The sequence below is a fragment of the Streptomyces sp. NPDC053367 genome (genome assembly GCF_044545925.1).
Taxonomy (GTDB): domain Bacteria; phylum Actinomycetota; class Actinomycetes; order Streptomycetales; family Streptomycetaceae; genus Streptomyces.
Genome location: NZ_JBITYN010000014.1, coordinates 1 through 53,523 on the forward strand (window position 1 = coordinate 1; position 53,523 = coordinate 53,523).

The following is a 53,523-nucleotide window of genomic DNA, read 5'->3' on the forward strand; positions in this document are numbered from 1 at the left end:
AAGCCGCATCGCCGACCAACTCGGCATCTCCCAGATGCACGTCTCACGCCTCATCACCCGCTGCTGCGCCAAAGTCCGGGCGGAGGCACTGGGCGGTGTCGACGCGGGCGAGGTCTGAGGGGCGGTCGCGGTGACACGGGTTTCGCGACCACGCGCGTGTACCGGCGGCACACGGCGATGACGGCGGTCCGGTCCCCTGTCGTCGCCAGTGCCGCCGGGGCACGGGCCCATGTGCGCTCCCTGGTGCGGGAGCACTGGCGCGGACCTTCCGGGCCGCCCGCCGAGGAGGCCGTCTGCGACCTCCTGCTGGTCACGTCCGAGCTCGTCACCAACGCCATCCGGCACGGCGGCGGCCTCACCCGCTTCGAGGTGACGCTCGTCCCCGAGGGCGTACGGCTGGACGTGCACGACCACAGCGACGCCGTACCGCCGGCCGCGTACGGGCAGAGCCCGCGGCCCCGCCCCGGTGGGGACGGCGGCTACGGGTGGCCGCTGATCGCCGGCCTCGCCCGCGACATCCGGGTCGAGCGGCGCCGGGAGGGCGGCAAGGCCATAGGGGTGCTGGTGCCGCTGCGCTGACGCGCGGGCCCGCGCGGGCTTCACCAGGGCAGGAAGACGTGGACGTCCTTGCCGTCGTCCCGCACCACCACGCTGACCTGCTCCCCCAGCGTCTGGATCAGGTACCAGCCTATGCCGCCGCCCGTGCCCGGACGGAAGGAGCGGGGCTCGGGCGGGGTGCGGCTGGTGTCGCCCATGACCACATGCACGCCGTCGTAGGTCCTGCGCAGGTTCAGCCGGAAGGGCCCGGGGGCGTACTGCACGGCGTTCGCGGCGAGCTCGGCCACGACCAGCAGAATGTCGTCCCAGTGCTCGGCGGAGGCCGGGGGCACGGTCCTGGAGAGGCGGGCGAGGAAGGTCTCGGCGGTCAGCCGGGCGTCGGTCACGTCCTCCAGCCGCCCGTCGAACGTGGCCTCGCAGGCCTGTACACCCTCGGAGGACGGTGTCCCGTCCCCACGCGGTTCGGTCGACATCACACCTTCCCGGCCGTTTCACTGCACACTGCGCTTGCTCCGGTGCCCTCGGTTCCCTCGGTCCCTTCCGCTGTTGGTTCCCCGAGCGGGAACTGCTACGCGCGCTGAATCGTTGCGGACGTAACCGGTTCCGTGCAATGGCTCCTGCGGCTGACCGGCGTCGCCGCCGCTCAAGTTCCTCGCCTTGGACGGCGTAAAACCCGCCGAGGGAGAAGTGAAAGTGCCTTGTAGCGTGTCTCTCCGATCTTGATGTCCGATGCAACGGGAGCTTTCGGTATGGCCGTGATCCATCACACCACCCTCAAGCCGACCAAACTGGAGCTGCTCACCGAGTGGCTGCCCTCCCGGCCGTGGTACCGCGGTGGCTCGGGCACTCCGCGGCCGGAGAAGGCCGGCGGCTTCCGGCTGGACGACCCGCAGGGCGAGGTCGGCATCGAGTTCATGGTGGTCGCCGACGCGGCGACCGCCTACCTCGTGCCGCTCACCTACCGGAGCGCCCCGCTCGACGGAGCGGAGCACGCCCTCGTCGGCACCACCGAACACGGCGTCCTGGGAAAGCGCTGGGTCTACGACGCCTGCCACGACCCGGTCGCGGTGGCCCAGTTGCTGGCGCTGGCCGAGGGCCGCGTCCAGGCCCAGGACCAGAACACCAGCGATGTCCCCGACCCGGAGGTCGTGGCCGCGTACACCGGCCGGGCCCCGCTCACGGCCGCGGACATCATCACGGCCGACGACCCGTCGGGCACCGCGCTGACCACACCCGACGGCACAACTGTCCGACTGCGGCGGGTTCTTGAGCCCGGCCAGGTCCCGGAAGGGGCCATCGGCCATGTGACGGGTTCTTGGCAGCTCCCGGACGGCAGCCGCGCCGGCGGACCGTTCGCCGTCGTGCATTCCGCGCAGCAGGCCCGGCTGTACGCCCGCGGTGAGGCGGTCCCGGACGTGAGCGCCTGACGGGGCCGGGGGTCAGTCGCCCCAGCGGCCGTTCGCCGTGAGGGCTTCCAGGGACGTCGTGTGGGGTGGGGTGGAGCGCTCACGCAGGAAGTCGGCGGTGAGGGAGTGGAGGGGGGCCTTCTCGGGGCGGCGACGGGCCTGGCAGGTGATCTCGTCGATGAGGGTGGTCGCCATGTTCAGGCGGGGGTAGGCGGCATGGACGGCTGAGCCGGTGGCGTCGTCGACGCACTCGGTCGCGATGCCGAAGTCCATGCCGATGCCGGTGCGGACCAGCGCGCACAGTGTGTTGCGGCGTTCGGCGATGCCCGGCGAGGTGTGCAGGGCGATGGCCTCCCATACGGCGTCCACGGCGGCGGCGGAGAGCCCCTCGGCGGTGAGGAACTCGGCGGCCAGGTCGGCGCCGTCGACCTCGAACCGCTGATCGCGGTCACCGGCCTCGGTCAGGCCGATGTCGTGCAGCACACAGGCGAGGAACAACAGGTCCGGGTCGTAGTCGTGGCCGGGCCGCGCCCCCTGGTGGTCGGCGTACAGACGGGCGAACAGGGCGCTGCGGATGCTGTGGTGCGCGGTTGGCGTGGACTCGGTGCTCCTCACCAGCGCCAGGGCGCGCTGGGCCACGAGGGTGTCCGGAAGGGTCAGGAAGGAGTTGGCCGTTTCGGTCATGGCGTCCATGGTCCGGGCGCGTGGCCCCGGCCGACAGTGGCAGGATTGCCGACATGCGTGAGGAAACTGCCGCCGTCGCTGCCGTGCACCGGGTGGCCGTGCTGGCGCTCGACGGTGTGCTGCCCCTCGACCTGGGCATCCCCGCCCAGGTGTTCACGTCCGTTGCAAACGGGCCGTACGCGATGACGTTGTGCGGGCGAAGGGCGGGGGCGGTGACCACGGCCGCGGGGTTCGACCTGACGGTGGCGGCGGGGCTTGAGGCACTGGAGGGCGCCGACACCGTGGTGGTCCCGGGCTACGCGGACCATCTCGCCGAGCCGGCCGCGACGGTGCTGGGCGCGCTCGCGGACTGTCATGAGCGGGGTGTCCGGCTGGTGTCCATCTGCACGGGCGCGTTCGCGCTGGCGGCCGCCGGTGTGCTGGACGGGCGCACCGCCACCACGCACTGGCGGTACGCGGGTGAGCTGGCGGCCCGTCACCCGCGGGTCACCGTCGACCCGCAGGTGCTGTATGTCGACGAGGGCAGTGTGCTGACGTCGGCGGGGGTCGCGGCCGGGATCGATCTGTGTCTGCACCTGGTGCGCCGCGATCTGGGCGCGCGGACGGCGAACGAGGTGGCGCGCACCCTCGTCGCGGCGCCGCACCGCGACGGTGGGCAGGCGCAGTACATCAGGCGGCCGCTGGCCGAGGCCGGTGACGGCACCACGCTGGCCGCCACCAGGGCCTGGGCGCTGGCCCGGCTGCACGAGCCGCTGACGGTGCAGCGGCTCGCCGCGCACGCGCACCTGGCACCGCGCACCCTGGCCCGCCGTTTCGCCGCCGAGACCGGTACGACGCCGCTGCGCTGGCTCCTGTCCGCCCGTCTCGACCGGGCCCGGGAGCTGCTGGAGAGCACGGACCTCGCGGTCGAGCAGGTCGCCGAGCGGTGCGGGCTCGGCAGCCCGTCCAATCTGCGGCTGCACTTCCGGCGGACGCTCGGCACCTCGCCGTCGGCCTACCGCGCGGCGTTCGCACCGGCCCGGCGGGGAGCGGGGGCGGGGTCGTAGGGGACGTCCAGGTTCTCCGCCGGCTCGGTCAGCCGTCCGCGGGCTCGGGCGTCCACAGCAGAGGAAGGCACAGACCTCGGCGAAGTTGGCCGGGCCCTGCCGTTGGAGTGCCAGGACGGACCAGGGGCGGCGGCGGAAGCGCCGCGGGTGCCTCCAGCGGGCGGGGTGGCCGAGGGGGCCGCCGCCGGGCGGGACCACGAGGTCGTACCTGCGCTCCATGGAGCCGCTGTACTCCGAGTGGCCGTGCGCCGCTCGCTCCAGTGAGCCGGTTCAGGCAGCGCCACCCTGCTGCGGCCGGGCACCGGTCGGTCCAGCGGTGCGCCGACGAATGCCTGGAGTTCGTCGAACTGGTCCATGGAGCGCCAGTGGAAGGCGTCGAGGGGACGCGGTCTGCTGCGGTAGCGGGCCACGCCCGTACCGGCCGGGGAGGTGGATACGGCCTCTGCCGACCCCCTCCCGGTGCGACGAGACACCGATGAAGTCGCAGACGTCCTGGAAGTCGGCGTCCCCCCGCCAGTGAATGGCAGCCACGTAGTCGTACTTGGTCCGCACGCGCATGCGCATCCCCCCGAAGGGCAGGATGCCCCGGCGGTGGAGCCACGCGCCATACCGCGGCGAGGGGCGGTTCGCGGGCCGCCGTCCTCGCCGCGGGAGCCTGGGTGCCGTACTCGCCGCGGGAGCCTGGGTGCCGTACTCGCCGCGGGGCCCGGGGTGCCGTCCTCGCCGCGGGAGCCTGCGTGCCGTACTCGCCGCGGGGCCCGGGGTGCCGTACTCGCCGAACGGAGTCCGCGCCGCCGCCGTCGGCCGTGGCGCCCGGGCCGGTCTCCTCGGCCGCGGACGCCCGGGCCGGCGGCCGGTGCGGCTTGGTCAGGTGAGCTGCGGCAGCACCTCGGCGGCGATCCACTCCGTCGCCTTCTCCACGTGCTCGGCGGCCACGGGCAGCCAGAGGGTGCAGGCGGTCAGGCCCGCCTCGGTGAGCCGGCCGAGGTCGTCGACGACGCTCGCCGCGGTCGGCGAGGGGCCGCCGACCGGCCGGCCCGGGGGCTGGATCAGGGCGGGGACGCCGGGCGGGGTGAGGAACTCCATCGAGGCGAGCGTCAGCCGGTCGGCGTCCTGGGAGGCGTCGGCGAGGTCGCGCAGCCGCCGGCGTACGTCGGTGACCGTCTCCGCGTCCGCGCCGGAGCCGTACCAGCCGTCTCCGAACCGCAGTGCGCGGCGCAGGGCGACATCGCTGTGACCGCCGACCCACACCGGCGGGCCGCCGGGCGTCACGGGCGGCACGCCGAGGCTCGCGCCGCGCAGCTTCGTGAAGCGGCCCTCGAAGTCGGCGGGGCGCCGCGTCCACAGGGCCTTGGCGGCGGCGAGATGGTCGTCGGTGCGGGCGCCGCGTTCACGGACCGGGACACCGGCCGCCGCGAACTCGTCGGGGTTCCAGCCGGTGCCCACGCCCAGCAGCAGCCGGCCGCCGGACACGACGTCCAGGGTGGCGGCCTGGTTGGCGAGCAGCAGAGCCGGGTAGTACGGCGTGACGAGCACGGACGTCAGCAGGCGCAGACGCGTCGTCGCGCCGGCCACGGCCGACAGCAGCACGAACGGGTCGGTGTCCAGGCCGAACCCGCTGTCGAGAAGGCGGTTGCCGACCGCCACATGGTCCAGGCCCAGCTCCTCGGCGTGAACGGCGGCGCGCAGCACGGCACTTCCGTCGTCCAGCGGCCAGCGCGGCTGGAGAGAGACACCCAGGCGTAACTGTGGCATGAGCACTACCTTTCCTCGGCGGTACGGGGTGACGGGCAGGGCCTGCCACCCTGCCGCCCGCCCTGTCGACGAGACCAACCTACCGACCGCGCGGGGCCCTGCGGTGGGTCGCCCGAGGTTCATTCGGAGGTCGGGCGACCCACCGCAGGGTCCCGCGCTCACTCGGCGACGTCGCGGGTGCGGGCCGTCCCCCGAGTGGGCGTCAGGCGGTGTAGCCGCCGTCCACGGCGAGTACGGTGCCGGTGATGCAGCGGCCGCCGGGGCCGGCCAGGTAGGCCACCGCCGCGGCGAGCGCCGTTCGCCTCGATGCGCTCGGCCACCTCACGCGCCCGGTCCTCGGCCCGCACATACGTCAGCGCGACCGCCGCTCCCCTCGCCGCCGGCCGCCGCGCGATCGCCGCGCCGATCCCCCGGCTGCCTCCGGTCACCAGGGCCACCCTGCCGCTCGGTTCACTCATCACCGCTCCTCGGTGGACGTGTGCTCGTCACGCCGGCAGGGTAGAAGTTGCCATCTGTGTCAGATTCAAGACGCCGTACGAGGTGAGGCAGAGGCATGCGGATCGGCGAACTGGCCCGGCGCAGCGGGGTGAGCGAGCGTTCCCTGCGCTACTACGAGGCCCAGGGGCTGCTGCGGGCGGAACGCACGCCCGGCGGGCACCGGGAGTACGGCGACTGGGCGGTCGACCGCGTCGTACGCATCCAGACCCTCTACGCCGCGGGCCTCAACAGCCGGACGATCGCCCAGCTCCTGCCCTGCATGCGGGACACGGACGGCCGCCCGAACGAGGTCGCCACGCCGGAGCTGGTCCACAAGCTCGCCGCGGAGCGCGCTCGCATCGACCGCCTGATCACCGACCTGATGCGCTCGCGCGACGTGCTCGACGAGGTCATCGACACGGCGTCGGACGACGTGACCACCGCAGCCGTTCCACGGGCATGACCGGCCGGGCCGTCACCAGGACCGGGTGACGACGACCCGCGCCGGCTCGTCACCGGGCTCCGGGGCCGGCCGGGCAGAACCCTGGGGCCCGACGGAGCGTTCGGGGCGGCCGTGCACGACGTGCTTCAGCCCGGGGTCTCCGTGGGCGGCCGCTCCCCCGAGCCCCGTTGTCAGTGCCGTGCGTCATGATCGGGGCATGAGCGAGATCGACACGGCTCCGTCCGCCACCACCCGTACCTGGAGCGGGTTCGCGGCGAGCGCGGCCCTGCAGGGGCTCGTCGCCGCGTCCGGATCCTGGGACAGCGACGCGTTCGCCGGCATCAGGCGGATCGGGAGGTACATCGACGGCAGTTGGGCGCCGGAGCCCGGCGGGCGGGAGGTCCGTCCGCCCGCGGCGGGCAGCTGGACGGAGCTCATAGGACGCCCGGGCGCACTGGCGCTGCGGGCGGCCTCGCCCGCCACCAGGCCGGAGCGCCGCGAGGTGCTGCTGGACTTCCTGCTGATGTGGGCGCACACGCCGTTCGCCGACCCGGCGTACCGCTTCCGCGTGGGGCGGCTCGCCGGCACGGCCTCGTTCGCCGTCCGCGACGAGCAGGGCGCGTCCTTCGGCCTGCATCTGCCGGCCGCGGGCAGGACCCTCTACTTCGAGGCGGTGCGCCCCGGCGGGGAGCGGGCGCCGCGCCCCGAGGAGCCGCTCTACGCGGAGGACTGCCACCGCGGTTGGGGCACCCCGGAGCAGTTGCTGCGCCTGGTCGAGCTGGTCCGGGAGCGGGGCCCGGTCGCCCGGGACGCGGACGCGGTCCTCGCGCTGAGCGAGGGCACCGGCCTGAGCCGGCCCGCGGCGGCGCTCGTCCTGGCCGGGAACCCGGGCGCGGGCGGCTACTACACGCCGTTCCTCGACGAGCACGAGCGCGCCGTGCTCGGCTTCAAGGCCGGTGAACTGGAGGCGGCGCGCGAGGAGTTGTCGATGCTGCACGACGACGAGCGGCTCGCGCTGCTCGCCGACGTGCTGCCGGAGGACCCCGCCGAGCTGTGGGAGCCGGGCGGCCTCGCGCGCGTCGCGGAGCGCACCGCGGCGGTCTGGGCCGAGCAGCACGGTGCGCGCCCGTCGGCGCCGTGGAGCACCTGGCAGTCCGCGGTGGCCCTCCAGACGCGGATGCCGGCGACCCATCTGTGCCACCTGTTCCTCGACCCGGCGAACGCCACCCTGCCGCCCGGTTTCTATCTCCGCGTCTGGCCGTGTCCGGAGGAGTACCGCCGGCTGCGCACCGCTTGGGACGTGATGGGCTCCTACGACGCCGAAACCGTCGCGGACGCCGTCGTCGCCGGTCTGACCTGGGCGTACGCGGACCTCCCCGCCGGGGACCCCGTACGGGACGGAGCGCCCGAGGTGGTGCGGCACCTGCGCAAGGTCCTGGCGGGCGGGGACTCCCCCGCGCGCGTCCTGCACTCGGGCCTCGTCGCGGGCAACCGTGGCGGCAGGCGGTGGGAGTGGCTGACGGACGGCACCTGCGACCGCGTCCTGGCCCGCGTCGGCGCCGGCGACCTGCCCGCGGGCCGCTACGAGTCCGACCCGCGCGCCTGCGCCCCGGACCTGGTCGCCGAGGTGGCCACCGCGCTCGGCCTGCCGGAGGACGCCGCCGCGCTGTACCTCCAGCTCCTGACGCTGCCCCTGCCCTCGGACCGGAACATACGCCGCTGGAACGCCTGGGCACCGGCCCGCCACAAGGCTGCCGCCGCCCGGCTGGTGGCGCGCGAGCTGGTCGTCGAGGACCGCAGGCCGCGGGCCGGCCGCACGCTCTTCCTGCCCGGCCGCTGGGCGTCCGCGAAGAAGCCGCTGCCGCCCATGGAGGTCTGGAAGGCACAACTTCTCCAGGCCCGGTTGTCCTACGGCGAGCAGGAGGTGAGGGCCTTCGAGCTGTGGCCGGGCACGCTGCCTGAGCTGTTCACCCGGGCGTGGGAGCTGGTCCGCGAGGGGCAGGGCCCCGGCGACTGACCGCCTCCACTGCGCCGGCGGCCTCCAGACCGTGCGACGCGCCCGCCGCGTCGGCCGCGGCTGCGCGGATGTCCCGCAGCCGGGGGGATCTCGTTGCCGGGTGAGTCAGTTGGGACCCGTTCCTGCGGTGCGGCGCGAGGGGCGGCAACCCCGTGCGGGGGATCGGTCTCGGCGGCCGGAAGCCGGGGGCGCGGGAGCCGGGAGCCGGGGCGCGGCAGCCGGTGCGGATGCGGATGCGGATGCGGGTGCGGGTGCGGGTGCGGATGCGGATGCGGGTGCGGGTGCGGGTGCGGGTGCGGGTGCGGGTGCGGGTGCGGATGCGCCGGACGGCGCGTGGTCGGGGTGGGATGCCCGACGGATGGCGGCTGAACACGCGGCGGACGGCCGGAAGGATGGCCGTCGTGAACAGGCCGTCGCACGGCGACGAGCCCCGCCACCGCAGAAGGGAAGCCCTCTCGTGACTGTCACTCCGATCGACCTCTTCGCCTCCTTCGTCCATCTCGCCGAAGGTGGCCGAGTGAGCGCCGGTGAGCCGGTGTTCGAGCCCGAGCGGGACGGCTGGCAGCTGATGACCTTCCATGTGGAGTCCGACGCCGACGTCCACGCCGACCACTGGGAGGTCCACACCGGCGCTGACGAGGTCGTGGCCTGTCTCACCGGCGGCATCCGCCTCTGCCTGCGCCCGGAGCACCCGGGAGAGGCGGCGGAGGAGATCGGGCTCCCCGCCGGGACGGCCGCCATCGTCCCGCGCGGCCGTTGGCATCGCCTCGCCCTGGAGACCTCCCCCAGCGACATCATGTCCGTCACCGTGCCGCGCGGCAGCCGGCTGGAGCGGCGCACGGACGTCTGACCGGGCCGGGGCACCCCGTCACAGGGCGATCAGCCCCGCCGCCGTCTCCCTGAAGCCGCAGGCGTCGAAGTAGAACGAGCGCAGATGCGGCTCGAAGTCGACGTGCAGCCAGGCGCACCCGGCGGCGCGGGCCGCGTCGGCGGCCTCGGCGACCAGGGCGGTTCCGACACCCGACGACCGGCGGTGGCGGGCGACCACCGTGTCCAGGACGAAGGCGTGGACGCCGCCGTCCCAGGCGACGTTGACGAACCCGATCAGGGTTCCGTCCTCGCGGGCGCAGACCCACCCGAGGCTGTGGCGCTCGACGCGGGCCCGCCAGTCGGTCCGGGCGGCCGGGTGGCCGAAGCCGTCGGCGTGCAACGTGTTCAGGTCGGTGTTGTCGAAGTCGCCCCGCCATGCGTATGTGATCGTCACGGGCCGAGGGTACGTCCGTCGACGTGCGCCGCGACGCGGGCGATCGTCCGGGCGTTGTCCTCGAAGAGGTGGGCCTGCATGCCCACGGCCCGGACCGCATCGACGTTGGCCGGAACGTCGTCGATGTACGGGCAGCTCTCCGGAGGCGCCGCCAGGCTCGCGCACGCGGCCCGGTAGGCGCGCGGGTCGGGCTTGGCGATGCCGAGCTCGTGGGAGTACACGATCCGCTCCACCAGCTCGTCGAAGCGGTACCGCTCCGCCTCCCGCTCCCGGGCGCCCACGAAGCTGTTGCTCAGGATGCCCAGACGGCACCTTCCGGGCAGTCGGCGGGCGTAGGCGATGGGTTCGTCGTTCGGCGTGCCGAGGTATTCCGTCCACAGGTCGGTCATGAAGGCTTCGAGCCGGGCGGCGCCGGGACCGAGGCGGGCGGCCGCCTGGTCCCGGACCGTGCGCTCGTCGGCGGCGCCGATGCTCCCGGCGTGCCACACGTCACGCATCCGCTCCCCCTCCGTCCCCGGAGCCAGGGCCGGCCGCTCCTCCCACCGCCGCACCCAGCCCGTCCTCGGTGTGATCTCGAGTACGCCGCCGATGTCGAAGATGACGCAGGTCGCGGTCATGTGTGCTGCCTCGGGGTCGCTTGTGCGGCCGATGGAGACACCGTGGCCCTTCACCGAGGGGCAAGGTCAAGCGCACTCAGCCCGTCGGACCAGGCTCGGCGGGGTCCAGTCGGCGTGGCGGAGGATGGCGCGAAGCGCGGTGCGGGACGGGGTGAGGCGGAGGGCGGTGTTGCGGGCGGCGATGGCCAGGGGGTGGGTGAGCTGCTGGCCGAGGCGGCCGGCCTGGCGGGCGGCGCGGGTGATGGCCTGGCTGCGGGGGCGGCGCTCGGCGTCGTAGCGGGTCAGGGCGGCCCCGAGAGTGGGCTCGGTGGCCAGGGCGGCTGTGAGGGAGACGGCGTCCTCCAGGGCCTGACAGGCGCCCTGGCCGAGGTTGGGGGTCATGGCGTGGGCGGCGTCGCCGAGGAGGGCGATGCGGCCGACGGTGAAAGTGGGCAGTGGGTCGGCCAGTTCGTGGATGTCGTGGTGGAGGACGTCCTCGGGGCGGGTGGCGTCCAGGAGGGCGGGGATGGGGGCGTGCCACTGGCCGAAGCGGCGGCGGAGTTCCGCCAGGGCGTCCCGGTGCCGCACGCCCGCCGGTGAGTTGAGCACCGCGTGCCACTCGGCCCTGCCGTCGGTGAAGGCGATGTGCCCGAACTCCGCCCCTGGTCCCCAGGTCAGTTCGAAGTCGGTGCGCAGGTCCACGGGGTGTTCGGTGATCGCGCGCAGGACCGTGGAGCCGCTGTAGCGGGGGCCCGGATGGCCGGGGAAGAGCCGGGTGCGCAGTCGGCTGCGCACGCCGTCGGCGGCGACCACCAGGTCCGCTTCCCGTACGGACTCGTCGCACCGGACGCGGAGGCGGCCGTCCGCGGCGGCCTCCACCGAGCGCACTTCCCGGCCCACCGTGAGGCACTCGGCCGGCAGCGCCTCGCGCAGCAGGCGGTGCAGCACGGCTCGGGGGATGCCGACGATCGGCGTGCCCAGCGCGCGTTCCAGTGCGGCTCCGTCCATGCGGGCGAGCCAGCGGCCGTCCGGGGTGCGGGTGCCGCCGGTGTACTGCGGACGTGCCGCCGTGCGGACCTCCTCGCCGACACCGAGAACGTCCAGGGCGCGAAGTCCGTTGGCGTGCAAGGAGATTCCGGCCCCGGCGTCCTCCAGGACGGGGGCGCGTTCGACGACCGTCACCTCCCAGCCGATCCGCCGCAGGCCGATCGCGGCGGCCAGCCCGCCGATGCCCCCGCCGACCACTATCGCGCTGCTGCCCATACCCGGCCCTCCCTCGACACGACCGCACGGCGCGCCGCGCATGACGCACGCGCCACACGCACGCACGGTTTCTACAGATGTAGAAGAAACAGATGCGGGAAGCGTACTCCCGGCCTCTACAGGTGTAGAAATAGGGGGTGCCCACCGATCGACGTACGCTCCTCGCCGACGCCGCCGTCACCGTGCTCGCGGAGTCCGGGATGCGCGGCCTGACCCACCGTGCCGTGGACCGGGCCGCCGGCCTGCCGCCCGGCACCACCTCCGCCTATCTGCGCACCCGCGACGCGCTGCTCACCGCGCTGGTGCGGCGGCTGGTCGCACTCGACCAGGCGGAGCTGGAGGAGGTCGGCGGCCGGACGCCGGTGCCGCGCGACGCCGACGAGCTGGCGGCCGGTCTCCTCGCCTTCGTCGAGCGACGGCTCAGCGGCGACGGCCGGCGGCGCTCCCTCGCCCGCTACGCGTGCGCCATCGAGAGCGTGCACCACCCGGAGCTGCGGGAGATCCTCGTACCCCGCGACAACGCGGCCCGGCAGGCCGTCCAGGACTTCCTGGCCGCCCAGGGCCTGCCGGACGCGGCGGAACGCACCGTCACCTTGCTGACCTGCGTGGACGGGCTCGTCTTCGACCGTCTTGTCAACGGCGGTACGGTGACCGCCCAGCAGGTGCACCGGCTCGTGTCGGCGGCCCTGCGCTGACGCCCGGCCACGCGGTTCGACCCGGATCCTCGCCCGGCGCCACGGCCTTCGGCCCGGACCCTTCGGCTGGGCGCCATCGCCGTGCCCGCGCCGGGCACAAGAAAAGGCAAGGAGGGTGAACCCATTCCTTGCCACTCTCAACTTATAGCGCACGGGGGGGCTTGCGGCAAGGCCCCGGTCGTCCCGCAGAATCACTGGCTCACGGCCACAGCCTGCGGAAATAGGTGATCGCTGAAGTGCCTGCCCGTTCTCTGCCCACCAGCCCGTCCGACCTGTCCACCAGCCCCTTCGCCCTGTCCGACCGGCTGTCCGCCAAGACCGACCCGGCGCTGATCGCCGAGGACGAGAAGCACTTCGCCGCCGTCGCGGAGAGCCTCGACCAGGCGATCGCCGAGGTGTCCGACAGCCTCGACGCCGCGCTGAAGGCGCCCGGCGGGGCCGGCCGGGCCGCGATGGACCGGGACGCGGAGGTGCACCGGCTGACCGGCCGGCTGCGTGCCCTGCGCCGGTTCGGTCTCGACCTCTGCCTCGGACGGATCGTCGGCGCGGACGACCCCGAGCCCGTGTACATCGGGCGGCTCGGCCTCACCGACAGCTCGGGGCGCCGGCTGCTGGTCGACTGGCGCTCCCCCGCCGCCGAACCGTTCTTCGCGGCGACCCACGCCCGTCCGACGGGGCTGGCCAGCCGTCGCCGGTACCGCTGGACCGACGGCCGGATCAGCGACTACTGGGACGAGGTGTTCACCGCCGACGGCCTGGAGGGGCATGCCGCGCTCGACGACCAGTCGGCGTTCATCGCGGGCCTGGGCGGCAGCCGTTCGTCCCGTATGCGGGACGTGCTGGCCACCATCCAGGCCGACCAGGACGCCATCGTCCGCGCCGGATCGCGCGGCGCGCTCGTCGTGGACGGCGGCCCGGGCACCGGCAAGACCGTCGTCGCCCTGCACCGGACCGCCTACCTGCTGTACGCGGACCCGCGCCTCGGGCATCGCCGCGGCGGCGTGCTGTTCGTCGGCCCGCACCAGCCGTATCTGGACTACGTGTCCGACGTACTGCCCAGCCTCGGTGAGGAGGGCGTGCGCACCTGCACCGTGCGGGACCTCGTCGAGGAAGGAGCGGGCGCGGGGCCCGAGGCCGATCCGGAGGTCGCGCGGCTGAAGTCGTCCGCGCGGATGGTGCGGGCGATCGAGACGGGTGTCCGGTTCTACGAGGAGCCGCCCACGGAGGGCATGCGGGTGACGACCCCGTGGTCCGACGTGTGGCTGAGCGCGGACGACTGGGCGGACGCCTTCCGCGCGCCCGGTCCCGGCACGCCCCACAACGAGGGCCGGGACCTCGTCTGGGAGGAACTGGTGACGATCCTGCTCGACAAGGCCGGCGGCGAGGTCCCGGAGGAGCTGTTCCGCAGGGCGCTGCGGCACGACGAGGAACTGGTCGGCGCTCTGGAGCGCGCCTGGCCGCTGATCGACGCGGCCGATCTGGTCGCGGACCTGTGGTCGGTCCCGGCGTATCTGCGGCTGTGCGCACCCTGGCTCAGCTCCGAGGAGGTGCGCACGCTCCAGCGCAAGGCGGCCCCGCGGGCCTGGACCGTGTCCGACCTGCCGCTCCTGGACGCAGCCCGGCAGCGGCTCGGGGACCCGGAGGCGGCGCTGCGCAAGCAGCGGCACGACGCCGCCGTGGCGGCCGAGCGCGAGCGGCTGGCCGGCGTGATCAACAACGTACTGGCGGCGGACGACGACGGCGAGGGCGCGGTGACGATGCTCCGCGGACGCGACCTGCAGGACGCCCTCGTCGACGACAGCGCCCTGCCCGCCGCCGAACCCGACCGGCTCTCCGGCCCGTTCGCGCACATCGTCGTGGACGAGGCGCAGGAACTCACCGACGCCGAATGGCAGATGCTGCTGCAGCGCTGCCCGTCCCGGAGCTTCACGATCGTCGGCGACCGCGCCCAGGCACGGCACGGATTCACCGAGTCGTGGCGCAAGCGCCTGGAACGGGTCGGCCTCGACCGCGTCGAGGTGGCGTCGCTGACCATCAACTACCGTACGCCGGAGGAGGTGATGGCCGAGGCCGAGCCGGTCGTGCGGGCCGTGCTGCCGGACGCCAACGTGCCGACGTCGATCCGCAGCAGCGGCGTTCCCGTCGTGCACGGCTCCGTCACGGAGCGGGACGCGGTCCTCGACGCCTGGCTCGCCGAGCACACCGACGGTGTCGCCTGCGTCATCGGCGATCCCTCGTTCCGGGAGACCTCCCGAGTCCGTTCGCTCACCCCGCAGTTGGCGAAGGGGCTGGAGTTCGACCTGGTCGTCCTCGTCGACCCGGAGGAGTTCGGGGATGACGTGGCAGGGGCGGTCGACCGCTATGTGGCGATGACCCGGGCGACACAGCAGCTGGTGGTGCTCACGAGCCGCTGACCCGCACGCGCCGCTGACGGGTCCGAACGTTTCGGGGGCGGTCGGCGTCACAGGGGTAGTCATGATCGAAAGGACCACCCCTATGACCACCACACGTGTCGTACGCCGTGTCCGTGCCGTGGCCGGCCTCGCGCTGCTCGGAGGGCTGTTGTGCTCGACTGCCGCCTGCGGCACCGGGACGGAGGCCGTTTCCGCCAAGGGCTCCGAGCCTGTCGCGGCGCAGAGCCGTACGCCATGGGAGGAACCCGCCTCGTACGCGTACACCTTGGAGTCCGGCGAGGGCGAACGGGCCCTGATCGGGAAGTTCCGGATCACCGTGCGGGACCACAGGGTGACGCGGGCCCTAGGACTGGACGAGAGCGGCCGGCGCGTGGTGAAGGAGTTCCCCGAGCAGGTGCCCACCATCGGACGGCTGCTCGGGGAGCTGGAGCAGGCCCGCAGTGAGGGGGCGGACGAGGCGGAGGCCGTCTACACCGCCGAGGGGCGCCCGGAGCGGATCACCGTCGACTGGGACAGGAACGCGCTGGACGACGAGTCGCTGTACGTCATCAGTGCTTACACGAGCGGCTCCTGACAGGACGTCAGCTGCGGTGGAGGTGGCGTGCGGGGCCCCTGAAAGCCGGTGCCGGCCACGGGAAGTGCGGGACGTCAGCCGGTGAAGCTCTCGGGGCCGAAGCGGCCCCAGGCGACGAAGACCGCGATGGCGAGGTAGACCAGGTTCGCGGCGACGAGCGCCGTCTCGCCGCGCCGGCCGTGGGTGAACATCGCGCCCACCATCAGCAGGACCCAGCAGACGGCGGTCACCGGCACCATGACGGGCGCCGTGTCGAACACGGCGGGCAGGATCAGCCCCACGGCGGCCAGCACCTCCAGGACGCCGAGCCCCTTGATGAAGCCCGCGCTCTTGCCGTCGGTCCATCCGCCGCCGTGGGCCGCCGCCAGCTTCTCCTTCGGCACGAACGCCTTGACCATGCCGCCGAACAGGGCCACCGCGGCCAGCAGTCCGGCAGCGATCCACAGGGCGAGGTTCATCGTCAGCTCCTCGATCGTAAAGTGTCTTCATCCCCTGTGACGAGACAGCCCGCCCGGCTGTGACATCCTCGGCGCCCCGGCCCCGGCATGGACGAAAGCGCAGGTCACGCATAGGGTGCCTGCGCACGCGACCTTCCGCGGGCGTATCCGGTTTCCTTTCTCGCCCGTGGGGGGCTGCAGTCATGACCGTGTCCGAGTCCGAGAGACCTCTTCCCGACGCCGCGCCGCCGCGGGAGTCCCCGCGGCCTTCGCGGTGGCTGCTCCGTCTGGTGACGGCGTTCCTCGTGGCGGCGGCCGCCGGCGGTGCCTACGCCGTGTACGCGGGCGTGCGGCTGTACTCGGTGATCGAGGGCGACGCGGGGTTCCTCACCGTCCCGCAGGACGAGTTCCAGGAAGCGGCCAGGCGGTACGAGAACGCCGGCCGGGTGCAGGGCTTCGCGTTCGCGCTGTGTGCCGTCGTGTTCCTGGTCTGGTTCTCCCGTATGCGGCGGCTCACGGGGCAGTTGGCGCCGGACGCCTTCCGCAGGGGGCCCGGCTGGGCGGTGGGGGCCTGGTTCATCCCGTTCGCGAGCCTGTGGATGCCGTATCGCATCGCCATGGACATGTGGGCGGCCGCGTCCCCGCTGCCGGACGGCGGGAAGCCGACCCGCGCTCCGGTGTGGCCGGTGAACCTGTGGTGGGGGCTGTTCGTCGCCAACGTGACGCTGGGCCGCTACTCGGCGTTCCGCCTGGACACGGCCGAGGATCTCTTCGCATTGCGTGACGCCGTCCGGCAGTACCTGCTGTGCGACACCCTGGAGGTCCTCGCGGCGGGTGCCGCGGTGTACTTCGCCTTCCGTCTGACGGCCCTGCAGGAGCGGAAGGCCGCCCAGGGACCGTTCCTGAGCGGGGTGTAGCGGGGCGCAGCACGCTCAGCCGTGTGCGGGACGCGGCACGCTGTCGCGTCACTCGCCGTCTCACCACCGCCGGTTCACGACCCCAGCGTGGTGAGCGCGGGCGCGAGTTCGCGCCACTGGCGCAGGGGCAGTTCGGCGGGGGACGCGGTGAGGACCTGGACGGCGACGTGGTCGGCGCCGGCGTCCAGATGTTCCCGGACCCGCCGGCGGATCGCGCCGGTGTCGCCGTGGGCGACGATCGCGTCGACCAGCCGCCTGCTCGGCCCGCCGGTGAGGTCCTCGTCGCCGAATCCCAGCCTGCGCACATTGGCCAGCTGGTGGGGTGCGTTCCCGACGTACGTCGCCACGTGTGCCGTGGCCAGTTCGCGGGCCCGTACGGTGTCGGTGTCCAGGACGACGGCGAGTTCCACCCCGAGGAACGCCTCGGGCCCCATGGTCCGGCGCGCGGACGCGGTGTGCTCGACCGGGACGAAGTACGAGTGCGCGCCCCAGGTGCGCTCCGCGGCGAGTCCGAGCATCCTGGGCCCGAGGGCCGCCAGCACCCGCCGCGGCGCCGGGTCGGGGCGCGGCCCGTGCTGGGGGACCGCGTCCATGGAGTCGAGGTACGCGCGCATCGTGTGCACCGCCCGTCCGCGCGCCGGCATCGGATAGCCGTCGAGCTCGTGGACGGTGTCGTCGACCCGGTGCCCGCCGAGCCCGAGGAGGTAGCGGCCCGGGAAGGCGTCGCCCAGGGTGCGGGTCGCCGTCACCGCAGCGATCGGGTCGCGGAAGGCGATGTTGGCGATGCCGGACGCGATCGTCAGCCGCCGGGTCGCGGACAGCAGCAGCCACGCCTGTCCGAAACTCTCCCGGCCGAACGCCTCACCGAACCAGATCGCCCCGTAGCCCAACTCCTCGGTCTCGGCGGCGGCTTCACGTACCAGGCCGGCCGGGTGCGCGTCGAAGGCGAACGTCCAGATGCCCGCGGGCCCCAGAGCGGTGCGTGCGTGAGTGTGCATGTGCGCTCCTCCCCCACCAAGCGGAGAACCTCTCCGCCCGGCTGCGCGAGCTACCATACGGAGAAGTTCTCCGGATAGCCAGCGTGAAAGGCGGTACCCATGTCGAAGCCCGGCCGAGCCGCACAGCCGCCCGCGTCGCGCGCCGACGCGCGGGTCAACCGCGAGCGCATCCTCGCCGTGGCCCGCGAGGTCTTCGCCGAGAGCGGCCCCGAGGCTTCGCTCAACGCCATCGCGCGCCGCGCCGGCGTCGGTCCTGGCACCCTGTACCGGCACTTCCCCAACCGCCAGGCCCTGGTGGTCGCCCTCGTCCGGGACCGCGTACTCGCGCTGCACACGCTGGCGGAGGAGCTGCCCCGCACGCACTCCCCCGACGACGCGCTCGCCGCGTGGCTCGCCGCGCTGCTGGAGCACGCCCGGCTCCATCACGGCACCGGCGTCGCGGCCCTCCTCGACGAGACGGCCGACCTCGGCATCGACTGCCACCGCCTCGTGCTGGACAGCGCCGCCGCCGTGCTCGGCCGCGCCCGGCGCGAGGGCACGGCCCGCGCCGACCTCGACAGCGGTGACCTCGTCCGGCTCGTCGCCGGCGTCGCCCTGACCACCACGCGCGACGCCGAGCCCGGTCTGCCCGAACGGCTCCTCGGGCTGGTGCTGGACGCCGTTCACCGGGATGCGGCGGTGACGAGCCGGGGGCGCCCCGGCGGCTCGGCGGCCTAGGAGGCGTGCCGCGGCTCGCGCCACATCCCCCACCGGGTGGGGCCGTCGCCCGGGAGGGGCACTTCCTCGCGGACGGTGAAGCCGAAGTGTTCGCAGAAGGGGATGTTGGCGGACTTGCAGGACTCCAGGTAGACGGGGAGGCCGGCCGCGTCGGCCCGGGCGAGGCCCGAGCGCAGAAGGGCGGCACCGTGGCCCTGGCCGCGGGCGGCGGGGTCGGCGCCGATCACCGCGAGGGGCCAGTGGGGTCCCCGCGGGGTGTGCCGGGCGGCCGTCTCGACGGCGTCCCGGAACAGCGGGGCGCGGACGCCGAGCAGGTCCTGGAGCTGCTGGACGCTGTCCGCGCCGGGCACGGCCTGCGCACCCGCGGCGACCCAGAACGCGGCTGCCCCGTCGGTGCGTTCGCACACGCCGTGGTGGAGGTGCTGCCCCATGAAGAGGGTGGTGAAGTAGCGCACCAGCGACTCCTCGCGCGAGGCGTCGTCGGGGAAGGACCGGCGCAGCATCGGGTCGTCGTCGAAGGCGCGGGCCAGGGCGGCGCTGACCAGCGGGGCGTCGTCGAGGGTGGCCGGTTTCGGCGTGGCCGGTATCGGCATACGGGTCATCCCGCCGTTCGTGATCTTGGTGAGCGGACGCGTACCGGTATCCGGACGGAGTCACCCAGCCGCCGGGCCTTGAACTCAACCGTACAGTTCAGCGGGGTGTTAGGGTCGGCCCATGAGCGTGGAGACCGGCAGACAGCGGCCGAGCGGACCCCGGGCGGAGCTCAAGCGGCAGGCCATCGTGCGGGCCGCGCGCGAGCTGTTCCTGCGGGAGGGCTTCGGCGTGGGCATGGACGCCATCGCCGCCGCGGCGGGCGTGTCCAAGGTGACCGTCTACAACCACTTCGGCAGCAAGGAAGCCCTCTTCACCGCCGTCATCACCAGCGCGCTCGACGAACCCCTCGCCGGTGAGTCCGCGGCCGCGCTGGAGGGCCTCGCCGAGGCCGAGGACCTGCGCGCCGCCCTCGTCGACGCGGCCCGCGCCTGGGTCCACGCCGTCCGCACCAACGACGAGGTCGCCGCCCTGCGCAACCTCGTCGCCGCCGAGCTCCACCGCTTCCCCGAACTGGGCGAGGCCTGGCGCCACCACGGCACCGAGAGCCACCACCCGGCCGTGGCCGACGCCCTGCGCGGCCTCGCCGGACAGGGCCGCCTGGCCATCCCCGACCTCCAGGTCGCCGTCCTGCAGTTCTACGGGCTGCTCGTCTTCCCCCACATGGTCTTCAGCTCGTACGGCACCCAGATCGACGACGACCTGACGGAGCGTCTGGTCACCGGCGGGGTCGACATGTTCCTCGCGCACTACGGCCCGCGCGGCGCGCAGGGCTGACGCGGTCCGCCCCTCGATCCGGCCGTCGCCTCAGGGCAGTTGCTGCTCGAACCACACGATCTTGCCGCCGCTCACCCGCGTGGCACCCCACCGCAGTGCCAGCTGGTCGACGAGGAACAGGCCGCGGCCGCCCTCGTCGTCGAGCTGGGCGTGGCCGAGCCGGGGCAGTTGCACGGAGTCGTCCCGGACCTCGACGCGCAGGACGTCGGTGCGCAGCAGCCGCAGGGTGAGGGGCCGGGTGGTGACCCGGACGGCGTTCGCGACGACCTCGCTGACCAGCAGCTCGGTCGTGTCGGAGAGGTCGGCCAGGCCCCAGCGGCGCAGGGTGCGCCGGACCAGCCGGCGGGCCTGGCCCGCGGTGCGCGGATGCGGGGTCAGGTACCAGTTCGCGGCGGTCTCGGGCAGGAGGCCCTCGAAACGCGCGGCGAGCAGGGCGACGTCGTCCTCGCGCTCGACCTCGTCCAGGGTGCCGAGCGCCGCCTCGCACAGGGGCTCCAGCGCGGGCGGGCCCGCCGCGCCATGGGCGCGCAGCCGGTGGCGCAGCCGTGTGATGCCCGTCTGGATGTCCGAGCCGCGCGACTCGACGAGGCCGTCGGTGTAGAGCAGCAGGGTGGCTCCGGTGGGCGCGGGCATCTCGGTGGTCTCGAAGACGCCGCCGCCCACGCCTATCGGCACTCCTGAAGGCAGCGTGAGGGCCTCCGCCGACCCGTCCGGGCGCAGCAGCAGCGGCGGCGGGTGGCCGGCGTTGGCCATCAGCAGGCGGCGGGAGACCGGGTCGTACACGGCGTACAGGCAGGTGGCGAGGTGCTGGCTGCCGAGCCGGCCGGCCTGTTCGTCGAGGTGGTGCAGGACCTCGTGCGGCGGGAGGTCCAGGCCGGCAAGCGTGTGGACCACCGTGCGCAGCTGGCCCATGATCGCGGCCGAGGTGAGGGAGTGGCCCATCACGTCGCCGATGACGAGGGCGACCCGGTTGCCGGGCAGCGGGATGGCGTCGTACCAGTCGCCGCCCACCTCCGCGGTCCGCGAGGCGGGCAGATAGCGGCTGGCGAGGCGGACGCCCGCGAGCGCGGGCAGGGACGGCGGCAGCATGGTGCGCTGCAGTGTGTCGGCCACGGACGACTCGTGGCCATGGGTGAGCGCCTTGTCGACGCCGAGCGCGGCGTGGGTGGCGAGCTGGGAGGCGACGAGCAGGTCGTCGCCGGTGAAGGCGCGGCGGCCGCGGTCGCGGACGAGGGTGACGCAGCCCAGGACGTGGTGGCGGCCGCACAGCGGGGCGACGATCACCCGCCGGCCGGGCGGCACCTCCTCGGGCAGTCCGGCCGACGCGAGCAGCTCCGCCGCGACGGCCGCGGCCTCCGGAGTGGTGGCGAACACGGGCCGCCCGGACCGCAGCAGCTGTGCCGGCTCCCCCTTGACGGCCCGCGGCGGTGCCTGCGGTGCCGGCACCCCCTCGCGGTGGACACTGTGCAGCCTGAGCAGGGTGGGGGCGGCGGAGGCGGTGTCGCCGACCGGCAGCGGGTCGTGGAGATGGACGACGACGAGGTCGGCGAAGAGCGGCACGGCGACCCGGCACAGCTCGGCGAGTGTCTCGTCCAGGTTCATGCCGCGGGCGATGCGCCGGGTGGCGGTGTCCAGGTAGCGCAGCCGGTCCGTCCCCGCGTCGCGCAGGGCCCGGAGATCGCGCATGGCGCCTACGTCACGCAGGGCACCGCCCTCCCGCAGGGCATGGGCGTCCCGCAGGGCACGGGCGTGCCCGTCGCCGCGCACGGGCCGCGCACCCCGCAGCCTGCGACGCCGGCCCGGCTCGGAGCCGCCCCGTGCGCCGATCACGAGACCACCGCGGCGGTCCGTACCCGCCGGACCCGTCCACCGCTCCCCCGGCACCCCGGGCGGAACACACACGGACACCGCGGTATCGCTCGGCCCGGCAGGCACAGGCCGCAGGCACGCCGTACCGCCTCGCCCGGCAGGCTCGGACCGTGCGCACACGGGCGTCGCCGTATCGCTCCGTCCGACGGGCTGGGGCCGCAAGCGCAGGCACACCCCCGAACCACTCCGCCCGACCGGCTCGGGCCGTGGGCACAGGCACGCCGTACCGCTCCGTCCGACGGGCTGGGGCCGCAAGCGCAGGCACACCCCCGAACCACTCCGCCCGACCGGCTCGGGCCCTGCGCACAGGCACACCCCCGAACCACTCCGCCCGACCGGCTCGGGCCGTGGGCACACGGACGTCGCCGTATCGCTCCGTCCGACGGGCTCGGGCCGGCGCCCTGCTCGTCTCCGGCCGCTTCTGCTGACATGGGTCTGGCTCTCCCGCGCCCCGCTCTGCTCGACTGGCCTGAATCGCGCTGCCTGTGACAACCGGCCTGATCCGGAGGACAGGCCCTAGTCGAGTTTCGTACAGCGCAGGAAGATCTGCTCCTCCGGTGGGACGTCGGAGCTCTCCGGCGCGTAGGTGTAGGAGGACTCCCCGTCGATCGAGAAGCCGGCCGCCTCGACGACCTCGCGGAGGGTGTCGCGGAGGTAGCCCGTGACGCGGATGGTGCTGCCGAGGAAGGGGATCGCGAAGTCGTCGACATCCGCCTCGACCATCGACAGGACGAGCAGGCCACCCGGTTCCAGCAGCCCGTGGATCGTCTTCAGGGCGAGAGGGATCTCCGCGCGCGGCAGCATCAGCAGCGAGAAGAAGGCCGCGACGGCGTCGAAACGGCCCAGGTCCAGGGAGCCGCCGGGGCGCAGGTCGGCGATGTCCGCCCGGTGGAACTCCCCGTCGGGCACATTGCGGCGGGCCAGCTCGACCATGCCGGCCGACAGGTCGACGCCCACCACGGCGCACCCGCCGTCGGCGAGCTGGCGCGAGGTCGGCAGTCCGGTGCCGCAGCCGAGGTCCAGCACGCGCGCGCCGGGCGAGAGGCGCTTCAGGAGCCAGTCGGCGGACTGGACCTGCCCCTCCTTGTGGGGGAATGCCTCGTCGTAACGGTCACCGATGGCGTCGAAGGCCTCCGCCTGACCCGTCCGGTCGACCCGCAGGCCGTCGTAGTCGACTCCCTCACCAGCACTGCTCACGCTGCGTCTCCCTCAGGCTAAGGCTTGGATCATCCTTGCACAGGAGACCCTGCCGTGGCGGCACGTCCACAGAGAAACCGCTTCGCGGAAATCGCCTCAACCGCCGTGGATCGCCAGGGCGATGAGCGCGACCAGGGCCGCCGTCACCATGAACACCGTACGGGTCAGGGCGCGTACGCGTCGCTCGCTGCCCGCGCGTACGGACCACGGCAGGGCCAGGGTCGCGGCCGACGCCTGCTCCATGCGGGTGCGCAGTGCCCGGCGTGCCGCCTCCGGGGTCGCGGCGAGGGCGGCACGAGCGTGCCCGAGCCGACCGCGTACGGCATGGCTGCTGGCCTCCGTCTCGGCGGCGGCCTCCGACACGCCGAGCCCGAGTCCGTCGCACAGCACGGCCGTACGGCGGTGCCGCGGGGGAAGCTCCAGCAGGGCGCGCAGCAGCGGATCGGCGGGCGCGGGGCTCGGGCGGATGACGAGTCGCCGGAAGCGGTGCCAGGGCGACAGGGCGTGCTCATGGGTCGCTGCCCGCACCCAGCCCACCGGGTCGGGGTCGCGGGCGACCTCGGGCCAGCGTTCCCAGGCCTGCCGGAAGGCGTGCTCGGCGGACTCGAAGGCGCGGCGGCGGCAGCCGGTCAGCAGGTATGCCTGCTCTATCAGGCCGGGAGCGGCGTAGACGTACAGCGCGTCGAAGGCGCCCTCCGGGGTGAGTGCGGACCGCCCCGGGCGCAGGGTGTCGGCGCTGTCGTCCAGGGCGCGTATGAGGGTCGTGCGGGTGGTGGGCGCGGCGCCGCCGCCCCGCTCCACGGGTGGGTTGGAGTACATGCGGGCGTCCTGTGCGGGTCGTCGGCCCCTGCGGGCCGCCGGACGGGGGGGCGTCACGCCCGGCGGTCCCGGCGGAGCCGTCGCCGCGGCCGTGCCACGGCATCCCCAACGCCTCGCCCGCACGGCAGGTGGCGCCGCGACATGCCGGATCACACCCTCCGGCGAACCGTCGAACCCACGTCCCGGTCCGCCCCGCCGCAACCTGACTCGGGTGACCACGTGGATACCCGGCCTTCGCGGGTACCCGGCGCAACAAGCCCCGACCGACCGCGGTGGCCGACGGGCTGCCGCCGATCGACGTAGTACACGGAGGTACACACGATGAGCACGGTCAAGGAGACGGTCGAAGTCAGCGTTCCGCTGCACACCGCCTACAACCAGTGGACGCAGTTCGAGGAGTTCCCGAACTTCATGGAGGGAGTCGAGGAGGTCAGGCAGGTGGACGACCGCCACAATCACTGGACGACCAAGATCGGCGGGGTGAAGCGGGAGTTCGACACCGAGATCGTCGACCAGCTGCCCGACGAGCGCATCACCTGGCGTACCACCTCGGGCGACACCAACCAGAAGGGCTCCGTCCGCTTCGAGCGCGTCGACGACACGCACACGCGGGTGGAGCTGGTCATGGACGTGGAGCCCAGCGGTGCCGCCGAGAAGGTCGGCGATCTGCTCGGCACGATCGACCGGCGGGTGAAGGGCGACATGAAGCGGTTCAAGGAGTACATCGAGGAGCGCGGCGGCGAGAGCGGCGCCTGGCGCGGACGCATCCGTCCGGGCGACGTGGGCGGTCCGACGCCGCTCTGACGACTCCGCCCTGAGGGCCGTCCGCCGTCGCCGCCGAGGCTGACGCGGACGCCGACAGGGACGCGGAAGCGGACGGGGAGACCCACCCGGACGACAGGACAGGGGCCTGGGCGCGCTGACGCCCTGGCCCCTTCCGCGTGCCCGGCCCCGAAAGGGCCGGGCGTACCCGCAGTCGGTTCAGCCGAGGACGAGCGCAAGGCGCGCTTCAGCCGAGGACGAACGGAAGTCGCGTTTCAGCCGAGGACGAACGGAAGTCGCGCGGCGAGGCCGTCGCCGAGTGCCGCCCTCTCCGTGCCGGTCGGCGTCCGGCGCCCCGTGCCGATCCGCAGGGCGTCCTGGTCGGGGAACGACGCGGGGAACGGGGCCCCGGCGATCTTCTCCAGCGCCGCGCGGGCCGCGGCGAGGGTCTCACCGGGCGGTTGCGCGGCCGACGGCCGGTACGCGACGAGGTCCAGGTGGTGCAGGGTCCACTCGAGGACGTACGCCGAGAGGTAGTCGCCGACCGTCAGCACCTCGCCCTTGGTGCTCACCCGGAGGGCCGGGTCGGCGAGCGCGGCGGCGCGGCCCGCCGCCGAACCGACGTCGTCGAGATGGAACTTCAGCAGGGCCGGGTCGCCGTACGCGGCCGCCAGCCGGGGGATCAACGCGTCGAGCGGGTCGTCGCCGGTCGGTGGCTCGACCAGGTCCCAGTACGTGACGGCGTCCACGGTCGGCTCGGCCTCGGCGGGCGTGGCCAGGGTGATCAGGACGTCCTGCGCGTCGATGACGAGGTGGCACACCAGGTCCCGTACGAGCCACCCGGCGCAGCCGGAGGGCCGCTCGAAGTCCTCGTCCGGGGTCTCGGCCACGGCCGTGAGCAGTGCGGTCCAGGCGTGTGTGAAGAGGTCCACCGCGGCACCGTAGTGCGGCAACGTACGGCCGGACAACCGCGTTCCGGGCGGGCAGGGACGGCGGGTCGTGTCGGGCAGGGCCGCCCGGGCGGCGGTCGGCCTGCCACCCTCGGCCGGCCCCGGGCGGCGGTCGCACGATCGACCACGCGGCCCCCGCTCAGCCCCGCACAGCGGACGGCCGACACCGTCAGCCCCGACCGAAGTAGTCCTGCGACTCCACCGGTCGTCGCACCTCAATGAACTCGTTCGGCTTGGGCACTTCACGCCCCGCCGCGCGCCACTGCTGCACGAGTTCCTCGTAGATCGGTGTGCCCGCATCCCGAGGGGGCTGCGGGTGCGGGGGCCGCCCTTCGGGCTGGCCGGCTCCTGGCGACGTCATCCCCGGGTCTCACGCCTTCCCCTGGCTGAACGTTTCTCCCTGCTGGTGCAGAATCGATTTGTTCCATGGCGCTCATGCCTGCCCACCCCGGCCACCGCGCATCCTCCGTCCATGGGGTGAACCGGCGCACGGCAAGCACCCTTGGAAGCACTCCGCAAGGAGCGCGCGCCCCCTGAGGGGCCGTCAGCCATGGAGGTCCCGGCGGGTGGCCGCGGCACGCCCGCCGTATCGTCACCCACCCGGAGCAGCCACAGGATGTGAGAGGTGAGGGCATGAGCAGCGAACCAGCGCACCCGGCCGGGAGTACCGAGCCCTCCTACCTCACCGCGGTCCGGGAGTCGTACGACACCGTCGCCGCCGCCTACGCCGCGCTCGTCAAGTCACCCGCCGAGCTGGACCCGTTGTCGCGGGGCATGCTGGCCGCCTTCGCAGAGCTCGTCCGCGCCGACGGGCCGGGGCCGGTCGCGGACGTGGGGTGCGGGCCGGGCAAGGTGACGGCGTATCTGGCCGCTCTGGGCCTGTCTGTGTTCGGGGTCGACGTGTCGCCGAGGATGGTCGGGCCGGCGCGGGCGGCCCATCCCGGTCTGCGCTTCGAGGTGGGGTCGATGACGGGGCTGGACCTGGACGACGGCTCGCTCGGCGGCGTCCTGGCGTACTACTCCACGCATCACACCCCGCCCGCCGAACTGCCCCGCCTGTTCGCCGAGTTCCGCCGCACCCTGGCACCCGGCGGGCACCTGATGCTCGCCGGGCACGCGGGCGAGGGCCGGCGCCGGCGCCCGACGCATGCCTACGGCGGGCTTCCGGTGTCCTACGAGTCCCACCTGCTGCCCCCGGAACGGCTCGCCGCGCTGCTCGGTGAGGCCGGCTTCGACGTCACAGCGCGACTTGTACAGCCGCCGGAGATGGACGGGAGGAGCACGATCGCGACCTTCCTCGCCCGTCGGCGGCCCTGAGCCCGGGAGGCCCGGACGAGGCGAGTGTACGTCCGTACGCTTTGGAGTGTACGATCGTACGCATGGTGACGGACCACTTCGCGGGCGACCCGCGCACGAACCTCGAGCGCATGCTCGCGGGCGATCTCTACATCGCCGACGACCCGGAGATCGCGCGGCGCCAGCAGGAGGCCGTGCGGCTGGCGGCGCGGTATCAGGCGGCCTGCGCGGAGGACGCCGGCGCGGCGCGGGCGGTACTCGTCGAGCTGCTCGGGTCGCTGGGCGAGGAGGCGCATGTGCGGCCGCCGCTGTACGTCGACTACGGCAGCAACATCAGCATCGGCGCGCGTACCTTCGTGAACTACAACCTCACGGCGCTGGACGTCGCGGCCGTCACGATCGGCGAGGACTGCCAGATCGGCCCGAACGTGCAACTGCTCACGCCCACACACCCGTTGGAGCCGCAGCCACGGCGCGACAAGCTGGAGGCGGCGCGGCCGATCACGATCGGGGACAACGTGTGGCTCGGCGGCGGAGTGATCGTGCTGCCCGGTGTGACCATCGGGGACAACTCGGTGATCGGCGCGGGCTCGGTGGTCACCAAGGACGTGCCCGCGAACGTCGTGGCCGTCGGCAACCCCGCCCGCGTGGTGCGCGAGCTCTGACGTCATGGCCACCGGACACACCGACCCGCAGCGCCGCGAGCGCATCCTCGACGCGGCCCTGGACCTGATCGCCGAGGAGGGCGTCGCCGGCGTGTCGCACCGCAAGATCGCCGGGCGCGCGGGCGTGCCGCTGGGGTCGATGACGTATCACTTCAGCGGGATCGACGATCTGCTGCGGGAAGCGTTCGGACGGTTCGTCGAGCACTTCGTCGCCGTCTTCGACGCCCATCTGTCCGCGCCGGCCGGCCGCGAGGAGGCCAGGCAGGCAGTGGCGGATCTGGTGCACGTGCTGTCCGAGGGCAGCCGGCGCGACCTCGTGCTCACCCAGGAGCTGTACACGCTCGCCGCGCGCCGGCCGGAGTACCGGGAGCTGACCCATGAGTGGATGCGGCGCAGCCGGGTCCATCTGGAGAAGCACTTCGATCCGGACACCGCGCGTCAACTCGACGCGCTGATCGAGGGTCTGACGCTCCATCGGGCCCTGGCGCAGGAGCCTCACGGGCGTGCGCTGACCCTGGAGGCGATCTCCCGCATCACCGAGACCGGTCGGCGGGAGGGCTGAGCCGCCCGTGCGGCACGGAACCTGACGCCGTGCCGCACGGGCCTTTCACACAGGGCGCGTTCAGGCGCCGACGTACTCCGCCAGGTGCTCGCCGGTGAGGGTGGAGCGCGCGGCGACCAGGTCGGCGGGCGTGCCCTCGAAGACGACGCGGCCGCCGTCGTGGCCGGCGCCCGGGCCGAGGTCGATGATCCAGTCGGCGTGCGCCATGACCGCCGGGTGGTGCTCGATCACGACGACCGACTTACCGGAGTCGACCAGCCGGTCGAGCAGGCCGAGGAGTTGGGCGACATCGGCCAGGTGCAGGCCGGTGGTCGGCTCGTCCAGGACGTACACGCCGCCCTTGTCGGCCATGTGCGTGGCGAGCTTCAGCCGCTGGCGCTCACCGCCGGAGAGGGTGGTGAGCGGCTGGCCGAGGGTGAGGTAGCCGAGGCCGACGTCGGCGAGCCGCTGGAGGATCTTGTGCGCGGCCGGGAGGCGGGCCTCGCCGTCGGCGAAGAACGCCTCGGCCTCGGTCACCGACATCGCGAGCACCTCGCTGATGTCGCGGCCGCCGAGGTGGTACTCCAGGACGGAGGCGTCGTAGCGCTTGCCCTCGCAGTCCTCGCACACCGTGGACACGTCGGCCATCATCGCCAGGTCGGTGTAGATGACGCCGGCGCCGTTGCAGGTGGGGCAGGCGCCCTCGGAGTTGGCGCTGAACAGGGCGGGCTTGACGCCGTTGGCCTTGGCGAAGGCCTTGCGGATCGGCTCCAGCAGCCCGGTGTAGGTGGCCGGGTTGCTGCGCCGGGAGCCGCGGATGGGGCCCTGGTCGACCGAGACGACGCCCTCCTCCGCGGGGATCGAGCCGTGCACCAGTGAGCTCTTGCCGGAGCCGGCCACGCCGGTGACGACCGTCAGCACACCGAGGGGGATGTCGACGTCGACGTCCTGGAGGTTGTGCGCGTTCGCGCCGCGGACGGGGAGCTTGCCGGTGGGCCTGCGGACCGAGTCCTTGAGTGCGGCCCGGTCGTCGAGGTGGCGTCCGGTGACGGTGCCGGCCGCCCGCAGGCCCTCGACCGTGCCCTCGTAGCAGACGGTGCCGCCGCCCGTGCCGGCACCGGGGCCGAGGTCGACGACGTGGTCGGCGATCGCGATCGTCTGCGGCTTGTGCTCCACGACGAGGACGGTGTTGCCCTTGTCGCGCAGGCGCAGCAGCAGGTCGTTCATCCGCTGGATGTCGTGCGGGTGCAGACCGGTGGTGGGCTCGTCGAAGACGTACGTCACGTCGGTGAGCGAGGAGCCGAGGTGGCGGATCATCTTCACGCGCTGCGCCTCGCCGCCGGACAGCGTGCCGGCCGGGCGGTCCAGGGAGAGGTAGCCGAGGCCGATCTCCGTGAACGACTCCAGGGTGTGCCGCAGGGACTCCAGCAGCGGCGCCACGGAGGGCTCCTTCAGCCCGGCGACCCATTCGGCGAGGTCACTGATCTGCATCGCGCACGCGTCGGCGATGGAGACGCCCTTGATCCTGGAGGCGCGGGCGCCCTCGGCGAGGCGGGTGCCGTCGCACTCGGGGCAGGTGGTGAAGGTCGTGGCGCGCTCCACGAAAGCGCGGACATGCGGCTGGAGGGCGTCGATGTCCTTGGACAGCATCGACTTCTGGATCTTGGGGATCAGCCCTTCGTAGGTCAGGTTGATGCCCTCGACCTTGATCTTGGTGGGCTCCTTGTGGAGGAGGTCGTGCAGCTCCTTCTCGGTGAACTCGCGGATGGGCTTGTCCGGGTCGAAGAAGCCGCAGCCCCGGTAGATCCGCCCGTACCAGCCGTCCATGGTGTAGCCGGGGATGGTCAGGGCGCCCTCGTTCAGCGACTTGGAGTCGTCGTAGAGCTGGGTGAGGTCGATGTCGGAGACCGTGCCGCGGCCCTCGCAGCGCGGGCACATGCCGCCGGTGCGGCTGTAGGTCGCCTTCACTGCCTTCTTGTCGCCGACCGCGATCGCGCCGCTGCCGCGGACCGAGGGCACATTGAAGGCGTACGCGCTGGGCGGGCCGATGTGCGGGTCGCCGAGGCGGCTGAAGAGGATGCGCAGCATCGCGTTGGCGTCGGTGGCGGTGCCGACGGTGGAGCGGGGGTCGGCGCCCATCCGCTTCTGGTCGACGATGATCGCGGTGGTGAGGCCGTCGAGGACGTCGACCTCGGGCCGCGACAGCGAGGGCATGAAGCCCTGCACGAACGCGCTGTACGTCTCGTTGATCAGCCGCTGCGACTCGGCGGCGATCGTGTCGAAAACCAGGGAGCTCTTGCCCGAGCCGGACACCCCGGTGAACACGGTGAGCCGCCGCTTGGGGATCTCGACGCTGACGTCCTTGAGGTTGTTCTCGCGGGCGCCGATCACCCGGATCAGCTCGTGGCTGTCCGCGATGTGCGGCGCCGACAAGGGGTCCGGCTGCGTGTCCGTCTTGGTCGCCCTGCTCATCCTGTCTCCATGTGCCCTCGCGCGTCCGTACGACGTCACCCTAGACGCGACCGGGCGGCGGGGGCTTCTCCGTTCCTGACCGGGTTACCTTTCGGCGGTGGCCGGGGCCCGCCTGCACCGTGCCGTCCTTCAGCGGGGTGCCGTCCATCGCGGTGTCCGTGAGGGTGGTGCGCACCTCGGTGACGACCTCGCAGGGTGCCTGCTCCTTGAGCCACCGCGGCTGCTGTGCGGGCGGCACGATCAGGGGGAACGGCGTGGCCTCCACAGGCGTCCAGGCGGCCTCGGGGATGTCCCGGCACGTGACCTCGCCGCTGTCGCAGGCCCTGACGCCGGACGTGGTGTTCTGGGGGCCGCTGGGCCGCAGCGAGGGCGTCGCGGCGGTCCAGCGGTTCGTGCTGGACCTGCGGCACCACCCGGCGGGCGCGGGGACGATGGTGCGCTGCTCCGCGGTGGACATGCCCGGTGAATGGGCGCGCTACCAGTGGGTGTTCACGACCCCGGACGAGGGGCCCCGGCTGGCGGGGACGGATGTGGTGCACCTGCGCCGCAGTCTCGTCGACCAGATGATCGTGTTCGCCGGGGACGTCAAGCCGTCCCCTGAGCGGCGGACGCGGGCGCATATCCGGGTGCGGCGCCGATCGCCGCTCTGCCAGCATGGCCGGATGGATCACCGTCTCACTTCCCTGGTCGTACGGCACACCCACCGCGTCCCCGTCGCCTCCTCCGGTGTGACGCCCGGTCAGAGTGTCGCGGCAGCCAGGCAGTTGGACTCGGCGCTGATGTCCGCCGGGTTCAAGCTGTCGGCTGAGCTGCTGGAGCGGCTGGCCGGGCTGCCGGAGGCGGCGGTCGTGGAGACGGGGCGGCGCACGCTGGACACCGTGCGGGAGATGGTCGGCGACCATGTCCGGCACAACACGTACTTCCGCGACTTCCCCGCCGGGGTGCCCGACACCGAGGACTTCTGGCTGAGCTGCATCGCGGAGGCCCTCGCCGACGAGGCCACCCGCGCCGGGACGCTCGACCAGCTGAGCGAGGGTGTCGTCGACCTGCTGACGCTGCCGTCGTACGGCAGGTACCAGCACACCTACGAGGACATGCTCGCCGCCCACGACGAACTGATCGAGGCCGCGGGCGACCGGGTCACGGTGCTGCACGCGGGCGGCACCCCGGACTCGGAGGTGACCGCGCTGTATCTGGCGCTGGCCGGGAGTGTCACGCCGCTCGGGGAGGAGCACCTCGCGGACCTGCGGACGCTGGCCGGGGTGTGCGCCGAGGGCCCGCAGCCGGCGGAGATCCCGGTGCGGGAGAACCGTGCGATCGTCAACGCGGCGCGGCTGAAGGCGGGTCGCCCGCTGCTGCTGGACACGGTGACGGACGTGCTGCGCCTGGCGTGCGCGCTGTCGGACGGCGATGTGACGCTGCGGGAGCCGACGCGGTTCGTGCGGCTGTCCCGGCCGGCGCGGCGTGCCCTGCTCACCGGGCTGGACGCGGTGGTGGGCGCCTCCCCCGGCAAGCTCGCCGATGTGGCGGCGTACGCGGAGCGGTGGAAGCGGCTCGGTGAGCGGCTGCACCCGCACGAGTACCCGCGCCTGGCGCACGCGGCCGCCGTGTTCGCGGTCGCGCGCGGTGAGCGCCGGGTGCCGTCGCTGGAGGGCCGGGTGGAGGAGCTGCTGGCGCGCGGGGAGGTGGCCGGGGCGGCGCAGTTGCTGGCGTCCGCGCCGGGCCGGCTGTACCGCGCGCTGGACCGGCTGCTGCGCACGGCGTCCGATGAGGCGGAGCGGGACGCCGTCGTCGCGGCCGCGCGGCGCACCGCGGGGCAGGTGTCCGGCCGGGTGCTGCTGTCCGTGCGGGAGCATCTGCACAACCGTTGCGGCGCGAGCGACCGGCAGCGGGTGTTCGTCAACCGTGCGGGCGGCGCCTGGGTGGCGGCCGACGACCGGCCCCGACTGCCCGAGACCGGGCGCGCGGCGCTGGTCGCCGCGCTCGACGCGGAGACCGCGCGCCGGCTGCCGGACCCGGGGCATCTGCTGATCGAGCCCGGGATGCTGGACGTGGCCCTTCCGCTGAGCGGCCGTGCGGCCGCGTCCGGGTTCGGGGTGCTGCCGCGCGGCTCGGTGTCGCGGGTCGAGGGCGAGCTGCTGCGGTTCTTCGTGTACTGGAGGCAGACCCGGCGCGACACCGACTACGACCTGTCGGCGCTGATGCTCTCGGCCGAGTACAAGACCCTCTCCTGGCTGTCGTGGACCGCGCTGGCGGCCGTCGAGGGCGAGCACTCCGGGGACGTCACCGAAGCGCCCGACGGGGCCTCGGAGTTCATCAACCTGCGGCTGGGCGCGGTGCAGGGCGCGTACATCGTGCCCCAGGTGAACGTCTTCTCGGGTGAGGACTTCGAGACGGTGGAGGAGTCGTTCTTCGGGTTCATGCTCCGCGACGCCGAGCAGCGGGGCCTCCCCTTCGAACCGCGCACGGTACGGCTGAAGTCGGAGCTGCGCGGGCCCGGCCGGGTGGCGCTGCCGCTGGCCTTCGCGCGTGACGCGGACGGCCGCTGGTACGCGAAGTGGCTGCACGTGTACCTGAAGGGCAGTCCGTCGGCGAACCGGGTGGAGGCCAACCGTGTCACGGTGTCCACACTGCTGCGGGGCGCGATGGCCCACGAAAGCCTGACGGTCGGTCACCTCGTGGACCTGCTCGGCGACCGGGCCTCCTCCGTCACGCTGTGGGACGGCACGACGCCCCCGCCGCACCCGGTCACCTTCCTCGGCCTCACCCGGCCCGAGGGGCTCCACCCGGACTCCCGCGTCTACACCCCGGAAAACCTGCGCGACATGATCCCCGCGTGACTGTTAGCGTGGCCCGCGGCGAGGCCATGAGGGGGCTTCCTTCTACCACTCCTTGATGTAGTCCTCTCGCTCTCCTCGCCGCTCACGTGAGGTGCGGGGCGTCGCAGCGGCGGCGCCCCGCATCCGTGTGCCGGGCCGCCGCGAGCCGCCCGCGTCAGCCCCCTACCGGTCCCGGCGGCTCATGAACGCCCGGCGGCCTGTGGCGAGATGGTCGAGGACGAGGGACTCCACGCGGTCGGCGTCACGGGCGGCGACGGCGTCGTACAGGGCCTCGTGCTCGCGGGCCATGGCGAGCAGGTCGTCGTGCCGGCCGAGCAGCCAGCGCATACGGCTGCGCAGTACGCCTTCCAGTGCGCTCAGCAGCTCGTTGGCGGCGAGCTGGACGACGGTCTGGTGGAAGTCGGCAGCGGCGCGGCGGGCACGTACGGCGTCGCCGGCGCGGGCGGCGTCCAGTTCGGCGTCCAGGTCGGCCCGCAGCCGCTCCAGACCGGCCCGGGTGTGCCGCTGGGCGGCGAGCCGGAAGGCGAGGGTCTCCAGTGCGGAGCGGACCTCGTCGAGGTCGGCGACGTCGCTGGGGCCGAACTCCCGGACCACCGCCCAGCTGCGGGGCCGGGGCGTGACCAGGCCCTCGGCGACGAGCGTCTTGAGGGCGTCGCGGACCGGCAGGCGGCTGACCCCCAGCTGCTCGGCGACCTCGCGCTCGACCAGGCGGCTGCCCGGGCGGCGTACTCCGTCCAGGATCTCGTCGCGCAGCTGCCGCGTCACCCGCGCCGACTCAGGGGTGAAGTCCCCAGACGCAGTCATGCTCGCCCTTCTCCCGTACCGACCGCCGCGCCGCCGTGGTTCACGCGGCACACCGACCCTAGCGCCGGCCGGGCGTGGCTGGAGCAGGCGCCCGTCCCGCGCCACGGCCTCGCCCGCGTGGACGACGAGGTCCCGGGGCGGCAGGTCGACGAGGACCTGCGGCAGGCACTCGCCGCGGACGAGGACGAAGTCGGCCGGGCCGGCCGGGCCGAGGTCGGCGCGGGGCAGGCCCATGACGTCGGCACCGCCGTGCGCGGCGGTCTCGTAGCAGGCGCGGAGCTCGTCGTCGAGGCGCACGTCGGTGACCCGGCCGAGGAGGTGCGCCCGATGGAGCATGCCGGCGTTGCGAAGGGGCTCCAGGAGTCGCGTACGCCGTCGGAGCCGAGGCCGACGGTGACGCCGTGCGCGCGCAGCTTCGCGAGGGGCAGCACGAGGTCGCGGATGGGAAGACCACGGCGTCGCGCGGTGCGGCCGGAGGCGTCATGGGTTTCGAGGCGTGCGGTGTCGTGGGTTCTGTATACCAAAACAGCAGCACACCCTCCGAGTGCGCCTTGCTAGCCGACGAAGCCGTGATATTTGGTATCCCATCCGGAAGCCCGCCGCACTGTCACACGCCTCCGGTACTGTCGCAGCGTGAAACTGACCATCCTGGGCGGCGGGGGTTTCCGCGTGCCGCTCGTGTACGGCGCTCTCCTCGGCGACCACGCCGAGGGCCGGGTCACGCACGTGACCCTGTACGACCTCGACGCGGCCCGGCTGTCCGCGATCGCCCGGGTGCTGGCCGAACAGGCCGCGGGCCACGCGGACGCGCCGCGGGTTGCCGTCACCACCGACCTCGACGAAGCGCTCAAGGGCGCCGACTTCGTGTTCTCCGCGATCCGGGTCGGCGGTCTCGAGGGCCGCGCGGCGGACGAACGCGTGGCCCTCGCCGAAGGCGTGCTCGGGCAGGAGACGGTCGGCGCGGGCGGTATCGCGTACGGGCTGCGCACACTGCCGGTCGTGGACCACATCGCACGGCGGGTGGCGGCGCTCGCCCCGGACGCGTGGTTCATCAACTTCACCAACCCGGCCGGGCTCGTCACCGAAGCCATGTCCAGGCGCCTCGGCGACCGGGTCATCGGCATCTGCGACTCCCCCGTGGGCCTCGGCCGCCGGGTGGCCCGCGCGCTGGGGGCGGCCCGGCCGGAGGAGGCGTGGATCGACTACGTCGGCCTCAACCACCTCGGCTGGCTGCGCGGGCTGCACATCGACGGCCGCGACGAACTCCCCCGCCTGCTCGCCGACCCCGAGCTGCTCGGCGGCTTCGAGGAGGGCAAGCTCTTCGGCCCGGAGTGGATCCGGTCGCTGGGCGCGATCCCCAACGAGTACCTGCACTACTACTACTTCAACCGCGAGACGGTACGGGCGTACCAGGAGGTCCCGCAGACGCGCGGGGCGTTCCTGCGGGAGCAGCAGGCCCGCTTCTACGACCGGATGCGCGATCCGGCGGCGCCCGCGCTGGCGACCTGGGACGCCACCCGGGCCGAGCGCGAGGCGACCTACATGGCGGAGAACCGCGAGGCGGCGGGGGCCGGCGAGCGCGACGAGGCGTCGCTGACGGAGTCCGGCGGCTACGAGCAGGTGGCGCTCGCGCTGATGCGGGCCATCGCGCGCGACGAGCGCACGACGCTCATCCTCAACGTCCGCAACCGCTCGACGCTGTCCGTCCTCGACGAGGACGCGGTGATCGAGGTGCCCTGTCTGGTCGACGGCAACGGCGCCCACCCGGTGGCCGTCTCACCGCTGCCCGCGCATGCGACGGGACTGGTGTGCGCGGTCAAGGCGGTCGAGCGCGAGGTGCTCGCCGCGGCCGAGTCGGGTTCGCGCGCCACGGCCGCCAAGGCCTTCGCCCTGCATCCGCTGGTCGACTCGGTGGAGGTGGCGCGGCGGCTGGTCGACGCCTACCGGGCGGTGCATCCGGGGCTGGCGTATCTGGGCTGAGGTGAGCTTGCGGCCACGGAGGGAGGAGCGACCGGCCGGGTGCGTCCGGGCCGGAAGTCGGGCAGGACGGCGGCGAGTGCCGCCACGGCTTCGGCGGTCCCGGCGAGGCTTCGGCGCTCCCGGCGAGGCCGGCGAAGAACCGGTCACTGCGCGGTCGGGCGCCGAACCGGTCCGCGACCGGCCCGGTGCTGCGCGGCTCCGGACGGACCGCCGCGCCGCCGAGCTGACGACCGCGCCTCGTAGGCTGGGCGTGTGTCACCCTCCTCCCGTCTGCGTCGTGTCGCCGTCCTCGTGCTCGAAGGGGCGAAGCCGCTCGATGTGGGCATCCCGGCGCAGGTGTTCACGACCCGGGCGAGCATGCCGTACGAGGTGCGGGTGTGCGGGGCGGAGCCCGGGCTCGTCACCGGCGGGGACGGGCTGTCCTACCACGTGGCGGACGGGCTGGACGCGCTGGGCTGGGCCGATGTGGTGTTCGTGCCGGGCTACCGGTTCCCGGACCGGGAGGACCCGCCGGCCGCGGTGGTGGAGGCGCTGATCGCGGCACACGAGCGGGGCGCGCGGCTCGCGGCGATCTCCACGGGTGCCTTCGCGCTGGCCGCGACGGGGCTGCTGGACGGGCGGCGGGCCACGACCCACTGGCACTACACGCGGGCGCTCGCCGAGCGGCATCCGCTGGTCGAGGTCGACGAGAACGTGCTGTTCGTGGACGAGGGCAGCGTGCTGACCTCGGCGGGTGCCGCGTCCGGCATCGACCTGTGCCTGCACATCCTGCGCGGCGACCTCGGGGTGGCCGCCTCCAACCACGCGGCCCGGCGTCTGGTGGCGGCGCCGTACCGCAGCGGCGGACAGGCGCAGTACGTGCCGCGGACGGTGCCCGAACCGCTCGGGGAGCGGTTCGCGGCCACCCGCGAGTGGGCGCTGCGCCGGCTGGACGAGCCGCTCACTCTGGAGACGCTGGCACGGCACGCGGCGGTGTCGGCGCGGACGTTCTCCCGGCGGTTCGTGGAGGACACCGGCTACACGCCGATGCAGTGGGTGATGCGGGCCCGCATCGACCGGGCGCGGGAGCTGCTGGAGCGTTCCGGTCGCAGTGTCGAGCAGATCGCGGGCGACGTCGGGCTGGGGACTGGGGCCAATCTGCGGATGCACTTCCAGCGGGTCCTCGGGACCACGCCGAGCGAGTACCGGCGCACCTTCACCCGGGGCGAGTGACACCGTCCCGGCGGGTTGGCGTGATCCTTGCGGACCATGGCGCTCTCGCCCAGGTCACGGGCGGGCGCGGCGCGCGAGGCTGGTGACGCACCAAGGGACGAGGGGACGAAGGGACACACCACTCATGACCCGCATCGCCATCAACGGTTTCGGCCGCATCGGCCGCAATGTGCTGCGCGCCCTCCTGGAGCGCGACAGCGCCCTGGAGATCGTCGCCGTCAACGACCTCACCGAGCCCGCCGCGCTGGCGCGGCTGCTCGCCTTCGACACCACGTCGGGCCGGCTCGGCCGTCCGGTGAGCGTCGACGGCGACACGCTCGTGGTGGACGGCCGGCGCATCAAGGTGCTGGCCGAGCGCGAGCCGGCCCGGCTGCCGTGGGCCGAGCTGGGCGTCGACCTCGTGCTGGAGGCGACGGGCCGGTTCACCTCGGCGAAGGCGGCCCGGGCGCACATCGACGCGGGTGCCAGGAAGGTGCTGGTGGGCGCGCCGTCGGACGGGGCCGACGTGACGCTGGCGTACGGCGTGAACACCGACGCCTACGACGCCGAGCTGCACACCGTCGTCTCCAACGCCTCCTGCACGACCAACGCGCTGGCCCCGCTGGCCGCCGTCCTGGACGAGCTCGCGGGCATCGAGCACGGCTTCATGACGACGGTGCACGCCTACACCCAGGAGCAGAACCTCCAGGACGGCCCGCACCGCGACCCGCGCCGCGCCCGTGCCGCCGGTGTGAACATCGTGCCGACCACGACGGGCGCCGCGAAGGCGATCGGCCTGGTGCTGCCGGGCCTGGACGGCAAGCTGTCCGGCGACTCGATCCGGGTGCCCGTGCCGGTGGGCTCGATCGTCGAGCTGAACACCACCGTCGCCCGGGACGTCACGCGCGAGGAGGTGCTGGACGCCTACCGCAAGGCCGCCGAGGGGCCGCTGGCCGGGATCCTGGAGTACTCCGAGGACCCGCTGGTGTCGTCCGACATCACCGGCAACCCGGCCTCGTCGATCTTCGACTCGGAGCTGACCCGGGTCGACGGGCGCCACGTCAAGGTGGTCGCCTGGTACGACAACGAGTGGGGCTTCTCCAACCGCGTCATCGACACGCTGGAGCTGCTCGCCGCCGGCTGAGCCGCCACCGCCCCCACGCCCAACTCCCCGTCCAGGACCGCCCGGACGGGGAGTTCGGCTGTCCGGGGGTGCGCCTTCTGGGGCAAGATCGTCCGGAATCACCCCGGACCGCCGCACAAGCGCGGCTTCCCCCAATTGGCCAATTAACCGCCAATCCCCCAGCCCTGCAAGGATATTGACGGATAGTCATAACTTCACATGGTGATAGGATCACCCCGCACTTGCGGAGTGCGGACAGATAGGCGCACCGCTGGTTCACCCCCGCATTGACGGAGATTCAACCATCTGACCGTCAGTCGCCTGAAGAGAGTCTTATGACGTACATACAGAACCCACTGGTGTGGGCTCTCCTCGTCGCCACCCTCGTCGCGGTCGCCGCCTTTGTCCGCCAGCGCAGAGCGGCCAAGTCCCTGCGACGGGACGTCGACGGGCTGAGGGCTCATTACTCCGAGCTGGAGACCGACTACGCCAAATCCGTCCAGGCAGCTCAGGAGCAGGCCGAGGAAGCGACGAAGACAGTTCTGAAATCCGCCATGCGCACCCTTCAGGGTCTCGCCGCGGAACAGCAACTCGTCATCTCAGGACTGCAGAACAAGTACGGTGAGTCGGCCATTCTCCAGGACCTCCTGGAAATCGACCACACCAATTCCCAGTTCGGCCGCCGAGCCCAGTCCATTGCCGTGCTCTGCGACGGCTGGCTCGGCCGGCAGCGCGAAGTCGCCTCGGTTTACGACGTGGTGCGCAGCGCCCAGGGCCGCATCCGCCACTACCGGCGGGTGGAAATTCTGTCCCAGGTGGACTTCGCCATCACCAGCCGAGCGGTCGAACCGGTCGCCCTGGCCCTCGCGGAGCTCCTCGACAACGCCACCAGCTATTCCAGCCCGGACAGCGTCGTCGAGATCAACATCCGTACCGTGCCCAAGGGCATCTGCATCGTCGTCGACGACGCGGGTGTGGGCATGAACGACGAGGAACGCGCCCGGGCGACCAAGCTGCTGTCGACCGAGCGGGTCTCCGGCGTCTCCGGGCTCGGCAATCCGCCGCAGTTCGGCTTCGCGGTGGTCGGCGTGCTCGCCGAACGCTTCGGCTTCGAGGTGTCGGTGGACTCCAGCTCCCCCTACGGCGGTGTCCGCGCCGTCCTCCTCCTCCCCCACGAACTGCTCACCAGCATGCCGGACAAGCGCGTGCCCGCGGCGGGCGCCCCGGCCGCCGCCGGGCTGTCCCGCGGTGGCCCCGAGCCCGCCGCCCCCGTCGCCTCGACGGCCGACGGGCTGCCCAAGCGGCGCCGCAAGCGGCCGATGACGATCGTGCCGGGCAGCGCCCCGGCCTCCCCCGCCCCGGCGCGCTCGCACGCGGAGACCGCGGCGATCATGGGTGCGTTCCAGCGGGGCACGCAGTCCGGTCGCTCCACGACCCCGGACGCGGCCCCGGCGGAGCAGACGAACGGCATACCCGGTGCAGGCACTGAAGGACATGAGGTCTCGTGAACGACGATCTGGCATGGATGCTCGACAGCGCCCTGGAGATTCCCGGTGCCCTGCACGCGGTCCTGATCTCCGCCGACGGTCTGTTGATGGCGCGTACGAAGGACTTCGACAAGGACAACGCGGACCGGGTGGCCGCCGCGATGAGCGGAGTGCAGTCGCTCAGCCGGTCGCTGGGGTTCTTCTGCGAGGGTGACCACCAGCAGTGGCGGCAGACGCTGGTCGAGTTCGACGGCGGCTGGGTGTTCCTGATATCCGCCGGCGAAGGCGCCTACCTCGGTGTGTCGGCCACCCCCGACGTCGACATGGCCGACATCACCTTCCGGATGCAGCAGCTCGTCGGCCAGCTGGGCAAGGCGCTGACGACGCCGCCCCGCGAGAACCTGGGTGCCTCGTCATGAGCGGGGCGGACGCGTGGGAGCCGGAGGCCGCCGAACTGGTCAGGCCGTATGTGATCACCCGTGGGCGGGGTTTACCCGATGAACAGCAGCTCTCGCTGATCACCCTGGTCACGGCGGCCGAGGACCACCAGCAGCGGCCCACCCGCCTGTCGCCCGAGGAGCAGCAGCTGCTCGACATCTGCTCCGCCGGCTATCTCTCGGTCGCCGAGATCGCGGGGCACACCCATTTCCCGCTGGGTGTCGTGAAGATCGTCCTGTCCTCGCTGGTCGAGGGCGGCTATCTCATCACCCGCCCGCCGGTCGAGCGCGCCCCCGTCGCCGACCTGGAGATCCTGGAGGAGGTGCTGCATGGTCTCAGGGCCAAGTTTGGATGAACGGGACTACGTCCGCGGCGGAGCGCACCAGACGGCCGTCAAGATCCTGGTCGTCGGGCATTTCGCGGTGGGCAAGACCACGTTCATCGGCTCGATCTCGGAGATCGTCCCCCTCACCACCGAGGAGACGATGACCCGGGCCGCCGAGGCCGTCGACGACCTCAAGGGCGTCTCCGGCAAGACCACCACCACGGTCGCCATGGACTTCGGGCGCCTCACCATCAGCGACCGGGTCGTGCTGTACCTGTTCGGCACACCCGGGCAGCAGCGCTTCGTGCAGATGTGGGAGGACATGGCCCGCGGCGCGCTGGGGGCGCTGGTGCTGGTGGACCCCGAGCGGCTGGCCGACTCCTTCCCGGTGATCGACCTGATCGAGAGCTACGGCCTCGACTACGCCATCGCCGTCAACCACTTCGACGCCACACCCCTGCGGGAGGAGCGCGCCCTGCGCGAGGCGCTGGACCTGCTCGACGACACCCCCGTCGTCACCTGCGACGCGCGCGACGAGCGATCGTCGGCCCAAGCACTGATCACCCTGGTCCGCTATCTGCTGGACCGCGCCTCCTAGGAGCAAGCACATGGACGACCGTTCCCCCGCCCCGGTGCCGCCGCCCGGGTGCCCGGCGCACGGCTCCGGCGGCCGAGTGCCCCTGTACGGGCCGGAGTTCGCGGCAGATCCGCAGGCGTACTACGCCTATATGCGCCACTACGGGCCCACCGCGCCCGTCGAACTCGCGCCGGGGGTGGAGGCGACGCTCGTCACCGACTACCAGACGGCGCTCCAGCTGTTGCAGGACTCCGGCTCGTTCCGCAAGGACTCGCGCCACTGGCGGGACCTCGAGGACGGCAAGATCCCGGCGGACAGCCCGGTCGTGCCCCTGCTCGCCTACCGGCCCAACTGCCTGTTCAGCGACGGCGCCGAGCATCTGCGGATGCGCCAGGCCGTGACCGACAGCCTGAGCCGCGTGGACCCCCGCCGGATCACCCGCACCACCGAGCAGGCGGCCGACTACCTCATCGCCCAGTTCGCCGGCCGGGGTTCGGTCGACCTGCTCGGCGACTACGCCAAGCAGTTGCCGCTGTTCGTGTTCAACGAGCTCTTCGGCTGCCCCGCCGACATCGGCGACCGCGTCCTGTTCGGCATCTCCGGGATGTTCGACGGTGTCAACGCGGAGAAGGCGACCGAGGTCCTGCTGCGCGCGGTGTGGGACCTGATCGCACTCAAGCGGAACCGGCCCGGCGAGGACGTCACCTCGTGGCTGATGCGGCACGAGGCGCAGCTCACCGACGAGGAGATGGTCCACCAGCTCGCTCTGCTCCTGGGCGCGGGCGCCGAGCCGTTGCGCAGCCTGGTCGGCAACACCCTGCACCGGCTGCTCACCCATGACCGGTACGCCCACGGTGGCGGGCTGATCGAGGAGGCCGTGGACGACACGCTCTGGGAGAACCCCCCGATCGCGAACTACGCGGCCCACTACCCGGTCTCCGACATGGAGTTCGCCGACACACGGCTGTCGGCGGGTGACCTGGTCCTGGTGAGCTTCGCTGCCGCCAACACCGGACCGGCGCTGTCCGCCGCCCGTCAGGCGGGCAGCAACCGCGCCCACCTCGCCTGGAGCGCGGGTCCGCACGCCTGCCCCTCCAAGGAGACCGCCCGGCACGTCACCGTCACGGCCGTCGAGCGCCTGCTCAACCAGGTGCCCGACGTCGAACTGGCGGTGCCCGAGGACAGCCTGACGTGGCGTCCGGGCCCGTTCAACCGGGCACTGGTCACCCTGCCGGCCCGCTTCACCCCCGTACAGCCGGTCCGGCAGCAGGCGGCGCAGGTGACGGAGACGGCGGCGCCGCAGGCCGCCGCGGACGGCGGACCCCGGCGGACGGGGCTGTGGAGCCAGTTCCTGAACTGGCTGGCGAAGTGAGCACTACGACCACGTGATGCACATGACACGCACCAGTCCCTCACGACCGCATGAACCCCGGGCCGGAAGGGTAACGATCGCTTCCGTATCGGTTCCCGGTCGAAGGAAGGTTCGTGTCCCGAATATCCGCAGGCGCCGCGCGAGTTCGCCCATGCAGACCCGGGCGGCGTACCCACAGCCGTAGCGCCAGAGGTCAACTTCACAGACAGCAGGGGAAGATACCCGCCCTCAGCGGCGGGTATCTTCTTGCGCCCACGGCCCTCGCCGGGCCCGGCGCGTCCTGCGGTGTCCGCCGGGGGCGCCGATGAGGGGCAACCGGTACTTCCTGGCCTCGCCGACGCTCGGCTGCTTCACTGCACGGCAGTTGGTGCGGCTGAGCGACATCGCCGGGCTCACCCCGGGCGATGCCGCGGCCTATGCGGACGTACTCATCGACACGCTCGGACCCGTGGCCGCACGGCGTCTCGACGAGCCGCCGCCGTACCGGACCTTCCTGTCCGACGACCACACGCCCGTCGAGTACTCCTTCGCGTTCGTGCCGGGCGCGGCCCCGATGCTGCGGGTGCTGCTGGAACCGGGGTGCGGTGCCGACGGCCTGGCGTCCAACGGCCGCGCCGGTCTGCGCCGGGTGCGGGAGATGGCCCGTGCCTGGAACTTCTCCACCGACCGGCTCGACGAGCTGGAGGACCTGTTCTTCCCCGACCGCCCCGAGGGCCCGCTGGCACTGTGGCTGGCGCTGGAGCTGTGCCCCGGCGGGGTGCCCAAGGTCAAGGTGTACCTCAACCCCGCCGCCTCCGGGGCGGAACGTTCCTTCGCCACGGTCAGGAAGGCGATGCGACGGCTCGGCCACGCCAAGGCGTTCAAGTCCCTGCCCGCCGCGGACGGCTTCCCCTTCCTCGCCCTCGACCTCGGCGACTGGGACACGCCCCGGGTGAAGGTCTACCTCCGGCACGACGGCCTGTCGGCGACCCGGGCGCCGGGCCTTTCCCGGATGCCGGACGGACCCGCGCCCGCCGAGGTCACCGAGTTCTTCCGCACGGTGGCCGGCCTCGACCCCTCCGGCGCCGCAGACGCCGTCCCCCTGACCGGGCGGCCCGTGCTGAGCTGCCACGCCTTCACCGACACCACGGCCGAGCGACCGAGCGGCTTCACCCTGCACATCCCGGTACGGGACTACGTCCGGCACGACGGCGAGGCCCTGGAGCGGGCGGAGACCGTGCTCGCCCGGCACGGTGTGGACCCCGCGCCGCTGCTCGGGTCGCTGCCCGCCGTCACCTCGCGCCTGCCCGAGGAGGGCATCGGGCTCATCGCGTATCTCGCGCTGGTCCACCAGCAGGGCCGCCCGCCCCGGGTGACGGCCTACCTGTCCTCCGAGGCGTACGCCGTTCGGCCGCCGCTGCGGGTGCCGGGCCGACGCGCCGCGATGGCCGTCTGACCCGGCCGGGACCCAGGACCACGGGTGCGGTCGGCGTCGCCCGCACCCCCCGCCGGGGCCGGCGTCAGCCGTCCTCGCCCAGCTGCCGCAGATAGGGCACCACTTCGACCTGGAGGGAGGAGCCCTCGCTCTCCCCGTACCGTTCGGCGATCTGGCCGAGGTGCGCGGCGATCTCCTCCCGCATCACCCGCGGCGACGGCAGCCGGGCGGCACCGGCCACGATCCGGGCCACCCAGTCGCTCTGCGCCTCCACGAGCCGGGTGATCGTCCCCACGGGCCGCACCAGACCGACGAAGTACAGACCGGGCCGCTCGGGCGCCACGACCCGCTTGTACAGCTCGACCGACCCGCGCGGCCCGTTCGGACAGCCGTCGGGCAGGAACGGGAACGCCATGCGGTAGCCGGTGCAGTAGACGATCGCGTCGGCCTCCTCCACGCTGTCGTCGGTGAAACGGACCGCGTTGCCGGCCAGGGAGTCGATCCCGGGCCGCGGGATCACGGCGCCGTGGCGTATCCGGCTGAGGATCTCGTCGGAGATCGTCACCGCCGAGGCGAAGATCGGGTGGTCCGGCTCGGGCAGCCCGTAGTCGCCCAGCCGGCCCCGCGAGACCAGCAGCGCCTGCTCCACGAACCGCCGCTGCTCCGGCAGCGACATCCGGCTCCACCAGGGGGCGTTGGCGATCTGGTCGAGCGTCAGCCCGAACAGCTGCTTGGGCACGATGTGCAGCCCCCTGCGCACCGACAGCACGGTCCGCGCCGCGTGCCGGGACAGATCGGCGGCGATGTCCACCGCCGACGCGCCGACACCTACGACGACCACGCGCTGTCCGTCGAAGTCGCGGCCGTCGTGGTAGTCGAGGGCGTGCAGGATCTTGCCGCCGAAGGATGTGTGGCCGGACGGCAGCGGATCCGGCAGGTTGGGCAGGGTGTGGTGCCCGGAGGCCACCACCACGTGGTCGAACTGCCGGGTTCTGTCGGTGCCGTCGGCTCCCCGGCTGACGACCGACCAGTGCCCGTCGGGCTCCTGACGGACCGACAGCACCTCGGTGCGCAGCTCGATCCGGTCCCGGAGGCCGGCCCATTCGGCGAAGTCGCGCAGATATGCGGCCATGTCGCTGTGCCGCGGGTAGAGGGGGAGGGAGTCGGCCATGGGGAACCCGGTGTACGCGGTGAGTTCCTTGGCCGAGTTCAGGTGCAGCGCCAGATAACCGGGCCCGCGCTCACCGGCCTGCGGCTGCCGCCAGATGCCGCCCACGTCCGGCGCCTTCTCCAGGCACACATGGTCGATGCCCCGTGCCTGGAGGGACCGCATGACGGCGAGTCCGGACAGGCCCGCACCGATCACACACACGCTCAAGGATTCCCCCACAAGTGTCATTGGATAGCGAGGAACATCCTTGCCCCTTCGGCTCCTCCCTCACACGGTGATCTGGAACACCGCAGTCCGGGAGTCCGCCGGCCGTTCAGTGCGTGACGGGGGTGAGGTCGGCGGCGCCGAAGGAGACCGAGAAGCGCTTGCACCACAGCACCGCGCTGCGGAACCCGGACAGGTCCGTGCCGGCCGGGACGGTGTAGTTCTGGTTGCCCAGGTTGCCCTTGAGCTCGCCGAGTTGGACCGCCCCGTCGCCGAGGCCCGTGCGCACGTCGTCGGCGTCCCGGGTGGAGAGGTAGACGCGGACGTCGGGGCCGTCGGAGGTCCTGAGGTCCTCCAGACGCAGCACCTGGGCGCCGTCGGCGAGCCGGACCGTGCGGGCGGTTCCGCTGGTGTCGTGTTCGTGCGTGACGAAGGAGCCCTCGGCGAGGTTCTCGGGCGCGGGGTCCCTGGCCGGTTCCGTCTTCCCCGTGGCCTCGGCGGCGGTCGGCCCGGCGGCCTCGACGGCGGTCGGCAGGGCCTCGTCCACCCTGGTGTCGGTGAACGCCGTCCAGGGCTGGAAGAGACAGAGCCCGATGGCGACGGCGACCGCCGTGACCAGGGCGGCGGAGACGACCGTACGACGGGACACGCGGGACACCGGGAACCTCCTGCGGGGACGGCGCGGGGCGGCCGACCGCCGGCCGCTCCCCTGACCCGCCCAGCCAACACTCCGCCGCGCCCGCGCGGAACCGGCGCGGCGGCGCCGTAAGACTCCGGTAATGCCGTGCGGCCGCCGGGGTCAGGCCCGGGTGAGGTCGTCCACCGTGCGGGCGACCGTGCCGAAGAGGTCCCCGATGGTGGTGAGGGCGGCCGTGTGGAGGGTGGCCGCGGGGACCACGCTGCCGTCGGGGGCGGCCAGCGACCGGGTGGCGGAGGCCTCGGCGACGACGGTCGGCCGGTAGCCGAGGGCGAACGCGCCCTGGGCGGTGAAGGTGACGCACATATGGGTCATGAAGCCGGCCAGCACCAGGTCCTTCCCGGCGCCGAGTCCGCGCAGCGTCTTCTCCAGCTCGGTGTCGCGGAAGGCGTCCGGGAACTGCTTGATCACGACGGGTTCGCCGTCGGTGGGGGCGACCTCGGGGCTGATGGCGCCGATCTCGGCGCGGATGTCGTACGGCGAGTCCGGGCCGCCGTCGTTGACGACGTGGACGACCGGGGCACCGGCGGCGCGTGCCGCGGCGAGCAGCCGGGCACCGGCGGCGAGGGCCTCGTCCGCGCCCTCGAGCGCCATCACGCCGGTGCGGTAGGTGTTCTGGTAGTCGATCAGGACGACGGTGGCGTCGGCCAGCCGGGGAAGCGCGTTGTCGAGACCGACGACGTCACGCAGGGTGCTGGAGACGGGCATGGCGAAGCTCCTTCGGTGCAAGGGGAGTTCGAGGAAGTGGTTCTCGGGGTTCAGCTCGTCGTGCGGAAGCGGCGGCGGTAGGCGGCCGGGGTCGTGCCGAGCTGCTTGCGCAGCGCCCGGTGGAGGGTCTCCACCGAGCCGAGTCCGCAGGCGGCGGCGACCTCGTCGAGCGGCTGGTCGGTGCTCTCCAGCAGCCGGCGGGCCGCCTCGACGCGGGCGGCCTCGACGTAGGCCGCCGGTGTGGTGCCGGTCTCCTGGCGGAAGACCCGGGCGAAGTGCCTTTCGCTCAGGCACATCCGCGCCGCGAGCGCCGGGGTGGTCAGGTCGCCGTCGAGGTGGTCGGCGATGTGCAGGCGCAGTTCGTCGATGTCCCGGCGGGAGGCCGGAGGCCGGCTCAGCGGGACGGAGAACTGGCTCTGGCCGCCCTGGCGTCTGAGGTACATCACCAGCTGCCGGGCCACGGCGAGAGCGGCCTCCTCGCCGAGGTCCTCGGCGACCAGCGCCAGCGCGAGGTCCATGCACGCGCTGATGCCCGCGCCTGTCCACACCGACCCGCTCCGTACGAAGATCGGGTCGGGGTCGACGGTCACCTCCGGGTTCTCGGCGGCCAGTTGGGCGGCCGTCGACCAGTGGGTGGTCGCGGTGCGGCCGTCCAGCAGTCCGGCCGCGGCCAGCAGATGCGCGCCCACGCACACCGACGCCACCCGCCGGGCGCCGGGTGCCACCCGCTCGACCCACGCGACGACGTCCTCGTCGATCCGCGCGACCGGCCCGCCGGGCAGCACGTCCACCGCGCCGGGCACCAGGAGGGTGTCCAGCACACCGTCGACGTCGTCGAACGCGAGGTCCGCGAGCAGCCGCACGCCCGCCGAGGTGGTCACCGGGCCGGAGGTGGGCGCCGCGAGCTGCACGGCATAGCCCGCCCGGCCGCCGGTCTCCCGGTTGGCCAGCGCGAACACCTCGGCCGGACCGGTGACGTCGAGGAGGTCGACATCGGGGAAGACGGCGATGACGACTCGGCGGTTCGTGGACATGTCTCCATGGTCGACTTCCCCGACGGCGACCGCAATGACGCCGTTCTGTCACATCCGGCCACGCCGTTACGGAGGTTAGGGTCCTGCCATGACTGTGCTGCACGGCACCCAGGTCGTCCTGCGCCCGGCGACCGAGGACGACATCCCGGCCCTCGCGGCCATCCGCGCCACGCCGGAGGTACGCGCCCGCTGGCGGGGCGGCGACGACCTGGCGGCGGAGGTGGCGGAGGATCTGGCCGACCCCGGCACACGGGTGCTGGCCATCGAGGTCGAGGGCAGGGTCGCGGGCCAGATCCAGTGGTACGCCGAGGAGGACCCGGAGTACCGCCACGCCGGCATCGACCTCTTCCTCGACCCCGCCGTCCACGGCCGCGGCCTGGGCACCGACGCCGTACGCACCCTGGCCCGCCACCTCGTCGACGACCACGGCCACCACCGCCTCGTCATCGACCCGGCCGCCGACAACGCCCCGGCGATCCGCTGCTACACCAAGGCCGGCTTCCGGCCGGTCGGCATCATGCGCCAGTACGAACGCGGCGCCGACGGCACCTGGCACGACGGCCTGCTGATGGACCTGCTGGCCGATGAACTCCCCCGCTGACCCACCCTGGTCCGTACCAACCCCTTGCCGTCCTCCTGTTCACGCTTCAAGCTCCCCCCATGGACCTGGAGTTGCGGCATCTCAAGACGGTGCGGGCGATCGCCGACGCGGGGAGTCTCACCAGGGCGGCGTCAGTGCTCGGACTCGCGCAGCCCGCGCTCAGCGCGCAGCTCAGACGCATCGAGCGGGCGCTGGGCGGGGCGTTGTTCGAGCGGGGGCGGTTCGGGGTGCGGGCGACCGCGCTCGGGGAACTGGTGCTGGACCGGGCGCAGATCGTGCTGCCCGCGGTGAGCGAGCTGCAGCGGGAGGCGGTGCGCTTCGCGCGGGGTGAGCGACGTGCCCCGGAGCGGCTGCGGCTCGGCGGGACGCACGGGCCGTTGCTGGGGGCGCTGGTGGACCGGCTCGCGGACGCCGTGCCCGAGGCGACCGTCACCACCTGCGCCTCCTGGTCGGAGCGGGAGCTCGCGGAGCTGCTGGCCGAGGAACGGCTGGACTTCGCGCTGACCGGCACCTGCGGTTCGGCCGCTCCCCCGGGCGGGCCGGAGGTGGTGTGGCAGGAGATCGCCGTCGACCCGGTGTTCGTGATGCTCGCCGACCACCACCCGCTGGCCGGGGGCCGGGGCGAGCTGGAGCTGGCCGCGCTGGCCGAGCAGGAGTGGGCGTGCGTGCCCGGCGACGGGTGCTTCGCCGACTGCTTCACCGCGGCCTGCGCCCGCGCCGGGTTCGCGCCGCGCCGGATGTACGAGACGGACACCGCGTCCGTCGTCCATCTGGTGCAGGTGGGGCGCGCGGTGGGGCTCTGCCGGGCCGTCTTCCCGCCCACGCCCGGGGTCGTCACCCGCCCGCTCGCCGGTACGCCCCTGCTGTGGCGGCATCTGCTGGGCCGCCATCCGCAGGCCCAACGGCCGGACACCGCGGCGACCGTGCTCGCGCAGGCCCGTGCCGCGCACGCCGTCGCGGCGGCGCGCAGCGGGAGTTACTCGGACTGGATGGCCGTCCGCGAGGCGGCGCGCGTTCCATAACACCGGGGCAGGGGGTCGAACGATGTCTTACCGTCCCCGGCCCCGCCTCCCTACGGTTTCGGCACCGCCCACCGATTCCGAGGAGACCTCCCCATGCTCCCACGACATGCCAGAGCCGCCTGTGCGGCCGCGGCGGCGACGGCTGCCCTGCTCGTGTCCGGGCTCAGCGGCACCGCGAGCGCGCAGCCCGAACCCGCCGCGGCGACCCTCCGTACGGCCGACGCCCCGCCTGCGCTGCTCCGCGCCATGGAGCGCGACCTGGGCCTGGACCGGCGGCAGGCCGAGCGCCGCCTCGCCAACGAGGCCGAGGCGGGCGCCACCGCCGGACGGCTGCGGGCCGCGCTCGGCGGGGACTTCGCGGGCGCCTGGGTGCGCGGCGCGGAGTCGGCCAGGCTGACGGTGGCCACCACGGACACCTCCGACGTGGCCGCGATCGAGGCACAGGGCGCGGACGCGGTCGTCGTACGGCGTTCCCTCGCCGCCCTGGACGCGGCGAAGGCCCGGCTGGACCGGGCGGCGGCCCGGCACGCCTCCCCCGACACGCCCGTCTGGTACGTCGACGTCCGCACCAACTCGCTGGTGGTGCAGGCCGTTCGGGCGGAGGCCGGGCGTGCCCTGCTGGCGGCGGCCGGGGTCGAGGGCCGGGTGGAGGTGTCGGCCGAGCGGCCGCGTCCGCTGTACGACCTGCGGGGCGGCGACGCGTACTACATGGGCAGCGGCGGCCGTTGCTCGATCGGCTTCCCGGTGACGCGGGGCACGCAGCAGGGCTTCGCCACGGCCGGTCACTGCGGTCGCGCGGGCACCAGCACGTCCGGCTCGAACCGGGTCGCGCAGGGCACCTTCCAGGCGTCGGTGTTCCCGGGCAACGACATGGCGTGGGTGGCCGTCAACTCCAGCTGGACGGCGACGCCGAACGTCAACGGCTCCGGCGTGCAGGTGGCCGGGTCCGCGCAGGCGCCCGTGGGTGCGTCGGTGTGCCGCTCGGGCTCGACGACCGGCTGGCACTGCGGCACGGTCCAGCAGCACAACACCAGCGTGACCTACCAGGAGGGCACGGTCAGCGGTGTCACCCGGACGTCGGTGTGCGCCGAACCGGGCGACTCGGGCGGCTCGTTCATCTCCGGCAGCCAGGCGCAGGGCGTCACCTCGGGCGGCTCGGGCAACTGCACCTCCGGCGGGACGACGTTCTTCCAGCCGATCAACCCGATCCTCCAGTCGTACGGCCTGACGCTGAAGACCACCGGAAGCGGCCCGGGCGACCCCGGTGATCCGGGCGACCCGGGTGAGCCGGGTGAGCCGGGCGGCACCTGGGCGGCCGGGACCGTCTACCAGGCCGGCGACACGGTGACCTACGGCGGCGCGACGTACCGCTGCCTCCAGGGCCACCAGGCGCAGCCGGGCTGGGAGCCGCCGAACGTGCCGGCGCTCTGGCAGCGGGCCTGAGCCACCGGGCAAAAAGGGGCGGGGCGGACCGGTACTCGTGGTGCCGGTCCGCCCCGCCCTTGTACCCGGTTCCGGTCAGTCCGTGCCGGACTCGATCGCGGCGCGGTCCAGCGCCTCGTCCTCCTCGGAGACCTCGCCGCGGGAGGCGATGGCCTCGGCGCCGCCCTCGGGCATGGCGCCGATCAGCCCGGTCGCGGCCGCCTGCGCGGCGCCGACCGCCGGACCGGCGGTGCCGATCAGGCCGAGGCCGGCGTACTGCTCAAGGCGGGCGCGCGAGTCGGCGATGTCGAGGTTGCGCATGGTGAGCTGGCCGATGCGGTCCGAGGGGCCGAAGGCGGAGTCCTCGGTGCGCTCCATCGACAGCTTGTCCGGGTGGTACGAGAACGCCGGGCCGGTGGTGTCGAGGATCGAGTAGTCCTCGCCGCGCCGCAGCCGCAGGGTGACCTCGCCGGTGACGGCCGCGCCGACCCAGCGCTGGAGCGACTCGCGGATCATCAGCGCCTGCGGGTCCAGCCAGCGGCCCTCGTACATCAGCCGGCCGAGGCGCCGGCCCTCGGTGTGGTAGGTGGCGAGGGTGTCCTCGTTGTGGATCGCGTTGACCAGCCGCTCGTAGGCGGCGTGCAGCAGGGCCATGCCCGGAGCCTCGTAGATGCCGCGGCTCTTGGCCTCGATGATGCGGTTCTCGATCTGGTCGGACATGCCCAGTCCGTGCCGGCCGCCGATGGCGTTGGCCTCCAGGACGAGGTCGACGGCGGAGGCGAACTCCTTGCCGTTGATCGTCACCGGGCGGCCCTGCTCGAAGCCGATCGTCACGTCCTCGGCGGCGATCTCCACGGCCGGGTCCCAGAACCGTACGCCCATGATCGGTTCGACGGTCTCGACGCCGGTGTCCAGGTGCTCCAGGGTCTTGGCCTCGTGGGTGGCGCCCCAGATGTTGGCGTCGGTGGAGTAGGCCTTCTCCGGGCTGTCGCGGTAGGGGAGGTCGTGGGCGAGCAGCCACTCCGACATCTCCTTGCGGCCGCCCAGCTCGGTCACGAAGGTCGCGTCCAGCCAGGGCTTGTAGATCCGCAGGTGCGGGTTGGCGAGCAGGCCGTAGCGGTAGAACCGCTCGATGTCGTTGCCCTTGTAGGTGGAGCCGTCGCCCCAGATCTGCACGTCGTCCTCGAGCATCGCCCGCACCAGCAGGGTGCCGGTGACGGCGCGGCCGAGCGGCGTGGTGTTGAAGTACGCCCGTCCGCCCGAGCGGATGTGGAACGCGCCGCAGGCGAGCGCGGCCAGGCCCTCCTCGACGAGCGCCGCACGGCAGTCGACCAGGCGCGCGATCTCGGCGCCGTAGGTCTTCGCACGGCCCGGCACCGAGGCGATGTCGGGTTCGTCGTACTGGCCGATGTCGGCGGTGTAGGTGCACGGGACGGCACCCTTGTCGCGCATCCACGCGACGGCGACCGAGGTGTCGAGGCCGCCGGAGAAGGCGATACCGACGCGCTCGCCGGCCGGAAGGGAAGTGAGGACCTTGGACATAGGAAGAGTATGCATCCTCCTGCATGGTCATGCAAGCCGCCGTATATGCGGCCCTCCCGCGCTCGGCGCGCGCGAACGGCATCCGCTTCTTACGATCACAGGGTGGCGCACACCTTCGAAGAGCTGATCGAGAAGCAGCGCGCGGCCGACCAGGCGCACGACCGGGTCGAGCAGCTGCGCGACAAGTACGGGCCGCCCGCGCACAACCCCTGGCCCGAGCATCAGGCCGAGGTGTACGAGACCGCCTGGCGCGCCTGGCGCGAGCTGGCCCGGGACGTCCAGGAGGCGGTCACCGCGTACGCCAAGGAACAGGGCACCGCCCGCAACCAGGTCGAGGCGGACGTGCGGAAGGCCGTACGCCATTCCGGGCCGGGCGCCTAGGTGTATTGAGCACGAGCGTTGTCGACACGCGTGGGCGCTTGATCATGGCGAAGACCTCCGGTGGTGGAGGTGTCTAGGACCGCACCGCACGGAGGTCTTCGTGTCCCACCGTTCTGCCCGGCTGACCGTTCACGGCAGGAGGCTGCTCGTCGAGCGTGTCCGCTGCGGCCGTCCCGTCGCGCAGGTCGCCGCCGAGACGGGCGTCTCACGAGCCACAGCCCACAAGTGGGTCCGCCGCTGGCGGGCCGAGGGTGAGGCCGGCCTCGCCGACCGCTCCAGCCCGCAGGCGGTCTGCGTGGCGAGGGCCGCCAGGGTGGGGACCCGGGGCGGAGGGTGCGGGGTGGATCACGGCGCCGATCCTCGCAGGGCGGGGACGGGGACCCTGCTCAGGTCTCCGGCCCGGTACGGACGACGGCCTGGTCGCCGTGCGGGCCGAACAGGTGCAGGATCTCGACCGCGCTGTCGCCCGCGGGCCCGAACCAGTGGGGTTCGCCGGTGTCGAACTCGGCGACCTCGCCGGGCCACAGCGTGACGTCGGAGTCGCCCAGGATCAGGCGGAGCTCACCGGCGAGGACGTAGAGCCACTCGTAGCCGGCGTGGGTGACGAGCTTCGGTGCGCGCGGGGCGAGCACCTGTTTGAAGACCTGCACCCGGCCCGGGTACTGCGTGAGCGGCACCAGCACGCTGCCGCGGTCCTTGCGGTGGGGGCGCAGATGCACCCGTGGGTCGCCGGTGGCCGGGGCCGCGACGAGCTGGTCCAGGGCGACACGGTGGGCGCGCGCCAGCGGGATGAGCAGGTCGAGGGTGGGGCGCCGGATGCCCGACTCCAGGCGGGAGAGGGTGCTCACGGAGATGCCGGTGTCCTGGGCGAGCGCCTCCAGGGTGAGACCGCGGTCGCGGCGCAGGGCGCGCAGCCGGGGTCCGATGCCGTCGAGGATCTGGGCGAGTTCGGCGTCCATGACCCCCATTTTGCGGTCTCCGCAAAGACGCT

Annotated in this window: 55 protein-coding genes and 4 pseudogenes; 34 read left to right on the top strand and 25 right to left on the bottom strand. The window is 73.2% G+C overall.

Annotated elements, in window-relative coordinates:
* Together ACIGXJ_RS33005 and ACIGXJ_RS33010 are read left to right on the top strand one after the other, a co-directional pair.
* Positions 1–118: sigma factor-like helix-turn-helix DNA-binding protein (locus ACIGXJ_RS33005; protein WP_399653847.1), on the top strand; the 118-nt coding region annotated here is incomplete at its 5' end.
* A gap of 59 nt (positions 119–177) precedes the next feature.
* Complete coding sequence (locus ACIGXJ_RS33010) at positions 178–579, top strand: ATP-binding protein (protein ID WP_399653333.1); 402 nt, start codon at positions 178–180, stop codon at positions 577–579.
* A gap of 20 nt (positions 580–599) precedes the next feature.
* Here the strand turns inward: ACIGXJ_RS33010 and ACIGXJ_RS33015 are convergent, their stop codons facing one another.
* The gene (locus ACIGXJ_RS33015) at positions 600–1,031 is read right to left on the bottom strand and encodes an ATP-binding protein (protein ID WP_399653336.1); all 432 of its coding nucleotides are present in this window, start codon (positions 1,029–1,031) and stop codon (positions 600–602) included.
* Between the two features lie 276 nt (positions 1,032–1,307).
* On the opposite strand from ACIGXJ_RS33015, the gene ACIGXJ_RS33020 reads away from it, so the two are divergent.
* Entirely contained in the window at positions 1,308–1,985 is a 678-nt protein-coding gene (locus tag ACIGXJ_RS33020; protein WP_399653339.1) for a 1,4-alpha-glucan branching protein, read from the top strand.
* Positions 1,986–1,997: 12 nt separating this feature from the next.
* Here ACIGXJ_RS33020 and ACIGXJ_RS33025 read toward each other — a convergent pair whose 3' ends face one another.
* Positions 1,998–2,648, bottom strand: a complete 651-nt coding sequence (locus tag ACIGXJ_RS33025; protein ID WP_399653342.1) for an HD domain-containing protein — start codon at positions 2,646–2,648, stop codon at positions 1,998–2,000.
* A gap of 53 nt (positions 2,649–2,701) precedes the next feature.
* On the opposite strand from ACIGXJ_RS33025, the gene ACIGXJ_RS33030 reads away from it, so the two are divergent.
* Positions 2,702–3,694: a GlxA family transcriptional regulator gene (locus ACIGXJ_RS33030; RefSeq protein WP_399653344.1), complete on the top strand. Its 993-nt coding sequence runs from the start codon at positions 2,702–2,704 to the stop codon at positions 3,692–3,694.
* An 867-nt stretch (positions 3,695–4,561) separates the two neighbouring features.
* Here ACIGXJ_RS33030 and ACIGXJ_RS33035 read toward each other — a convergent pair.
* The 3 genes and pseudogenes from ACIGXJ_RS33035 to ACIGXJ_RS33045 all read right to left on the bottom strand — a co-directional run.
* Positions 4,562–5,449, bottom strand: a complete 888-nt coding sequence (locus ACIGXJ_RS33035; RefSeq protein WP_399653348.1) for a TIGR03619 family F420-dependent LLM class oxidoreductase — start codon at positions 5,447–5,449, stop codon at positions 4,562–4,564.
* A gap of 202 nt (positions 5,450–5,651) precedes the next feature.
* A complete protein-coding gene (locus tag ACIGXJ_RS33040) occupies positions 5,652–5,774 on the bottom strand; it encodes a hypothetical protein (protein ID WP_399653873.1) in 123 nt (40 codons plus the stop codon).
* Positions 5,737–5,907: pseudogene (locus ACIGXJ_RS33045) on the bottom strand (SDR family NAD(P)-dependent oxidoreductase); the annotation flags it as partial. The pseudogene ACIGXJ_RS33045 and the gene ACIGXJ_RS33040, both read right to left, overlap by 38 nt.
* Positions 5,908–6,002: 95 nt before the next feature.
* Between ACIGXJ_RS33045 and ACIGXJ_RS33050 the strand changes: the two are divergent.
* The 4 genes from ACIGXJ_RS33050 to ACIGXJ_RS33065 all read left to right on the top strand — a co-directional run bounded on the left by ACIGXJ_RS33050 (position 6,003) and on the right by ACIGXJ_RS33065 (position 9,235).
* Positions 6,003–6,389 carry a MerR family transcriptional regulator gene (locus ACIGXJ_RS33050; protein WP_399653351.1) on the top strand — a complete coding sequence of 129 codons (387 nt, stop codon included), beginning with the start codon at positions 6,003–6,005 and terminating at the stop codon, positions 6,387–6,389.
* Between the two features lie 196 nt (positions 6,390–6,585).
* Positions 6,586–8,385, top strand: a complete 1,800-nt coding sequence (locus tag ACIGXJ_RS33055; RefSeq protein WP_399653353.1) for a hypothetical protein — start codon at positions 6,586–6,588, stop codon at positions 8,383–8,385.
* Between the two features lie 152 nt (positions 8,386–8,537).
* Positions 8,538–8,846: a hypothetical protein gene (locus tag ACIGXJ_RS33060; protein ID WP_399653356.1), complete on the top strand. Its 309-nt coding sequence runs from the start codon at positions 8,538–8,540 to the stop codon at positions 8,844–8,846.
* Entirely contained in the window at positions 8,843–9,235 is a 393-nt protein-coding gene (locus ACIGXJ_RS33065; protein ID WP_399653358.1) for a cupin, read from the top strand. The genes ACIGXJ_RS33060 and ACIGXJ_RS33065 overlap by 4 nt, the downstream gene beginning before the upstream one ends.
* 18 nt (positions 9,236–9,253) lie before the next feature.
* Here ACIGXJ_RS33065 and ACIGXJ_RS33070 read toward each other — a convergent pair whose 3' ends face one another.
* The 3 genes from ACIGXJ_RS33070 to ACIGXJ_RS33080 form a co-directional block, all read right to left on the bottom strand.
* Positions 9,254–9,649, bottom strand: coding sequence for a GNAT family N-acetyltransferase (locus ACIGXJ_RS33070; protein ID WP_399653360.1), 396 nt, complete (start codon positions 9,647–9,649; stop codon positions 9,254–9,256).
* Complete coding sequence (locus ACIGXJ_RS33075) at positions 9,646–10,266, bottom strand: HAD-IA family hydrolase (RefSeq protein ID WP_399653362.1); 621 nt, start codon at positions 10,264–10,266, stop codon at positions 9,646–9,648. Before ACIGXJ_RS33075 ends, ACIGXJ_RS33070 begins: the two co-directional genes overlap by 4 nt.
* Before the next feature lie 66 nt (positions 10,267–10,332).
* On the bottom strand, positions 10,333–11,508 hold the full coding sequence (locus ACIGXJ_RS33080) for an FAD-dependent monooxygenase (protein ID WP_399653365.1): 1,176 nt from the start codon (positions 11,506–11,508) through the stop codon (positions 10,333–10,335).
* A 137-nt stretch (positions 11,509–11,645) separates the two neighbouring features.
* On the opposite strand from ACIGXJ_RS33080, the gene ACIGXJ_RS33085 reads away from it, so the two are divergent.
* The 3 genes from ACIGXJ_RS33085 (at position 11,646) to ACIGXJ_RS33095 (ending at position 15,191) form a co-directional block, all read left to right on the top strand.
* Positions 11,646–12,203, top strand: coding sequence for a TetR/AcrR family transcriptional regulator (locus ACIGXJ_RS33085; RefSeq protein ID WP_399653367.1), 558 nt, complete (start codon positions 11,646–11,648; stop codon positions 12,201–12,203).
* A 236-nt stretch (positions 12,204–12,439) separates the two neighbouring features.
* The gene (gene helR / locus ACIGXJ_RS33090) at positions 12,440–14,617 is read left to right on the top strand and encodes an RNA polymerase recycling motor ATPase HelR (protein ID WP_399653370.1); all 2,178 of its coding nucleotides are present in this window, start codon (positions 12,440–12,442) and stop codon (positions 14,615–14,617) included.
* Positions 14,618–14,699: 82 nt separating this feature from the next.
* Positions 14,700–15,191: a DUF6174 domain-containing protein gene (locus ACIGXJ_RS33095; RefSeq protein ID WP_399653373.1), complete on the top strand. Its 492-nt coding sequence runs from the start codon at positions 14,700–14,702 to the stop codon at positions 15,189–15,191.
* Positions 15,192–15,265: 74 nt separating this feature from the next.
* On the opposite strand, the gene ACIGXJ_RS33100 is transcribed toward ACIGXJ_RS33095, so the two are convergent.
* On the bottom strand, positions 15,266–15,649 hold the full coding sequence (locus ACIGXJ_RS33100) for a DoxX family protein (protein WP_399653375.1): 384 nt from the start codon (positions 15,647–15,649) through the stop codon (positions 15,266–15,268).
* 182 nt (positions 15,650–15,831) lie between these two features.
* Between ACIGXJ_RS33100 and ACIGXJ_RS33105 the strand changes: the two genes are divergently transcribed.
* Positions 15,832–16,545, top strand: a complete 714-nt coding sequence (locus ACIGXJ_RS33105) for a DUF4328 domain-containing protein (RefSeq protein ID WP_399653378.1) — start codon at positions 15,832–15,834, stop codon at positions 16,543–16,545.
* A gap of 74 nt (positions 16,546–16,619) precedes the next feature.
* On the opposite strand, the gene ACIGXJ_RS33110 is transcribed toward ACIGXJ_RS33105, so the two are convergent.
* The gene (locus ACIGXJ_RS33110) at positions 16,620–17,543 is read right to left on the bottom strand and encodes a TIGR03620 family F420-dependent LLM class oxidoreductase (protein WP_399653380.1); all 924 of its coding nucleotides are present in this window, start codon (positions 17,541–17,543) and stop codon (positions 16,620–16,622) included.
* A gap of 99 nt (positions 17,544–17,642) precedes the next feature.
* Here ACIGXJ_RS33110 and ACIGXJ_RS33115 point away from each other — a divergent pair, with 99 nt between their 5' ends.
* Positions 17,643–18,260, top strand: a complete 618-nt coding sequence (locus tag ACIGXJ_RS33115; protein WP_399653383.1) for a TetR/AcrR family transcriptional regulator — start codon at positions 17,643–17,645, stop codon at positions 18,258–18,260.
* Here the strand turns inward: ACIGXJ_RS33115 and ACIGXJ_RS33120 are convergent.
* Positions 18,257–18,853, bottom strand: a complete 597-nt coding sequence (locus tag ACIGXJ_RS33120; protein WP_399653850.1) for a GNAT family N-acetyltransferase — start codon at positions 18,851–18,853, stop codon at positions 18,257–18,259. The two genes, ACIGXJ_RS33115 and ACIGXJ_RS33120, sit on opposite strands and share 4 nt — an antisense overlap.
* A 121-nt stretch (positions 18,854–18,974) precedes the next feature.
* On the opposite strand from ACIGXJ_RS33120, the gene ACIGXJ_RS33125 reads away from it, so the two are divergent.
* Entirely contained in the window at positions 18,975–19,628 is a 654-nt protein-coding gene (locus ACIGXJ_RS33125; RefSeq protein WP_399653385.1) for a TetR/AcrR family transcriptional regulator, read from the top strand.
* A 30-nt stretch (positions 19,629–19,658) separates the two neighbouring features.
* Here ACIGXJ_RS33125 and ACIGXJ_RS33130 read toward each other — a convergent pair whose 3' ends face one another.
* From ACIGXJ_RS33130 to ACIGXJ_RS33140, 3 genes are all read right to left on the bottom strand, one after another.
* A complete protein-coding gene (locus ACIGXJ_RS33130; protein WP_399653388.1) occupies positions 19,659–21,458 on the bottom strand; it encodes a SpoIIE family protein phosphatase in 1,800 nt (599 codons plus the stop codon).
* A 555-nt stretch (positions 21,459–22,013) separates the two neighbouring features.
* The gene (locus tag ACIGXJ_RS33135; RefSeq protein ID WP_399653390.1) at positions 22,014–22,694 is read right to left on the bottom strand and encodes a class I SAM-dependent DNA methyltransferase; all 681 of its coding nucleotides are present in this window, start codon (positions 22,692–22,694) and stop codon (positions 22,014–22,016) included.
* 96 nt (positions 22,695–22,790) lie between these two features.
* Positions 22,791–23,513, bottom strand: a complete 723-nt coding sequence (locus ACIGXJ_RS33140) for a hypothetical protein (RefSeq protein ID WP_399653393.1) — start codon at positions 23,511–23,513, stop codon at positions 22,791–22,793.
* Positions 23,514–23,834: 321 nt separating this feature from the next.
* On the opposite strand from ACIGXJ_RS33140, the gene ACIGXJ_RS33145 reads away from it, so the two are divergent.
* The gene (locus ACIGXJ_RS33145; RefSeq protein ID WP_399653395.1) at positions 23,835–24,317 is read left to right on the top strand and encodes an SRPBCC family protein; all 483 of its coding nucleotides are present in this window, start codon (positions 23,835–23,837) and stop codon (positions 24,315–24,317) included.
* Between the two features lie 233 nt (positions 24,318–24,550).
* On the opposite strand, the gene ACIGXJ_RS33150 is transcribed toward ACIGXJ_RS33145, so the two are convergent.
* The gene (locus tag ACIGXJ_RS33150) at positions 24,551–25,207 is read right to left on the bottom strand and encodes a maleylpyruvate isomerase N-terminal domain-containing protein (protein ID WP_399653398.1); all 657 of its coding nucleotides are present in this window, start codon (positions 25,205–25,207) and stop codon (positions 24,551–24,553) included.
* 651 nt (positions 25,208–25,858) lie between these two features.
* On the opposite strand from ACIGXJ_RS33150, the gene ACIGXJ_RS33155 reads away from it, so the two are divergent.
* The 3 genes from ACIGXJ_RS33155 to ACIGXJ_RS33165 all read left to right on the top strand — a co-directional run bounded on the left by ACIGXJ_RS33155 (position 25,859) and on the right by ACIGXJ_RS33165 (position 27,748).
* On the top strand, positions 25,859–26,542 hold the full coding sequence (locus ACIGXJ_RS33155) for a class I SAM-dependent methyltransferase (RefSeq protein WP_399653400.1): 684 nt from the start codon (positions 25,859–25,861) through the stop codon (positions 26,540–26,542).
* A 62-nt stretch (positions 26,543–26,604) separates the two neighbouring features.
* Positions 26,605–27,186, top strand: a complete 582-nt coding sequence (locus ACIGXJ_RS33160; protein WP_399653402.1) for a sugar O-acetyltransferase — start codon at positions 26,605–26,607, stop codon at positions 27,184–27,186.
* 4 nt (positions 27,187–27,190) lie between these two features.
* Positions 27,191–27,748, top strand: a complete 558-nt coding sequence (locus tag ACIGXJ_RS33165; protein ID WP_399653404.1) for a TetR/AcrR family transcriptional regulator — start codon at positions 27,191–27,193, stop codon at positions 27,746–27,748.
* A gap of 60 nt (positions 27,749–27,808) precedes the next feature.
* On the opposite strand, the gene ACIGXJ_RS33170 is transcribed toward ACIGXJ_RS33165, so the two are convergent.
* Positions 27,809–30,199, bottom strand: a complete 2,391-nt coding sequence (locus ACIGXJ_RS33170) for an ATP-binding cassette domain-containing protein (RefSeq protein WP_399653407.1) — start codon at positions 30,197–30,199, stop codon at positions 27,809–27,811.
* A gap of 40 nt (positions 30,200–30,239) precedes the next feature.
* Positions 30,240–30,464, bottom strand: a complete 225-nt coding sequence (locus ACIGXJ_RS33175) for a hypothetical protein (protein ID WP_399653410.1) — start codon at positions 30,462–30,464, stop codon at positions 30,240–30,242.
* Between the two features lie 31 nt (positions 30,465–30,495).
* On the opposite strand from ACIGXJ_RS33175, the pseudogene ACIGXJ_RS33180 reads away from it, so the two are divergent.
* Positions 30,496–30,795: pseudogene (locus ACIGXJ_RS33180) on the top strand (nuclear transport factor 2 family protein); the annotation flags it as partial.
* Between the two features lie 66 nt (positions 30,796–30,861).
* Positions 30,862–33,039, top strand: coding sequence for a hypothetical protein (locus tag ACIGXJ_RS33185; RefSeq protein WP_399653852.1), 2,178 nt, complete (start codon positions 30,862–30,864; stop codon positions 33,037–33,039).
* A gap of 162 nt (positions 33,040–33,201) precedes the next feature.
* On the opposite strand, the gene ACIGXJ_RS33190 is transcribed toward ACIGXJ_RS33185, so the two are convergent.
* Together ACIGXJ_RS33190 and ACIGXJ_RS33195 are read right to left on the bottom strand one after the other, a co-directional pair.
* Positions 33,202–33,843, bottom strand: coding sequence for a GntR family transcriptional regulator (locus ACIGXJ_RS33190; RefSeq protein ID WP_399653854.1), 642 nt, complete (start codon positions 33,841–33,843; stop codon positions 33,202–33,204).
* A gap of 84 nt (positions 33,844–33,927) precedes the next feature.
* A pseudogene (locus tag ACIGXJ_RS33195) lies at positions 33,928–34,289 on the bottom strand (amidohydrolase family protein); the annotation flags it as partial.
* A gap of 187 nt (positions 34,290–34,476) precedes the next feature.
* On the opposite strand from ACIGXJ_RS33195, the gene ACIGXJ_RS33200 reads away from it, so the two are divergent.
* The 9 genes from ACIGXJ_RS33200 (at position 34,477) to ACIGXJ_RS33240 (ending at position 43,771) form a co-directional block, all read left to right on the top strand.
* Entirely contained in the window at positions 34,477–35,823 is a 1,347-nt protein-coding gene (locus tag ACIGXJ_RS33200; RefSeq protein ID WP_399653413.1) for a 6-phospho-beta-glucosidase, read from the top strand.
* 252 nt (positions 35,824–36,075) lie between these two features.
* Positions 36,076–37,035 (top strand): GlxA family transcriptional regulator, encoded by a 960-nt coding sequence (locus ACIGXJ_RS33205; RefSeq protein ID WP_399653416.1) that lies wholly within the window; start codon positions 36,076–36,078, stop codon positions 37,033–37,035.
* A 124-nt stretch (positions 37,036–37,159) separates the two neighbouring features.
* Positions 37,160–38,158 (top strand): type I glyceraldehyde-3-phosphate dehydrogenase, encoded by a 999-nt coding sequence (gene gap / locus ACIGXJ_RS33210; RefSeq protein WP_399653419.1) that lies wholly within the window; start codon positions 37,160–37,162, stop codon positions 38,156–38,158.
* Between the two features lie 314 nt (positions 38,159–38,472).
* Positions 38,473–39,645, top strand: a complete 1,173-nt coding sequence (locus tag ACIGXJ_RS33215; protein WP_399653421.1) for a sensor histidine kinase — start codon at positions 38,473–38,475, stop codon at positions 39,643–39,645.
* Entirely contained in the window at positions 39,642–40,043 is a 402-nt protein-coding gene (locus tag ACIGXJ_RS33220) for a roadblock/LC7 domain-containing protein (protein WP_399653424.1), read from the top strand. The genes ACIGXJ_RS33215 and ACIGXJ_RS33220 overlap by 4 nt, the downstream gene beginning before the upstream one ends.
* A complete protein-coding gene (locus tag ACIGXJ_RS33225) occupies positions 40,040–40,417 on the top strand; it encodes a DUF742 domain-containing protein (RefSeq protein WP_399653427.1) in 378 nt (125 codons plus the stop codon). Before ACIGXJ_RS33220 ends, ACIGXJ_RS33225 begins: the two co-directional genes overlap by 4 nt.
* On the top strand, positions 40,392–40,985 hold the full coding sequence (locus tag ACIGXJ_RS33230; RefSeq protein WP_399653429.1) for a GTP-binding protein: 594 nt from the start codon (positions 40,392–40,394) through the stop codon (positions 40,983–40,985). The genes ACIGXJ_RS33225 and ACIGXJ_RS33230 overlap by 26 nt, the downstream gene beginning before the upstream one ends.
* 10 nt (positions 40,986–40,995) lie before the next feature.
* Positions 40,996–42,336: a cytochrome P450 gene (locus ACIGXJ_RS33235; RefSeq protein ID WP_399653432.1), complete on the top strand. Its 1,341-nt coding sequence runs from the start codon at positions 40,996–40,998 to the stop codon at positions 42,334–42,336.
* Between the two features lie 304 nt (positions 42,337–42,640).
* Complete coding sequence (locus ACIGXJ_RS33240; RefSeq protein WP_399653434.1) at positions 42,641–43,771, top strand: tryptophan dimethylallyltransferase family protein; 1,131 nt, start codon at positions 42,641–42,643, stop codon at positions 43,769–43,771.
* A gap of 64 nt (positions 43,772–43,835) precedes the next feature.
* On the opposite strand, the gene ACIGXJ_RS33245 is transcribed toward ACIGXJ_RS33240, so the two are convergent.
* The 4 genes from ACIGXJ_RS33245 to ACIGXJ_RS33260 form a co-directional block, all read right to left on the bottom strand.
* Entirely contained in the window at positions 43,836–45,128 is a 1,293-nt protein-coding gene (locus ACIGXJ_RS33245) for a flavin-containing monooxygenase (RefSeq protein WP_399653856.1), read from the bottom strand.
* A 106-nt stretch (positions 45,129–45,234) separates the two neighbouring features.
* Positions 45,235–45,783: a DM13 domain-containing protein gene (locus tag ACIGXJ_RS33250; protein ID WP_399653437.1), complete on the bottom strand. Its 549-nt coding sequence runs from the start codon at positions 45,781–45,783 to the stop codon at positions 45,235–45,237.
* 141 nt (positions 45,784–45,924) lie between these two features.
* The gene (locus ACIGXJ_RS33255) at positions 45,925–46,530 is read right to left on the bottom strand and encodes an isochorismatase family protein (RefSeq protein ID WP_399653440.1); all 606 of its coding nucleotides are present in this window, start codon (positions 46,528–46,530) and stop codon (positions 45,925–45,927) included.
* Positions 46,531–46,580: 50 nt separating this feature from the next.
* Complete coding sequence (locus ACIGXJ_RS33260) at positions 46,581–47,564, bottom strand: GlxA family transcriptional regulator (RefSeq protein ID WP_399653442.1); 984 nt, start codon at positions 47,562–47,564, stop codon at positions 46,581–46,583.
* An 88-nt stretch (positions 47,565–47,652) separates the two neighbouring features.
* On the opposite strand from ACIGXJ_RS33260, the gene ACIGXJ_RS33265 reads away from it, so the two are divergent.
* The 3 genes from ACIGXJ_RS33265 (at position 47,653) to ACIGXJ_RS33275 (ending at position 50,630) form a co-directional block, all read left to right on the top strand.
* Entirely contained in the window at positions 47,653–48,165 is a 513-nt protein-coding gene (locus tag ACIGXJ_RS33265; RefSeq protein ID WP_399653445.1) for a GNAT family N-acetyltransferase, read from the top strand.
* 59 nt (positions 48,166–48,224) lie between these two features.
* Entirely contained in the window at positions 48,225–49,187 is a 963-nt protein-coding gene (locus ACIGXJ_RS33270; RefSeq protein ID WP_399653447.1) for a LysR substrate-binding domain-containing protein, read from the top strand.
* A gap of 93 nt (positions 49,188–49,280) precedes the next feature.
* Positions 49,281–50,630, top strand: coding sequence for an alpha-lytic protease prodomain-containing protein (locus ACIGXJ_RS33275; protein WP_399653450.1), 1,350 nt, complete (start codon positions 49,281–49,283; stop codon positions 50,628–50,630).
* Between the two features lie 75 nt (positions 50,631–50,705).
* On the opposite strand, the gene argG is transcribed toward ACIGXJ_RS33275, so the two are convergent.
* Positions 50,706–52,151: an argininosuccinate synthase gene (gene argG, locus ACIGXJ_RS33280; protein ID WP_399653453.1), complete on the bottom strand. Its 1,446-nt coding sequence runs from the start codon at positions 52,149–52,151 to the stop codon at positions 50,706–50,708.
* Positions 52,152–52,253: 102 nt separating this feature from the next.
* Between argG and ACIGXJ_RS33285 the strand changes: the two genes are divergently transcribed.
* Both ACIGXJ_RS33285 and ACIGXJ_RS33290 read left to right on the top strand, forming a co-directional pair.
* Positions 52,254–52,532, top strand: a complete 279-nt coding sequence (locus tag ACIGXJ_RS33285; protein WP_399653456.1) for a hypothetical protein — start codon at positions 52,254–52,256, stop codon at positions 52,530–52,532.
* Positions 52,533–52,632: 100 nt separating this feature from the next.
* A pseudogene (locus ACIGXJ_RS33290) lies at positions 52,633–52,812 on the top strand (leucine zipper domain-containing protein); the annotation flags it as partial.
* Between the two features lie 106 nt (positions 52,813–52,918).
* Here ACIGXJ_RS33290 and ACIGXJ_RS33295 read toward each other — a convergent pair.
* Positions 52,919–53,491, bottom strand: coding sequence for a helix-turn-helix domain-containing protein (locus tag ACIGXJ_RS33295; protein ID WP_399653459.1), 573 nt, complete (start codon positions 53,489–53,491; stop codon positions 52,919–52,921).
* Positions 53,492–53,523 lie beyond the last annotated feature (32 nt).

What these genes read in the sequence shown, in the direction of transcription:
- ACIGXJ_RS33010 (WP_399653333.1), top strand. Translation starts at nt 178, where the DNA reads ATGACGGCGGTCCGGTCCCCTGTCGTCGCCAGTGCCGCCGGGGCACGG.
- ACIGXJ_RS33015 (WP_399653336.1), bottom strand. Translation starts at nt 1,031, where the DNA reads ATGTCGACCGAACCGCGTGGGGACGGGACACCGTCCTCCGAGGGTGTA.
- ACIGXJ_RS33020 (WP_399653339.1), top strand. Translation starts at nt 1,308, where the DNA reads ATGGCCGTGATCCATCACACCACCCTCAAGCCGACCAAACTGGAGCTG.
- ACIGXJ_RS33025 (WP_399653342.1), bottom strand. Translation starts at nt 2,648, where the DNA reads ATGACCGAAACGGCCAACTCCTTCCTGACCCTTCCGGACACCCTCGTG.
- ACIGXJ_RS33030 (WP_399653344.1), top strand. Translation starts at nt 2,702, where the DNA reads ATGCGTGAGGAAACTGCCGCCGTCGCTGCCGTGCACCGGGTGGCCGTG.
- ACIGXJ_RS33035 (WP_399653348.1), bottom strand. Translation starts at nt 5,449, where the DNA reads ATGCCACAGTTACGCCTGGGTGTCTCTCTCCAGCCGCGCTGGCCGCTG.
- ACIGXJ_RS33050 (WP_399653351.1), top strand. Translation starts at nt 6,003, where the DNA reads ATGCGGATCGGCGAACTGGCCCGGCGCAGCGGGGTGAGCGAGCGTTCC.
- ACIGXJ_RS33055 (WP_399653353.1), top strand. Translation starts at nt 6,586, where the DNA reads ATGAGCGAGATCGACACGGCTCCGTCCGCCACCACCCGTACCTGGAGC.
- ACIGXJ_RS33075 (WP_399653362.1), bottom strand. Translation starts at nt 10,266, where the DNA reads ATGACCGCGACCTGCGTCATCTTCGACATCGGCGGCGTACTCGAGATC.
- ACIGXJ_RS33080 (WP_399653365.1), bottom strand. Translation starts at nt 11,508, where the DNA reads ATGGGCAGCAGCGCGATAGTGGTCGGCGGGGGCATCGGCGGGCTGGCC.
- ACIGXJ_RS33095 (WP_399653373.1), top strand. Translation starts at nt 14,700, where the DNA reads ATGACCACCACACGTGTCGTACGCCGTGTCCGTGCCGTGGCCGGCCTC.
- ACIGXJ_RS33100 (WP_399653375.1), bottom strand. Translation starts at nt 15,649, where the DNA reads ATGAACCTCGCCCTGTGGATCGCTGCCGGACTGCTGGCCGCGGTGGCC.
- ACIGXJ_RS33105 (WP_399653378.1), top strand. Translation starts at nt 15,832, where the DNA reads ATGACCGTGTCCGAGTCCGAGAGACCTCTTCCCGACGCCGCGCCGCCG.
- ACIGXJ_RS33110 (WP_399653380.1), bottom strand. Translation starts at nt 17,543, where the DNA reads ATGCACACTCACGCACGCACCGCTCTGGGGCCCGCGGGCATCTGGACG.
- ACIGXJ_RS33115 (WP_399653383.1), top strand. Translation starts at nt 17,643, where the DNA reads ATGTCGAAGCCCGGCCGAGCCGCACAGCCGCCCGCGTCGCGCGCCGAC.
- ACIGXJ_RS33120 (WP_399653850.1), bottom strand. Translation starts at nt 18,853, where the DNA reads ATGCCGATACCGGCCACGCCGAAACCGGCCACCCTCGACGACGCCCCG.
- ACIGXJ_RS33125 (WP_399653385.1), top strand. Translation starts at nt 18,975, where the DNA reads ATGAGCGTGGAGACCGGCAGACAGCGGCCGAGCGGACCCCGGGCGGAG.
- ACIGXJ_RS33140 (WP_399653393.1), bottom strand. Translation starts at nt 23,513, where the DNA reads ATGTACTCCAACCCACCCGTGGAGCGGGGCGGCGGCGCCGCGCCCACC.
- ACIGXJ_RS33145 (WP_399653395.1), top strand. Translation starts at nt 23,835, where the DNA reads ATGAGCACGGTCAAGGAGACGGTCGAAGTCAGCGTTCCGCTGCACACC.
- ACIGXJ_RS33155 (WP_399653400.1), top strand. Translation starts at nt 25,859, where the DNA reads ATGAGCAGCGAACCAGCGCACCCGGCCGGGAGTACCGAGCCCTCCTAC.
- ACIGXJ_RS33160 (WP_399653402.1), top strand. Translation starts at nt 26,605, where the DNA reads ATGGTGACGGACCACTTCGCGGGCGACCCGCGCACGAACCTCGAGCGC.
- ACIGXJ_RS33165 (WP_399653404.1), top strand. Translation starts at nt 27,191, where the DNA reads ATGGCCACCGGACACACCGACCCGCAGCGCCGCGAGCGCATCCTCGAC.
- ACIGXJ_RS33170 (WP_399653407.1), bottom strand. Translation starts at nt 30,199, where the DNA reads ATGAGCAGGGCGACCAAGACGGACACGCAGCCGGACCCCTTGTCGGCG.
- ACIGXJ_RS33185 (WP_399653852.1), top strand. Translation starts at nt 30,862, where the DNA reads ATGGATCACCGTCTCACTTCCCTGGTCGTACGGCACACCCACCGCGTC.
- ACIGXJ_RS33190 (WP_399653854.1), bottom strand. Translation starts at nt 33,843, where the DNA reads ATGACTGCGTCTGGGGACTTCACCCCTGAGTCGGCGCGGGTGACGCGG.
- gap (WP_399653419.1), top strand. Translation starts at nt 37,160, where the DNA reads ATGACCCGCATCGCCATCAACGGTTTCGGCCGCATCGGCCGCAATGTG.
- ACIGXJ_RS33215 (WP_399653421.1), top strand. Translation starts at nt 38,473, where the DNA reads ATGACGTACATACAGAACCCACTGGTGTGGGCTCTCCTCGTCGCCACC.
- ACIGXJ_RS33225 (WP_399653427.1), top strand. Translation starts at nt 40,040, where the DNA reads ATGAGCGGGGCGGACGCGTGGGAGCCGGAGGCCGCCGAACTGGTCAGG.
- ACIGXJ_RS33230 (WP_399653429.1), top strand. Translation starts at nt 40,392, where the DNA reads ATGGTCTCAGGGCCAAGTTTGGATGAACGGGACTACGTCCGCGGCGGA.
- ACIGXJ_RS33235 (WP_399653432.1), top strand. Translation starts at nt 40,996, where the DNA reads ATGGACGACCGTTCCCCCGCCCCGGTGCCGCCGCCCGGGTGCCCGGCG.
- ACIGXJ_RS33240 (WP_399653434.1), top strand. Translation starts at nt 42,641, where the DNA reads ATGAGGGGCAACCGGTACTTCCTGGCCTCGCCGACGCTCGGCTGCTTC.
- ACIGXJ_RS33255 (WP_399653440.1), bottom strand. Translation starts at nt 46,530, where the DNA reads ATGCCCGTCTCCAGCACCCTGCGTGACGTCGTCGGTCTCGACAACGCG.
- ACIGXJ_RS33260 (WP_399653442.1), bottom strand. Translation starts at nt 47,564, where the DNA reads ATGTCCACGAACCGCCGAGTCGTCATCGCCGTCTTCCCCGATGTCGAC.
- ACIGXJ_RS33265 (WP_399653445.1), top strand. Translation starts at nt 47,653, where the DNA reads ATGACTGTGCTGCACGGCACCCAGGTCGTCCTGCGCCCGGCGACCGAG.
- ACIGXJ_RS33270 (WP_399653447.1), top strand. Translation starts at nt 48,225, where the DNA reads ATGGACCTGGAGTTGCGGCATCTCAAGACGGTGCGGGCGATCGCCGAC.
- ACIGXJ_RS33275 (WP_399653450.1), top strand. Translation starts at nt 49,281, where the DNA reads ATGCTCCCACGACATGCCAGAGCCGCCTGTGCGGCCGCGGCGGCGACG.
- argG (WP_399653453.1), bottom strand. Translation starts at nt 52,151, where the DNA reads ATGTCCAAGGTCCTCACTTCCCTTCCGGCCGGCGAGCGCGTCGGTATC.
- ACIGXJ_RS33295 (WP_399653459.1), bottom strand. Translation starts at nt 53,491, where the DNA reads ATGGACGCCGAACTCGCCCAGATCCTCGACGGCATCGGACCCCGGCTG.